Annotated in this window: 54 protein-coding genes and 1 pseudogene (2 of these 55 cut by a window edge); 46 read left to right on the top strand and 9 right to left on the bottom strand. The window is 58.8% G+C overall.

The window, feature by feature from the left end; all coding sequences use genetic code 11:
- The 40 genes from VHB22_RS05650 to lpxB form a co-directional block, all read left to right on the top strand.
- Positions 1 to 495: the 3' portion of an NADH-quinone oxidoreductase subunit C gene (locus tag VHB22_RS05650; protein WP_325455979.1), read on the top strand. The gene continues 111 nt to the left of window position 1, outside the view; the window shows 495 of its 606 coding nt (coding positions 112–606); its start codon lies beyond the left edge, outside the window; it ends in the stop codon at positions 493 to 495.
- 79 nt (positions 496 to 574) lie between these two features.
- Positions 575 to 874, top strand: a complete 300-nt coding sequence (locus VHB22_RS05655) for a hypothetical protein (RefSeq protein WP_325455980.1) — start codon at positions 575 to 577, stop codon at positions 872 to 874.
- Positions 875 to 885: 11 nt separating this feature from the next.
- Entirely contained in the window at positions 886 to 1,335 is a 450-nt protein-coding gene (locus VHB22_RS05660) for a thioesterase family protein (protein WP_325455981.1), read from the top strand.
- A 1-nt stretch (position 1,336) separates the two neighbouring features.
- Complete coding sequence (locus tag VHB22_RS05665; protein ID WP_325455982.1) at positions 1,337 to 2,527, top strand: NADH-quinone oxidoreductase subunit D; 1,191 nt, start codon at positions 1,337 to 1,339, stop codon at positions 2,525 to 2,527.
- Positions 2,528 to 2,638: 111 nt separating this feature from the next.
- Positions 2,639 to 3,091 carry a hypothetical protein gene (locus VHB22_RS05670; RefSeq protein ID WP_325455983.1) on the top strand — a complete coding sequence of 151 codons (453 nt, stop codon included), beginning with the start codon at positions 2,639 to 2,641 and terminating at the stop codon, positions 3,089 to 3,091.
- Positions 3,092 to 3,356: 265 nt separating this feature from the next.
- Positions 3,357 to 4,571: an NADH-quinone oxidoreductase subunit NuoE gene (gene nuoE / locus VHB22_RS05675; RefSeq protein WP_325455984.1), complete on the top strand. Its 1,215-nt coding sequence runs from the start codon at positions 3,357 to 3,359 to the stop codon at positions 4,569 to 4,571.
- Between the two features lie 5 nt (positions 4,572 to 4,576).
- The gene (nuoF, locus tag VHB22_RS05680) at positions 4,577 to 5,863 is read left to right on the top strand and encodes an NADH-quinone oxidoreductase subunit NuoF (RefSeq protein ID WP_325455985.1); all 1,287 of its coding nucleotides are present in this window, start codon (positions 4,577 to 4,579) and stop codon (positions 5,861 to 5,863) included.
- A gap of 13 nt (positions 5,864 to 5,876) precedes the next feature.
- The gene (gene nuoG, locus VHB22_RS05685; RefSeq protein ID WP_325455986.1) at positions 5,877 to 7,973 is read left to right on the top strand and encodes an NADH-quinone oxidoreductase subunit NuoG; all 2,097 of its coding nucleotides are present in this window, start codon (positions 5,877 to 5,879) and stop codon (positions 7,971 to 7,973) included.
- Between the two features lie 6 nt (positions 7,974 to 7,979).
- The gene (gene nuoH / locus VHB22_RS05690; protein WP_325455987.1) at positions 7,980 to 9,050 is read left to right on the top strand and encodes an NADH-quinone oxidoreductase subunit NuoH; all 1,071 of its coding nucleotides are present in this window, start codon (positions 7,980 to 7,982) and stop codon (positions 9,048 to 9,050) included.
- Positions 9,047 to 9,535, top strand: coding sequence for an NADH-quinone oxidoreductase subunit NuoI (nuoI, locus tag VHB22_RS05695; RefSeq protein ID WP_325455988.1), 489 nt, complete (start codon positions 9,047 to 9,049; stop codon positions 9,533 to 9,535). Before nuoH ends, nuoI begins: the two co-directional genes overlap by 4 nt.
- Before the next feature lie 52 nt (positions 9,536 to 9,587).
- The gene (locus VHB22_RS05700; protein ID WP_325455989.1) at positions 9,588 to 10,235 is read left to right on the top strand and encodes an NADH-quinone oxidoreductase subunit J; all 648 of its coding nucleotides are present in this window, start codon (positions 9,588 to 9,590) and stop codon (positions 10,233 to 10,235) included.
- The gene (gene nuoK, locus VHB22_RS05705) at positions 10,232 to 10,540 is read left to right on the top strand and encodes an NADH-quinone oxidoreductase subunit NuoK (RefSeq protein WP_325455990.1); all 309 of its coding nucleotides are present in this window, start codon (positions 10,232 to 10,234) and stop codon (positions 10,538 to 10,540) included. The genes VHB22_RS05700 and nuoK overlap by 4 nt, the downstream gene beginning before the upstream one ends.
- A 9-nt stretch (positions 10,541 to 10,549) precedes the next feature.
- A complete protein-coding gene (gene nuoL, locus VHB22_RS05710) occupies positions 10,550 to 12,508 on the top strand; it encodes an NADH-quinone oxidoreductase subunit L (protein WP_325455991.1) in 1,959 nt (652 codons plus the stop codon).
- Complete coding sequence (locus tag VHB22_RS05715) at positions 12,505 to 13,992, top strand: NADH-quinone oxidoreductase subunit M (RefSeq protein ID WP_325455992.1); 1,488 nt, start codon at positions 12,505 to 12,507, stop codon at positions 13,990 to 13,992. The genes nuoL and VHB22_RS05715 overlap by 4 nt, the downstream gene beginning before the upstream one ends.
- Before the next feature lie 12 nt (positions 13,993 to 14,004).
- Entirely contained in the window at positions 14,005 to 15,465 is a 1,461-nt protein-coding gene (nuoN, locus tag VHB22_RS05720; protein WP_325455993.1) for an NADH-quinone oxidoreductase subunit NuoN, read from the top strand.
- 7 nt (positions 15,466 to 15,472) lie between these two features.
- The gene (locus VHB22_RS05725; protein WP_325455994.1) at positions 15,473 to 16,252 is read left to right on the top strand and encodes a biotin--[acetyl-CoA-carboxylase] ligase; all 780 of its coding nucleotides are present in this window, start codon (positions 15,473 to 15,475) and stop codon (positions 16,250 to 16,252) included.
- On the top strand, positions 16,249 to 17,961 hold the full coding sequence (locus tag VHB22_RS05730; RefSeq protein ID WP_325455995.1) for a ribonuclease J: 1,713 nt from the start codon (positions 16,249 to 16,251) through the stop codon (positions 17,959 to 17,961). Before VHB22_RS05725 ends, VHB22_RS05730 begins: the two co-directional genes overlap by 4 nt.
- Positions 17,962 to 18,008: 47 nt before the next feature.
- A complete protein-coding gene (gene mce, locus VHB22_RS05735; RefSeq protein WP_325455996.1) occupies positions 18,009 to 18,413 on the top strand; it encodes a methylmalonyl-CoA epimerase in 405 nt (134 codons plus the stop codon).
- Positions 18,414 to 18,469: 56 nt separating this feature from the next.
- Positions 18,470 to 18,682, top strand: coding sequence for a DUF1467 family protein (locus tag VHB22_RS05740; RefSeq protein ID WP_325455997.1), 213 nt, complete (start codon positions 18,470 to 18,472; stop codon positions 18,680 to 18,682).
- Positions 18,683 to 18,936: 254 nt separating this feature from the next.
- Positions 18,937 to 20,469: a proline--tRNA ligase gene (gene proS, locus VHB22_RS05745; RefSeq protein WP_325455998.1), complete on the top strand. Its 1,533-nt coding sequence runs from the start codon at positions 18,937 to 18,939 to the stop codon at positions 20,467 to 20,469.
- An 89-nt stretch (positions 20,470 to 20,558) separates the two neighbouring features.
- Complete coding sequence (locus tag VHB22_RS05750; RefSeq protein WP_325455999.1) at positions 20,559 to 21,827, top strand: lipoprotein-releasing ABC transporter permease subunit; 1,269 nt, start codon at positions 20,559 to 20,561, stop codon at positions 21,825 to 21,827.
- Positions 21,828 to 21,832: 5 nt separating this feature from the next.
- A complete protein-coding gene (locus VHB22_RS05755; RefSeq protein ID WP_325456000.1) occupies positions 21,833 to 22,558 on the top strand; it encodes an ABC transporter ATP-binding protein in 726 nt (241 codons plus the stop codon).
- A gap of 76 nt (positions 22,559 to 22,634) precedes the next feature.
- Entirely contained in the window at positions 22,635 to 26,186 is a 3,552-nt protein-coding gene (dnaE, locus tag VHB22_RS05760; RefSeq protein WP_325456001.1) for a DNA polymerase III subunit alpha, read from the top strand.
- Between the two features lie 127 nt (positions 26,187 to 26,313).
- Entirely contained in the window at positions 26,314 to 26,562 is a 249-nt protein-coding gene (locus VHB22_RS05765) for a hypothetical protein (protein ID WP_325456002.1), read from the top strand.
- A 104-nt stretch (positions 26,563 to 26,666) separates the two neighbouring features.
- Positions 26,667 to 27,035 carry a hypothetical protein gene (locus VHB22_RS05770; RefSeq protein WP_325456003.1) on the top strand — a complete coding sequence of 123 codons (369 nt, stop codon included), beginning with the start codon at positions 26,667 to 26,669 and terminating at the stop codon, positions 27,033 to 27,035.
- A gap of 353 nt (positions 27,036 to 27,388) precedes the next feature.
- Complete coding sequence (locus VHB22_RS05775) at positions 27,389 to 28,378, top strand: 30S ribosomal protein S2 (protein WP_325456004.1); 990 nt, start codon at positions 27,389 to 27,391, stop codon at positions 28,376 to 28,378.
- Positions 28,379 to 28,467: 89 nt separating this feature from the next.
- On the top strand, positions 28,468 to 29,391 hold the full coding sequence (tsf, locus tag VHB22_RS05780; RefSeq protein ID WP_325456005.1) for a translation elongation factor Ts: 924 nt from the start codon (positions 28,468 to 28,470) through the stop codon (positions 29,389 to 29,391).
- Positions 29,392 to 29,483: 92 nt separating this feature from the next.
- A complete protein-coding gene (gene pyrH, locus VHB22_RS05785) occupies positions 29,484 to 30,218 on the top strand; it encodes a UMP kinase (protein ID WP_325456006.1) in 735 nt (244 codons plus the stop codon).
- Positions 30,219 to 30,304: 86 nt separating this feature from the next.
- The gene (gene frr / locus VHB22_RS05790) at positions 30,305 to 30,868 is read left to right on the top strand and encodes a ribosome recycling factor (protein ID WP_325456007.1); all 564 of its coding nucleotides are present in this window, start codon (positions 30,305 to 30,307) and stop codon (positions 30,866 to 30,868) included.
- Between the two features lie 78 nt (positions 30,869 to 30,946).
- The gene (locus tag VHB22_RS05795) at positions 30,947 to 31,705 is read left to right on the top strand and encodes an isoprenyl transferase (protein WP_325456008.1); all 759 of its coding nucleotides are present in this window, start codon (positions 30,947 to 30,949) and stop codon (positions 31,703 to 31,705) included.
- A gap of 9 nt (positions 31,706 to 31,714) precedes the next feature.
- The gene (locus VHB22_RS05800) at positions 31,715 to 32,587 is read left to right on the top strand and encodes a phosphatidate cytidylyltransferase (RefSeq protein WP_325456009.1); all 873 of its coding nucleotides are present in this window, start codon (positions 31,715 to 31,717) and stop codon (positions 32,585 to 32,587) included.
- Between the two features lie 13 nt (positions 32,588 to 32,600).
- Positions 32,601 to 33,839, top strand: a complete 1,239-nt coding sequence (locus tag VHB22_RS05805) for a 1-deoxy-D-xylulose-5-phosphate reductoisomerase (protein WP_414652713.1) — start codon at positions 32,601 to 32,603, stop codon at positions 33,837 to 33,839.
- A gap of 79 nt (positions 33,840 to 33,918) precedes the next feature.
- Positions 33,919 to 35,067, top strand: a complete 1,149-nt coding sequence (gene rseP / locus VHB22_RS05810; RefSeq protein WP_325456010.1) for an RIP metalloprotease RseP — start codon at positions 33,919 to 33,921, stop codon at positions 35,065 to 35,067.
- A gap of 111 nt (positions 35,068 to 35,178) precedes the next feature.
- Complete coding sequence (locus tag VHB22_RS05815; RefSeq protein ID WP_325456011.1) at positions 35,179 to 35,310, top strand: hypothetical protein; 132 nt, start codon at positions 35,179 to 35,181, stop codon at positions 35,308 to 35,310.
- Positions 35,311 to 35,346: 36 nt separating this feature from the next.
- Positions 35,347 to 37,749 carry an outer membrane protein assembly factor BamA gene (bamA, locus tag VHB22_RS05820; RefSeq protein WP_325456012.1) on the top strand — a complete coding sequence of 801 codons (2,403 nt, stop codon included), beginning with the start codon at positions 35,347 to 35,349 and terminating at the stop codon, positions 37,747 to 37,749.
- Between the two features lie 156 nt (positions 37,750 to 37,905).
- Positions 37,906 to 38,967 (top strand): UDP-3-O-(3-hydroxymyristoyl)glucosamine N-acyltransferase, encoded by a 1,062-nt coding sequence (lpxD, locus tag VHB22_RS05825; protein ID WP_325456013.1) that lies wholly within the window; start codon positions 37,906 to 37,908, stop codon positions 38,965 to 38,967.
- A 55-nt stretch (positions 38,968 to 39,022) separates the two neighbouring features.
- Positions 39,023 to 39,526: a 3-hydroxyacyl-ACP dehydratase FabZ gene (fabZ, locus tag VHB22_RS05830; protein ID WP_325456014.1), complete on the top strand. Its 504-nt coding sequence runs from the start codon at positions 39,023 to 39,025 to the stop codon at positions 39,524 to 39,526.
- Positions 39,519 to 40,325 (top strand): acyl-ACP--UDP-N-acetylglucosamine O-acyltransferase, encoded by an 807-nt coding sequence (gene lpxA / locus VHB22_RS05835; protein WP_325456015.1) that lies wholly within the window; start codon positions 39,519 to 39,521, stop codon positions 40,323 to 40,325. Before fabZ ends, lpxA begins: the two co-directional genes overlap by 8 nt.
- 9 nt (positions 40,326 to 40,334) lie before the next feature.
- On the top strand, positions 40,335 to 41,627 hold the full coding sequence (locus VHB22_RS05840) for an LpxI family protein (RefSeq protein ID WP_325456016.1): 1,293 nt from the start codon (positions 40,335 to 40,337) through the stop codon (positions 41,625 to 41,627).
- Positions 41,620 to 42,849, top strand: a complete 1,230-nt coding sequence (lpxB, locus tag VHB22_RS05845) for a lipid-A-disaccharide synthase (RefSeq protein WP_325456017.1) — start codon at positions 41,620 to 41,622, stop codon at positions 42,847 to 42,849. Before VHB22_RS05840 ends, lpxB begins: the two co-directional genes overlap by 8 nt.
- Here the strand turns inward: lpxB and gltA are convergent.
- Positions 42,810 to 44,129: a citrate synthase gene (gene gltA / locus VHB22_RS05850; RefSeq protein WP_325456018.1), complete on the bottom strand. Its 1,320-nt coding sequence runs from the start codon at positions 44,127 to 44,129 to the stop codon at positions 42,810 to 42,812. The two genes, lpxB and gltA, sit on opposite strands and share 40 nt — an antisense overlap.
- A 192-nt stretch (positions 44,130 to 44,321) precedes the next feature.
- Positions 44,322 to 45,887: a glutamate--tRNA ligase gene (gene gltX, locus VHB22_RS05855; protein ID WP_325456019.1), complete on the bottom strand. Its 1,566-nt coding sequence runs from the start codon at positions 45,885 to 45,887 to the stop codon at positions 44,322 to 44,324.
- 92 nt (positions 45,888 to 45,979) lie between these two features.
- Between gltX and VHB22_RS05860 the strand changes: the two genes are divergently transcribed.
- Positions 45,980 to 48,304: a ComEC/Rec2 family competence protein gene (locus VHB22_RS05860; RefSeq protein WP_325456020.1), complete on the top strand. Its 2,325-nt coding sequence runs from the start codon at positions 45,980 to 45,982 to the stop codon at positions 48,302 to 48,304.
- Here the strand turns inward: VHB22_RS05860 and lexA are convergent.
- Together lexA and VHB22_RS05870 are read right to left on the bottom strand one after the other, a co-directional pair.
- Positions 48,298 to 49,014 carry a transcriptional repressor LexA gene (gene lexA, locus VHB22_RS05865; RefSeq protein WP_325456021.1) on the bottom strand — a complete coding sequence of 239 codons (717 nt, stop codon included), beginning with the start codon at positions 49,012 to 49,014 and terminating at the stop codon, positions 48,298 to 48,300. The genes VHB22_RS05860 and lexA overlap by 7 nt on opposite strands.
- 344 nt (positions 49,015 to 49,358) lie before the next feature.
- Positions 49,359 to 49,634 carry a SinR gene (locus VHB22_RS05870; protein ID WP_325456022.1) on the bottom strand — a complete coding sequence of 92 codons (276 nt, stop codon included), beginning with the start codon at positions 49,632 to 49,634 and terminating at the stop codon, positions 49,359 to 49,361.
- A gap of 241 nt (positions 49,635 to 49,875) precedes the next feature.
- Between VHB22_RS05870 and VHB22_RS05875 the strand changes: the two genes are divergently transcribed.
- Complete coding sequence (locus VHB22_RS05875; RefSeq protein WP_325456023.1) at positions 49,876 to 50,019, top strand: hypothetical protein; 144 nt, start codon at positions 49,876 to 49,878, stop codon at positions 50,017 to 50,019.
- 65 nt (positions 50,020 to 50,084) lie between these two features.
- Here the strand turns inward: VHB22_RS05875 and VHB22_RS05880 are convergent, their stop codons facing one another.
- The 3 genes from VHB22_RS05880 to VHB22_RS05890 all read right to left on the bottom strand — a co-directional run bounded on the left by VHB22_RS05880 (position 50,085) and on the right by VHB22_RS05890 (position 52,638).
- Positions 50,085 to 50,720 (bottom strand): hypothetical protein, encoded by a 636-nt coding sequence (locus VHB22_RS05880; RefSeq protein ID WP_325456024.1) that lies wholly within the window; start codon positions 50,718 to 50,720, stop codon positions 50,085 to 50,087.
- Entirely contained in the window at positions 50,717 to 51,979 is a 1,263-nt protein-coding gene (locus VHB22_RS05885; protein WP_325456025.1) for a ParA family protein, read from the bottom strand. The genes VHB22_RS05880 and VHB22_RS05885 overlap by 4 nt, the downstream gene beginning before the upstream one ends.
- Positions 51,980 to 52,206: 227 nt before the next feature.
- Complete coding sequence (locus VHB22_RS05890) at positions 52,207 to 52,638, bottom strand: hypothetical protein (protein WP_325456026.1); 432 nt, start codon at positions 52,636 to 52,638, stop codon at positions 52,207 to 52,209.
- 156 nt (positions 52,639 to 52,794) lie between these two features.
- Between VHB22_RS05890 and pdxH the strand changes: the two genes are divergently transcribed.
- Together pdxH and VHB22_RS05900 are read left to right on the top strand one after the other, a co-directional pair.
- Positions 52,795 to 53,445 (top strand): pyridoxamine 5'-phosphate oxidase, encoded by a 651-nt coding sequence (gene pdxH / locus VHB22_RS05895; RefSeq protein ID WP_325456027.1) that lies wholly within the window; start codon positions 52,795 to 52,797, stop codon positions 53,443 to 53,445.
- A 365-nt stretch (positions 53,446 to 53,810) separates the two neighbouring features.
- A pseudogene (locus VHB22_RS05900) lies at positions 53,811 to 54,365 on the top strand (DUF1499 domain-containing protein); the annotation flags it as partial.
- A gap of 73 nt (positions 54,366 to 54,438) precedes the next feature.
- Here the strand turns inward: VHB22_RS05900 and VHB22_RS05905 are convergent.
- Entirely contained in the window at positions 54,439 to 55,380 is a 942-nt protein-coding gene (locus tag VHB22_RS05905) for an MBL fold metallo-hydrolase (protein WP_325456028.1), read from the bottom strand.
- Positions 55,381 to 55,454: 74 nt separating this feature from the next.
- Positions 55,455 to 55,850 (bottom strand): PilZ domain-containing protein, encoded by a 396-nt coding sequence (locus VHB22_RS05910; RefSeq protein WP_325456029.1) that lies wholly within the window; start codon positions 55,848 to 55,850, stop codon positions 55,455 to 55,457.
- 174 nt (positions 55,851 to 56,024) lie between these two features.
- Here VHB22_RS05910 and VHB22_RS05915 point away from each other — a divergent pair, with 174 nt between their 5' ends.
- Entirely contained in the window at positions 56,025 to 56,267 is a 243-nt protein-coding gene (locus tag VHB22_RS05915) for a hypothetical protein (RefSeq protein WP_325456030.1), read from the top strand.
- Positions 56,268 to 57,199: 932 nt separating this feature from the next.
- On the top strand, positions 57,200 to 57,259 hold the start of the coding sequence (locus VHB22_RS05920) for an autotransporter domain-containing protein (RefSeq protein WP_325456031.1). The gene runs 4,239 nt beyond the window's last position; the window shows 60 of its 4,299 coding nt (coding positions 1–60); its start codon is at positions 57,200 to 57,202; its stop codon lies beyond the right edge, outside the window.

Here is a 57,259-nt window from a genome sequence, read left to right on the forward strand (position 1 = left end):
ATCGCCGACGTGCTGAGAACGCTTCGCGACGATCCGGCGTGTCAGTTCGAAGTTCTGATCGACATTTGCGGGGTCGATTATCCGGTGCGTGAGCAGCGGTTCGACGTCGTCTATCACCTGCTCTCGCCGCGCCTCAATCAGCGGCTGCGGGTGAAGGTCATGACGGATGAGGCGACGCCCATCCCGAGTGTCAACGACGTTTATCCGGCGGCGAATTGGTATGAGCGGGAGGCCTACGATCTCTACGGCATCCGTTTTACGGGACATCCGGATCTGCGCCGGATCCTGACCGACTATGGTTTTCAGGGACATCCATTACGGAAGGATTTTCCCCTCACGGGCTATGTTGAGGTTCGATACGACGACGAGAAGAAGCGGGTCGTCTACGAGCCGGTCAAGCTTACGCAGGAATTCCGCGATTTCGATTTCGAGAGCCCTTGGGAAGGACCGAACTCCCTTTTGCCCGGCGACGAAAAGGCGCCGCGTCGTGATTAGCGGGTGTCCATCGTTGGCCCTGGCGGTACCTCCGGTTATCCTGCGTTTCGCGTTTCACCTCGTAACTCCGAGCAAATGAATGGACTTTGAAACGAATGTGGCGATATCGGCCGGATTGCTGGTCGCCGCTTTCGTGCTCGATTGGCCGCGGGCGCTGGTGGGCGTGATTTTCGGCTTGCTGAGCCGTTTTCTGCCATATGCGACGATTGTCGTGCCTCTGGGCGTCGTCCTGATCGCGGCGATCGGAGAATTCGTTTATCCGCTGATCGGCCGGACCTCCGGGCCGAGCCTGTCGTCATTCGCGCTTGGGATCTTTTCGGTCGCGGCAACGGCGTCCAATCTTTATATAACGATCCGCAACTTGAAAGACAGGCTGTGAGGGCCGCCGCGGTGAAACCTACGCTCGAAGCAGGAGCGCGCACGCAGTTTTCGTTTCGCGTTCCGGCGACAAAAACGGTACCGCACCTTTTTCCTGAGGCGCGTGAATTTCAGCTTATGCCTACCGTCTTCGCGACGGGGTTCATGGTTGGTCTCATGGAATGGACGTGCCTGCACATTATCGAGCCGCATCTCGATGAAGGAGAAGGCTCGCTCGGGGTTCACATCAACGTGTCGCATATCGCCGCAACCGTTCCGGGGCAAACCGTGACGGTTGATGCGGAGTGCACAAAAGTCGAAGGGCGAAAGATATTTTTCCATGTCAAAGCCCATGACGGCATTGACGTGATCGGCGAGGGCGAGCATCAGCGCATGGTCGTCGATTGGGAGAAGTTCGAGCGGCGGGTCAACGATAAGGCGAAGACCGCGCGCGTCGCCCCCATTACCCGTGGGACAGATTGACATGGCCGAAACGGAAATTCGCAATTTCAACATCAACTTCGGGCCGCAGCATCCAGCTGCGCACGGGGTGTTGCGCCTCGTGCTCGAACTCGATGGAGAGGTCGTCGAACGCGTCGATCCGCATATCGGCCTTCTTCACCGCGGCACCGAAAAGCTGATCGAGCACAAGACGTATATGCAGGCGATCGGGTATTTCGATCGTCTCGACTACGTCGCGCCGATGAACCAGGAGCACGCGTTCTGCCTGGCCGCAGAGAAATTGCTGGGTCTTCAGGTCCCGCGGCGTGCGCAGCTCATTCGTGTGCTTTATTCCGAGATCGGGCGCCTTCTCTCGCATCTTCTCAACGTAACGACGCAGGCCATGGACGTCGGTGCGCTGACCCCGCCGCTCTGGGGCTTCGAAGAGCGCGAAAAGCTGATGGTGTTCTATGAGCGCGCGTCCGGTTCGCGCATGCATGCCAAGTATTTCCGGGTTGGCGGCGTGCACCAGGATCTCCCTGAGCAACTGATCGACGACATTTATGCGTTTTGCGATCCGTTTCTGAAAGTCGTTGACGACATCGACGAGCTTCTGACGGAGAACCGCATCTTTAAGCAGCGTAATGTCGACATCGGCGTCGTTTCGCTGGACGATGCGTTCGCCTGGGGTTTTTCGGGCGTGATGGTTCGCGGCTCCGGTGCGGCATGGGATCTGCGTAAATCGCAGCCTTACGAATGCTACGCCGATCTCGATTTCGATATTCCGATCGGCAAGAACGGCGATTGCTACGATCGCTATCTGATCCGCATGCAGGAAATGCGCGAATCGGTAAAGCTGATGAAGCAGTGCTGCGAACGGCTCAAATCGGCCGAGGGGCAGGGGCCGCATGTTGCCGACAACAAAAAGGTCGTTCCGCCGAAGCGGGCCGAGATGAAGCGCTCGATGGAAGCGCTCATTCATCATTTCAAGCTCTATACCGAAGGCTTCCACGTTCCCCCGGGCGAGGTCTACGCCGCAGTCGAGGCGCCAAAGGGCGAATTCGGCGTGTTCCTGGTCGCGGACGGTTCGAACAAGCCCTATCGCTGCAAGATCCGGGCGCCGGGATTCCCTCATCTCGCGGCCATGGATTTTATCAACCGTGGACACATGTTGGCGGACGTATCGGCCATCCTCGGCTCGCTGGATATCGTTTTCGGAGAAATTGATCGCTAAGCGCGGCCGGAGAGGCACACCTGGCTGGCTCGGCGCTCCGGCAAGGACTAGCGTCCGCCACAAACGGCTGGCAAAAGACGTCCTCCCACCAGTTTTCCCCGCAGGTGACGTATGATCTATGGAGCCGCTCCCATCGTCGATAACCTATTTCTGCTGGCCGTCGCGGCGCTGGGATGGGGATTGAGCCTTGCCACATATCGGCTTTTCGCCCGTTCCCGGGGCTGGCCGATGGGCGCGCTACAGGCCGAAGCTCCGTTCGTCCCGGTACTTATCGGGCTCGCGGGCTTGTTTGCCGGTCTGATCTTTGCCACGGCACGCGGCGCAGAGGATGGCGGCTGGGTTATTATTGCGCTCGGTCTGGTATTTGCCGGCCTCTGGACCGGCTTCTTGCGCGTCGGGTCGCAAGTATCGCTGATCCTCGCTCCGATCGCGACGTTTCTATTGCTGATCGGTTGGCTCGGTTTCGCTCACGGCCGATGGGTTTATGAAAAGCCCGGCGAGACTTTGCAGCGGAAGACGTCTGGCATCATCTCCAGCCCGACGGCGCATGATACGCGGCCGTAAATCGATTTGATCGAAAATTGGACACAGGTTGCGGTTGGTCGCGCTTTTCGTCGCACCTGATTGCTGCTTGTCACGAATACTTCGTGCTTTGGAAGCATCTGCAAATCCTTGCGTCATCGTCATCTTGCGCGTACTGGACCGTGTTGGCGCTGGAGGGGTAATGTCGATTTGAGAGTCGGCATGGGGCGAGGCGAGCCGAGTTCCATCCACCTGACGTGCTCGCGTTTCCTTCGGCGCCCCAAGACTGACGTTTCAGGAGCCCTTGATGGCTGTTCGCCGAGTGCATCCCGATCAACCTGCTGAATTTGCTTTCACGGCGGAAAATCTCGCCTGGGCGCGCGCGACGATTGCGAAATATCCGCCTGGCAAGCAGGCGTCGGCGGTGCTTCCGTTGCTATGGCGTGCGCAGGAACAGTCCGGCGGATGGCTGCCGGAGCCCGCCATCCGTTCGGTCTGCGATCTTCTCGACATGGCCTATATAAGAGGCATGGAGATCGCGACATTTTATACGATGTTTCAACTGTCGCCGATTGGATCGAAGGCGCACTTTCAGGTCTGCGGCACGACGCCGTGCATGCTGCGTGGGTCACGCGATATCGTCAGCGTGTGTCAGCGCCGCATCAATGAGCACCCGCATGCGCCGAGCGAGGATGGTACGTTATCGTGGGAAGAGGTCGAGTGCATTGGCGTCTGTGCGAATGCTCCGGTCGTACAGGTTGGAAAAGATACGTTCGAGGATCTAACGCCCGAACAGTTCGAAAAGATTCTTGATGGATTCCTTGCCGGTCGCGAGCTCAAGTGGGGCTCTCAAATTGGACGCAAGGCATCTTGTCCTGTTACAGGACCTACCACGCTCACCGACGAAACGCTTTATGACGGTTCGACGATCGGCGCTTGGAAGAAGCGGTTCGAAGAGACAGCCGAGGCGGGCGATAAAGCGCAGGAGACGACGCCTGCATCCGCCCTCGCTTCTCCGACGCATAAGGCCGCCGTGGCGGAGGGCAGTTCTCCATCTTCGCCGGGCGGCGCGATAGGCGCGCCGCCGCCGGTGCATCCTGCGGCGCTTGCGGCGATGGCGAATGCCGGACTCGTCAAGGAGTTGGAAGCGCGCGGCGGAGGCAAACCACTTTCTGCGGGCGAGCTCGATAAGATCAAAGCCGACATGCTGCGCGATCAGGCTGTCGCAGCCGGGCGCCAAGCCGTCAAACCCGAACTGTTGAGCGCGCCCCGCAGCGGCCAAGGCGATGATCTGTCGTTGATCTGGGGCGTCGCGGACAAGATGGTTGAGAAACTCAACGCGATCGGCATCTGGCATTTCGATCAGATTGCGCAATGGACGCCTGAAAATGTCGCGTGGTTCGAGAGCCAGCTCGATGGTTTCAAAGGCCGCGTCACTCGCGACAAGTGGATCGAGCAGGCGCAGAAGCTCAGCCAGGGATGGCGTCCCGAGAACAAAGCCGGCGAAAAGCCGAAGGGTTAGCTCTCATGCTTAAGGATCGCGACCGCATTTTTCGCAACATCTACGGTTTCCATTCGCCGTGGCTCAAGGCTGCGGTGCAACGTGGCGCGTGGGACGGCACGAAGTTTTTCATCGATAAGGGCCACGATTACATCATCGATGAGATGAAGAAATCGGGTTTGCGCGGGCGTGGCGGCGCGGGTTTTCCAACCGGCCTCAAGTGGTCGTTCATGCCGAAGGCCGATCCGCGCCCTAGCTATCTCGTCATCAATGCGGACGAATCGGAGCCCGGCTCTTGCAAGGATCGCGAGATCCTGCGGCACGATCCACATCTACTCATCGAGGGCGCGTTGCTGGCGTCGTTCGCGATGCGTGCGCACACGAGCTACATTTACGTTCGCGGCGAATACATCCGCGAGCGAGAGGCGCTACAACGCGCAATCGATGAAGCTTATGAAGCGAAGCTCATCGGCAAAAACAACGTCCACGGCTGGGATTTCGACCTTTACGTGCATCATGGCGCAGGTGCTTACATCTGCGGCGAAGAAACGGCGATGCTTGAAAGTCTTGAAGGCAAGAAAGGCCAGCCGCGTCTCAAGCCTCCGTTCCCCGCCAACGTTGGCCTCTATGGCGCACCGACGACGATCAACAATGTCGAAAGCATCGCGGTCGTCGGTGAAATTCTTCGTCGTGGCGGGACTTGGTTTGCGGCGCTCGGATTACCCAACAACACTGGGACGAAGCTCTTTCAGATCTCGGGCCACGTGGAGCGGCCGTGCGTCGTCGAGGAGGAAATGGGCATCCCGCTAAAAGATCTTATCGACAAGCACTGCGGCGGCATTCGCGGCGGCTGGGATAATTTGCTGGCGGTCATTCCGGGAGGCTCATCTGTCCGGTGCATCACCGCGGAGCAGGCCGAAGCAGTGACGATGGATTTCGATGCGCTGAGCAAGCTGGGCTCGGGGCTCGGCACGGCAGCCGTGATTGTGATGGACAAGTCGACGGATATCATCGGTGCCATCCGGCGCATCGCATATTTTTACAAACATGAAAGTTGCGGTCAGTGCACGCCATGCCGCGAAGGTACTGGCTGGATGTGGCGCGTGCTCGAACGTATGGAGCGCGGACAGGCGGAGAAGCGCGAGATCGACCTCCTACTCGATGTAACGAAGCAGGTCGAAGGTCACACCATCTGTGCGCTTGGTGACGCGGCGGCGTGGCCGGTGCAAGGTCTTATCAAGAATTTCCGCCCGGTCATCGAAGCTCGCATCGATGATTATCAGGCGAAGCACACCCCCGTGGCGGCGGAGTAGGGCGGCGGACAACATGGCCAAGCAACTCATAGTCGACGGCAAGGCAATCGAGGTCGAGGACGGCACGACGTTGATGCACGCCTGCGAAATGGCGGGCGCGGTTATTCCGCGTTTTTGTTATCACGAGCGGCTTTCGATCGCGGGCAACTGCCGCATGTGTCTTGTCGAAGTGCAGGGCTCGCCGAAGCCGGTCGCGTCGTGTGCGATGCTGGTCAACGATTTGCCGCCGAACAAGGATGGTTCTCCCAAGGTCATCAATACGACCTCGCCGCTCGTCAAAAAAGCCCGCGAAGGGGTGATGGAGTTTCTGCTCATCAACCACCCGCTCGATTGTCCGATCTGCGATCAGGGCGGGGAATGCGATTTGCAGGATCAGGCGATGGCCTTCGGAATGGGCGGGTCGCGCTATCACGAGAACAAGCGCGCCGTTGAAGAGAAATATATCGGGCCGTTGATCAAAACGATCATGACCCGATGCATCCATTGTACGCGCTGCGTTCGCTACATGACCGAGGTTGCAGGCGTCGAAGAGCTTGGCCTGATCGGGCGTGGCGAAGATGCGGAGATCACGACGTATCTTGAGCGCGGCATCATGTCGGAAATGAGCGCCAATGCTGTCGATCTCTGTCCGGTTGGCGCGCTGACCCATCGGCCCTGGGCATTTGCGGCGCGGCCGTGGGAAATGGAATCGACCGAAACGATCGATGCGATGGATGCCGTCGGTTCGGCCATCCGGGTCGATACCCGGGGCGGTGCCGTCATGCGCATCCTGCCGCGCAACAACGATGCCGTGAACGAGGAATGGATCTCCGACAAGACGCGGCACGTGGCCGATGGGTTGAAAATTCAGCGTCTCGACCAACCCTACATTCGTAGGAACGGGCGGCTGGAGCCGGCGAGCTGGGACGAGGCGCTTGGTCTTGTCGCCGACAAGATCAAGGCGGCGAAGCCCGATAAGACCGGCGCCGTCGCGGGCGATCTTGCGGCTGCGGAAGAAATGTTCGCGCTCAAGGATCTTCTCGGGCATCTCGGCGTCGTCTCACTTGACTGCAGGCAAGCAGGTGACAAGCTCGATCCGAAGCTCGGCCGTGCGAGCTACGTGTTCAACTCGTCTATCGAGGGAATCGAACAGGCCGACGCGATACTGATCGTCGGTTCCAATCCGCGACTTGAAGCGCCGGTGCTCAATGCGCGCATCCGTAAGCGCTGGCGTGCCGATCCGTCGATCAAGATCGCGCTGATCGGAGCGAAGGTCGATCTCACTTATCCGCATGGGTATCTCGGCGCCGGGCCGGAGACGTTGGCAGACATCGCAAGCGGAAAGCATCCGTTCGCGGAGGCCCTTAAGGATGCCAAGCATCCAATGGTGATTGTCGGTCAAGGTGCCTATGCGCGACCGGATGGACTTGCAGTGCTGTCGCTTGCCGCGCGTATCGTGGTGGCGGCCTCATCCGGGAAAGATGCGACGTGGAACGGCTTCAATGTCTTGCACACTGCTGCGGGGCGCGTCGCGGGGCTCGATCTCGGTTTTGTGCCGGGCAAGGGCGGCAAAGACCTTGCTGGGATTCTCGGTGGCGGGATGGAGCTCGTGTACCTGCTCGGCGCCGACGAGTGCGATCTTTCGAAACTTGGATCGGCGTTTGTCGTTTATCAGGGCAGCCATGGCGACCGAGGTGCGGAACGCGCCGACGTTATTCTTCCCGGTGCGGCGTATACCGAGAAGCATGCGACCTACGTCAACACGGAGGGCCGCGTACAGCACACCATGAAAGCCGCCTTCTCCCCGGGGAGTGCGAAGGAAGACTGGACGATCATTCGCGCCCTTTCAGCCCGCGCAGATGCAACTCTTTCTTATAATACTTTGAAAGAACTGCGCGCCGCGATGTACCGCGCGGCCCCGCAACTCGCGGCCGTCGATTCGGTCGAAACGCGCGCGGTCTCGGGTCTTGAGACGCTCGCAAAGCTGTCCGGGCAAACGACGGCGACGCCGTTCGGTTCGGCAATCGGCGACTTTTACCTCACCAATCCGATTGCTCGGGCATCGGCCGTGATGGCTGGCATGAGTGCGCTCAGAAGCAGCGCAGAACAGAAACTCACCGCGGCGGAATAGGATGCAATGCTGGATACGCTGCAAACATTTATGACGGACTACGGCTGGAACTTGCTGGCGCTGATCGGCTTTTCCCTGCTGCTGCTTGTCGTGCTCCTCGTCATCATTGCCTTTCTGCTGCTTATGGATCGCAAAGTCTGGGCGGCAGTGCAGATGCGGCGAGGTCCGAACGTCGTGGGGCCGTTCGGGCTTCTGCAATCCTTCGCCGACCTTTTGAAATTCGTGCTGAAGGAGCCCATCATTCCGTCTGGTGCGGACAAGGCCCTATTTCTGTTAGCGCCGCTTGCGATGTCGCTATGCGCCCTGTCGGCATGGGCTGTCATCCCGGTCAATGAGAACAGCTGGGGCCGGTGGGTCATATCCGACATGAACGTCGGAATTCTTTATTTGCTCGCGATTTCGTCTCTCGGTGTTTACGGCGTCATTATGGGCGGCTGGGCGTCGAATTCGAAGTATCCGTTCATGGGCAGTTTGCGCTCGGCGGCGCAGATGGTTTCGTATGAGGTTTCTATTGGCTTCATCATCATCTGCGTGCTGTTGTGCGTCGGATCGCTCAACATGACCGATATCGTCAACGCACAGCGCACCGGCGTCGGGACCCGCCTCGGGCTGACGAACTCGTTGCTGGATTGGCATTGGCTGACGCTTTTTCCGGTGTTCGTCATGTTCTATGTCTCGGCACTTGCCGAGACGAACCGCCCCCCGTTCGACCTGGTTGAAGCTGAATCGGAACTCGTGGCGGGTTTCATGGTCGAGTATTCATCTACGCCCTATCTCCTTTACATGCTCGGCGAATACGTCTCGATCACCACGATGTGCGCCCTGACGACGATCTTGTTTCTCGGCGGGTGGCTTCCGCCCGTCGATATCTGGCCGCTGAACGCGGTTCCCGGAATCTTCTGGTTCCTGATCAAAGTCGTCCTTGTCTTCTTCATGTTCGCGATGGCGAAGGCGATCGTTCCGCGTTATCGCTACGACCAGTTGATGCGGCTCGGGTGGAAGGTGTTTTTGCCGCTGTCGCTGCTCATGGTCGTTGCAACGGCAGCGGTTCTGAGATTTGGAGGCTTCCTGTCATGAATTTGGCGCGTGCCACCAAATCGCTGTTTCTTAGCGAATTCGTCGCGGCGTTCTTTTTGACGATGCGCTATTTCTTTTCGCCGAAGAAAACGCTGAATTATCCTTACGAAAAAGGGCCGCTGTCGCCGCGCTTTCGAGGCGAACACGCGTTGCGTCGCTATCCCAACGGCGAAGAACGGTGCATCGCCTGCAAGCTCTGTGAAGCAATCTGCCCGGCGCAGGCGATCACGATCGAAGCCGGCCCACGCCGTAATGATGGTACCCGGCGTACGACCCGTTACGACATCGATATGACGAAGTGCATCTATTGCGGTCTTTGTCAGGAAGCGTGCCCGGTAGACGCCATCGTCGAGGGCCCGAATTTCGAATTTGCGACCGAGACGCGGGAAGAGCTGTTTTACGACAAGGAACGTCTGCTTGCGAATGGCGACCGTTGGGAACGCGAGATTGCGAAGAACATCGCACTCGACGCGAAGTATCGGTGACCGGCATGAGCAAAGATGAAGTCGGAGCCGCCCGCGAGAGGTGGAGACACTAATGGCCGAAGCTGGCTTCTTTTACCTTTTTGCGGTGCTGGCGGTGGCATCGGGCGCGATGGTCATTCTCGCGAGAAATCCTGTCCACGCCGTGCTGTTCCTGATCCTGGCATTCTTCAACGCGGCGGGACTTTTTATCCTGCTTGGCGCTGAATTCATCGCCATGCTGCTGATAATCGTGTACGTCGGCGCCGTTTCGGTCTTGTTCCTCTTTGTCGTGATGATGCTCGATGTCGATTTCGCTGCGCTGAAGGCCGGATTTATCAGTAACGCGAAGGTGGGCGCGCTCGTTGGTGGCGTCGTGCTTGCGGAACTTGTCGCGCTTTTCACCTATCGTGGGCTGGTTATGGCTCCGTCTATCAGTGCCGCGTCGCCAGTGCCGGCGTCGGGGTCCGGGATTACAAACACCCAAGCGCTCGGTGATATCCTTTATACGAAGTACGTCTATTTCTTTCAGAGCGCGGGGCTCATCCTGCTCGTTGCGATGATCGGCGCGATCGTGCTGACGCTGAAACATCGTGAAAACGTCAAGCGGCAGTCCATCGCGGAACAGGTGGCGCGCGGGCCTACGACGGCATTGGAAGTTGTCAAAGTGCCGAGCGGCGGCTCGAAAATTCCAGCCGCGAAACGTCCGGAGGCAGCGGAATGACCATTGGGCTCGGGCATTATCTAACGGTCGCGGCGTGCCTTTTCACGCTCGGCATCTTCGGTATTTTTTTAAACCGCAAGAACGTCATCGTCATTCTGATGTCGATCGAGTTGATGCTGCTCGCAGTGAACATCAATCTGGTTGCGTTTTCACATTTCAACGGGGACCTGGTCGGACAGGTGTTTACATTATTCGTGTTGACGGTCGCGGCCGCGGAGGCCGCCATAGGACTCGCAATCATCGTCGTCTATTTCCGCAATCGCGGTTCGATTGCGGTTGAAGACGTCAACATGATGAAGGGGTAGGCGGGGAGCATGATCTACGCAGCAATCGTTCTCCTGCCGCTCGCCAGCGCGCTCATCGCAGGGTTTTTCGGGCGCGCCATCGGGGACCGGCCGAGTGAGGTTATCACGACCGCGCTCCTGTTTCTGGCGGCCGTACTGTCGTGGATCGTCTTCTTTCAGGTTGCCTTCGGACATGAGACGCATACCATCACGCTGCTTCGGTGGATTGCGTCCGGGGAACTCGATACGTCGTGGGCGCTCAAGGTCGATACGCTGACCGCCGTCATGCTTGTCGTCGTGACGACGGTGTCGTCTCTCGTGCATCTCTATTCCATCGGCTACATGCACGATGATGACTCGCGGCCGCGCTTCTTTGCGTATTTGTCGCTTTTCACATTTGCGATGCTCACGCTGGTGACGAGCGACAACCTCGTACAAATGTTTTTCGGTTGGGAAGGCGTCGGCCTCGCGTCCTATCTGCTTATCGGATTCTGGTACAAGAAGCCGTCGGCATGCGCCGCCGCAATCAAGGCGTTCGTCGTCAACCGTGTCGGCGACTTCGGATTTGCTCTCGGTATCTTCGGGCTGTTCTACGTCTTCCGCACCGTAAACTTCGACGCCATCTTTGCGGCGGCTCCGAGTGCTGTCGGGAAGACGTTTCTATTCGCAGGGTATGACGTCGATATCCTGACAACATTGTCACTCCTCTTGTTCATGGGTGCGATGGGCAAGTCGGCGCAGTTTCTGCTCCACACCTGGTTGCCTGATGCGATGGAGGGTCCGACGCCTGTTTCCGCGCTGATCCACGCTGCGACGATGGTGACTGCGGGTGTCTTCATGGTCGCGCGGTTGTCGCCTATCTTCGAGCTGGCGCCGGAGGCTTTGAAGTTCGTGACGCTGATCGGCGCGATCACGGCATTCTTCGCGGCGAGCGTGGGGCTCGTTCAAAACGACATCAAGCGCGTTATCGCGTATTCAACCTGCTCGCAGCTCGGCTACATGTTCGTCGCCTGCGGAGTAGGGGCCTACGGCGCCGGCATCTTTCATCTTTTCACGCACGCGTTCTTCAAGGCGCTTTTGTTCCTTGGCGCGGGCTCGGTCATCCATGCGATGCATCACGAGCAGGATATGCGCGCGATGGGCGGCCTACGCGCAAAAATCCCGTGGACGTTCGCCGCGATGCTGGTCGGGACCTTGGCCATTACGGGCGTCGGCATTCCGCATCTGACGGGTCTATCCGGCTTTTATTCGAAAGATGCCATCATCGAAGCCGCATACGCTGCGAATACACCGAACAATTATGCGTTCTGGCTCCTTGTAATAGGCGCGCTGATGACCGCGTTTTATTCGTGGCGTCTGATCTTCATGACATTCTTTGGCGAGACGCGCGCGGATCATCACACCTATGATCATGCGCACGAGAGTCCGCCGACGATGATGGTGCCTCTGGCCGTGCTATCGCTCGGCGCTGCTTTCGCTGGATTGGTGTTTACGAGCTATTTCATCGGTTCGAACCAGCACGCATTCTGGAACGGTGCGATTTTCTACGGCGCGGACAATAATATCCTGGAAAAGATGGAAGAGGTTCCGGGGTGGGTCGGATTGTCGTCGTTCGTCGCGATGCTGATCGGTTTTGCGATTGCGTGGCTCTACTACGTACAGATGCCGTGGCTTCCGGCTGCTACAGCCCGCGCGTTCCGGCCGCTGTACCTGTTCTTGCTGAACAAGTGGTATTTCGACGAACTCTACAACGCTGTTTTCGTCCGTCCGGCGTTTGCTATCGGGCGCTTCTTTTGGAAAGGCGGGGACGGGGCGGTTATCGACGGCGCGATCGACGGCACCGCCGCCGGCGTAGGGCGCGTCACGGCCAGGGTCGTCAAGCTTCAGACGGGCTATCTCTACCACTACGCCTTCGCCATGCTGATCGGCGTCGCGGCGATCCTGACTTGGCTCACATATAACGGGCTCTTCGCCGGGGCGTTCAAATGAGCAATCTTCTATCCGTCATTATTTTTCTGCCGCTCGTCGGCGCGCTCCTGATTGCGACGCAGAACGCGGAAGCCAAAGGCAATGCGCGGTGGATCGCGCTTTGGACGACGCTCGTCACATTCTTCGTGTCGTTGCTCGTCTGGTGGAACTTCGACACGACAACGGCCGGATTTCAGTTCGTCGAGGAGCATGCTTGGCTCGGACCGCTGAAGTATAAGCTCGGCGTCGACGGCATTTCGATGCTGTTCATCATTCTGACGACGTTCCTCATGCCGCTCTGTATCCTTGCGAGCTGGGTATCCATCCAGGATCGCGTCAAGGAATACATGATAGCCTTCTTGGTTCTCGAAACGCTTATGCTCGGCGTTTTCTGCGCGCTTGATCTCGTACTGTTCTATCTATTCTTCGAAGGCGGCCTCATCCCGATGTTCATCATCATCGGTGTCTGGGGCGGCAAGCGCCGCGTTTATGCGAGCTTCAAGTTTTTTCTCTATACGCTTCTTGGCTCGGTGCTGATGCTTCTCGCGATGATGGCGATGTACTGGCACGCGGGGACGACGGACATTCCAACTCTTCTGCAGACAAAGTTTCCGCCGGAAATGCAGAAATGGCTTTGGATTGCGTTCTTCGCATCGTTTGCCGTGAAGATGCCGATGTGGCCGGTGCATACGTGGCTGCCGGATGCTCACGTTGAGGCGCCGACAGCCGGTTCGGTCATCCTTGCCGGCATTCTGCTGAAGATGGGCGGTTACGGGTTCTTGCGCTTTTCGCTGCCGATGTTTCCGAACGCGTCGGCCGATCTTGCTCCCTTTATTTTCACGCTGTCGATTGTCGCGATCATCTACACGTCGCTCGTGGCCCTCGTGCAGGAGGATATGAAGAAGCTCATTGCGTATTCCTCCGTCGCGCACATGGGCTATGTCACGATGGGTATTTTTACGGGATCGCAGCAAGGGCTTGACGGCGCTATTTTCCAGATGCTGTCGCACGGTCTCGTATCGTCGGCGTTGTTCCTGTGCGTCGGCGTCATCTACGACCGAATGCACACGCGCGAGATTGCCGCCTATGGTGGGCTCGTCGAGCGGATGCCGAAATATGCGTTTGCCTTCATGGTGTTCACGATGGCCAATGTCGGTCTGCCGGGCACAAGCGGTTTTATCGGCGAATTCCTGACGCTGCTCTCTGCGTTCAAGGCGAACACCTGGGTTGCGATCCTGGCCACGACTGGTGTTATTCTGTCGGCCGCTTATGCACTTTATCTCTATCGCCGTGTCATATTCGGCGCGCTGGAGAAAGCGAACCTCCGCAGCATTCTGGACCTTTCACCGCGCGAGGTAGCGATCCTTGCGCCGCTCATTCTGCTAACGATTTTTTACGGGGTTTATCCGGCACCGGTGCTCGATGTGACGGCGACGTCCGTAAAAAATCTGGTGCAGAATTATCAGGCGGCGCAGCAGACGTCGGCCGCGGCGCTGGTGCCGTAGGGATTTTGATCGATGGATAGCACGCTGTTCCACACCGTAATGCCCGAGCTGATCCTTGCGGTCGGTGCGATGGTTCTCTTGATGGCCGGTGTCTTCATGCCCAAGGGCGAGGCGAGCGGCCGTATCATTTCGTGGCTTGCAATCGGCGTGCTTGTCCTTGCAACGTTCGCGGTGCTGGAAGGCAGCGGGACGCAGAGCCTGTTCGATGGCGCGTTCATTTCGGATGCTTTTAGCCGGTTTCTGAAAGTCATTATTCTGGTTTCGGCGGCTCTGACGCTCGTCATTACATTCGACGATTTCGGCCGCGAACGGTTGATGCTGTTCGAATATCCCGTGCTATTCCTGATCGCGACGCTCGGCATGCTGCTGATGGTTTCGGCGAACGATCTGATCGCGCTCTATCTCGGACTCGAGATGCATTCGCTGGCGCTTTATGTTATCGCCGCGTTCAAGCGCGATGACGTGCGATCGAGCGAAGCGGGGTTGAAATACTTCGTGCTCGGAGCGCTTTCGTCCGGGATGTTGCTCTACGGCGCATCGTTGATCTACGGCGTAACGGGTGTAACCGGCTACGCCGGGATTGCGGCTGCTGCTAAGGCGCCGGAGATGGCTGCGAATATCGGACTGACGGTCGGTCTGGTTTTCGTGCTCGTCGGGCTGGCGTTTAAGATTTCCGCCGTGCCGTTCCATATGTGGACGCCGGATGTCTACCAAGGCGCGCCAACGCCGGTGACGGCATTCTTCGCCGGTGCTCCGAAGGTTGCTGCAATGGCGCTGATCCTTCGTTTCACGTTGGCGGCACTTCCGGGAATTGCGCCCCAGTGGCAGCAGATCGTTATCTTCCTTGCAATTGCGTCGATGGCGCTCGGCGCCTTTGCTGCTATTGGGCAGACGAACATCAAGCGGCTGCTTGCGTACTCGTCAATCGGGCACGTCGGATTTGCATTGATCGGGCTCGCGGCCGACAATACCGAAGGAACAGCAGGCGTTCTTATTTACCTGACGATCTATGTCGTCATGACCCTTTGTGCGTTCGCCTGCGTTCTGACGATGCGCCGCAAGCACGGCAATGTCGAAGACATCAACGATCTTGCCGGGCTGGCAAAGACGGATCTGACGTTTGCGGCGATCATGGCCATCCTGATGTTTTCGCTGGCGGGAATTCCGCCGCTGGCCGGATTCTGGGCTAAATGGTACGTGTTTCTGCCCGCGATCAAAGCCGGGCTATATCCGTTGGCGGTTATTGGCGTGGTGACAAGCGTCGTTGGCGCCTTTTACTATTTGCGGATCGTGAAGATAATGTTCTTCGACGAGTCAGCGGAAGCGTTTCTGCCGCGAGAGAGCAAGACCTTTGCTGTCATGGCGCTCTCGGCGGTGTTCGTTCTCTTGTTTTTCCTGCCGTTCATCGGCGGCACGCTGGTCGATGCGGCCAACGCCGCAGCTGCCGCATTAGCGCAGCCGCAGACGCTTTAGCAGAGCAATGGACGCATCCGGCGCGCCCCGCGTTATCCATATTGAGGAAACCGGCTCGACGAACGCCGATGCGATGCGGTTAGCCGTCAATGGCGAGGATTTGCCTCTCTGGGTTCTTGCCGACCGGCAGACCGCGGGGCGGGGCCGACAAGGCCGGACGTGGATTTCACCAAAGGGAAATCTTCACGCGAGTCTCGCCTTTTGCTGCGGCGCCCCCATCGAAAAGGCGGGACAATTGTCACTTGTCGCTGGAATCGCGCTTTTCGAAGCTGTCCGGGCCTTGACGGACCTTGCGCATGGCACCGGACTTCGCCTCAAATGGCCGAACGACGTATTGATGGGGGGCGCTAAGATGGGGGGCATTCTCGTCGAGAGTACAACGGCGCGGGGAAGCCCCGGGTTTCTCGCGGTCATCGGGTTCGGCGTGAATATAGAAACTGCGCCCCAGGATCTCGGCGGCTCGGCGACTGCTCTTCGGCTTCATGCCGCAACTGCCGCCCTTTCGCCAAAGGGCTTGCTGGCGCCCCTGGCAGATCAGTTTTCGCGCTGGCTTGCTGTTTGGGGTGACGGCGAGGGGTTCTCAGATATCCGGAAAGCCTGGATCGAACGCGCGGGGCCGATCAGCGAGCGAATCAGGGTCAATTCCGTGGATGGACCTATTTCCGGCCGGTATCAGGGGCTTTCGGACTCCGGTGCGCTTCTGATGGACGTCGACGGCGACATTCGCGAAATCAATCACGGCGATGTGGCGCTTGGCATTTCGGCCGTAGAGAACGGGGACGCATGAGCGAGCGCGGCAAACCAAACCAACGGCTGGGAAATAACAAACGCGACGAACTCGTCTTCATGGCCCTCGGCGGTCTCGGTGAGATCGGAATGAACGTCTATCTTTACGGCTACGGTCCGCCGAACGCGCGCTCGTGGCTGATGGTGGACCTGGGCGTCACGTTTCCGCATGAGTCGGAGCCGGGTGCGGACGTTGTCCTGCCGGATCTAAGATACATCGTGTCGGACCGGAAAAATCTTGCCGGATTGGTTCTGACACATGGACACGAAGATCACATTGGAGCGGTTCTCGATCTTTGGCCCTCGCTCGAATGCCCTATTTTTGCAACGCCCTTTACGGCCGGGTTGCTTAAGCTGAAATTCGGAGAAGCTGAGCGAAAGAGCCTTCCCGTCCGGACCATTCCACTCGGCGGCCGGTTTCAAGCGGGGGCGTTCGACGTTGAGTTTGTTGGGCTGACGCACTCGATACCGGAGCCGAACGGGCTTGCCATTCGCACGCCTGCGGGTCTTGTCTTTCACACAGGCGATTGGAAGTTTGACGCAACACCGGTTGTCGGCAAATCGCATGACGTTGCGAAGCTGCAGTCACTCGGCGACGAAGGCGTACTTGCGATCGTCTGCGATTCCACGAACGCCATGCGCGACGGGCGCTCAGCTTCGGAAGCCGATGTTGCGAAGACGTTGACGAAGATTATTGCCGATGCGCCGCGCTGCGTGGCGGTTACGCTGTTTGCTTCGAATGTCGCGCGGATCGTCTCAGTCGCGGCAGCCGCACATAAGGCCGGACGCACGTTGATTGTTGCGGGCCGGGCTCTGCATCGTATCATCGAGGTGGCGATCGAAACCGGATATCTGCCGGAAAGCTTCACATATCTCGACCAGCAGCGCTTTGCGGATGTCCCGCGCAATAAAGTTGTCGTGCTTTGCACCGGCAGCCAGGGTGAAAGCCGTGCGGCTGTCGCGCGCATTGCTGAGGATGAGCATCCAGATATATCGCTCGACAAGGGCGACATTATTATCTTTTCATCGCGGACAATTCCAGGAAACGAGAAAGCAGTCGGACGCGTGCAGAACGGGTTCGCGCGGCTCGGCGTCGATATCGTCACCGATGCGGATGCGCTTGTGCACGTCACAGGTCACCCGCGACGGGACGAGCTTAAGGATATGTATGCGTGGCTAAGGCCTAAAATTGCCGTGCCGATGCATGGGGAGGCGCTTCATCTCCGAGCGAACGGTAAACTGGCGCGCGCATGCGGTGTCAAAGAGACGCTCACGATCGTCGACGGTGAGATGCTGAAACTATGGCCAGAGCCCGCGAGCGTCATCGACGAAGCTCCGGTCGGGCGACTTTATCGCGATGGAAATTTGATTGTTCCGGATGCCGAGGGGCCGGTCAAGTCGCGGCGCAAATTGTCCTTCGTCGGCATTGCGGTTGTCTCGCTCGTTCTCTCGCGGCGCGGCGAGGTTCTGAGCGAGCCCGGGCTTGTCCTCGAAGGCATTCCGGCTGCCGACAGCGATGGCGAAGCGATGCGGGAAGTCGTCTACGACGCCATCGACGGGACGCTGAGATCGATCCCGCCCAAGCGCCGGAGTGACGCCGCTATGGTGCAAGAAGCGGTACAGCGCGCCGTCCGCTCGGCCATTAACGAAGCCTGGGGCAAGAAGCCGGTTGTCAAAGTGCTGCTCTCCGTGGTGGAAGCTAGGGGCTGACGGCCATTGCGGCCGCACGAGTTCATTCCCAGGCCGGAGATAGACGTATGATCGGACGTTTGAACCATGTCGCAATCGCGGTCAAAGACCTCGAAAAGGCTGCATCGGTTTATCGAAACGCCCTCGGCGCCAAGGTCGGGGAACCCACCGCACAACCGGAACATGGCGTTACCGTCGTCTTCATCGATCTGCCGAACACGAAAATCGAACTGCTTGAGCCGCTCGGCGAAAATTCGCCAATTGCGAAATTTCTCGAAAAAGCTCCCGACGGCGGCATTCATCATGTATGCTACGAAGTTGAGGACATCATCGCCTCACGTGATCAGCTGAGGGCACAGGGAGCTCGCGTACTCGGCGACGGCAATCCGAAGATCGGCGCGCACGGCAAGCCCGTGCTGTTCCTGCATCCGAAGGATTTTTGCGGCACCCTCGTCGAGCTAGAGCAAGTATAGATCGGGCCGCAATCCCGCGTCCGAAGACCGAAGGGAAACAGACGATGCGAACATCGGTGGCTGTCGCGACCTTCTTTGTCTTATGGTTTATCACCCTCTTTGCGGTGCTGCCGTTTTTCGCCCACACGCAGGACGAAGCTGGAGAAGTGGTTCCCGGCACGCCAGAAAGCGCCCCGCACAGGATCAACATGTTCAAGGTGTTTTGCGTCAATACGGTCGTGACGGCTGGTGTTTTTGCCATTGTTTATACGATCATTGCAAATTACTGAGCGCGCCGTTTGTCGTGCGTTCGCGTTTGCACTTCGCATTTCAGACCACTCGTCGTTCACGCCGGCTTGGCGACGACGGCGTTGCGACGTTGCAAGGTCGCCATGAACGGGGTACTTGGGCTTGCTTTTGGCACCCATGACCAACCCGGCGCGGTTCGCCCGCGCAGAAATCGACGAGCGGATCACAATGCGTCTTCCGATGCTATCTGTCTGTGTTCTACCTGCCGCGCAACGGCACGCGTCGGAGCGGGCCTATGAGTAAGCGCGCGCTTCCGGTCACCCGCGAACAGAATTTTCCCGATTGGTATCAGGCTGTCGTGCGCGATGGCGATATGGCGGAGACGAGCCCTGTCCGTGGCTGCATGATCATCAAGCCCTGGGGCTGGGGTGTCTGGGAGCGTATCCAGGCGGAACTCGATCAGCGCATCAAGGATACGGGGCACGACAACTGCTATTTCCCGCTGTTCATCCCTATGAGCTTCATCGCCAAGGAAGCCGAGCACGTCGAAGGCTTCGCGAAGGAGATGGCGGTCGTCACACACCACCGCTTGAAGAACGAGGGTGGCAAGCTGGTTGTCGATCCGGACGCCAAGCTCGAAGAACCGTTGATTGTTCGCCCGACCTCCGAGACAATCATCGGCGATGCGTTTCAGCGCTGGATCAAGAGCTATCGCGACCTGCCATTGCTTGTGAATCAATGGGCGAACGTAGTGCGCTGGGAAATGCGGACGCGTCTTTTTTTACGCACGGCCGAATTCCTTTGGCAGGAAGGACATACGGCGCATGCCGACCGTGAGGATGCTGTCGCCGAAACCTTGAAGATGCTCGAAGTCTATCGCTCATTTGCCGAAGATGTGCTGGCGATGCCGGTCATTGCGGGCGAGAAGCCGGCGAACGAGCGTTTTCCGGGCGCCGATAACACCTACTCCATCGAAGCGATGATGCAGGACGGAAAGGCGTTGCAGGCGGGCACGTCGCATTATCTTGGCACGCACTTCGCCGAGGCACAGAATATTCAGTTTCAAAACGCGGATGGGCAACTCACGTTCTGTCATACGACGAGCTGGGGCGTCTCGACGCGCCTGATCGGCGGCGTGATCATGACTCACGGCGACGACGACGGTTTACGGCTGCCGCCGATGATTGCTCCGCGCCAGATCATCATCGTGCCGATGCTGCGGGAGAAACCGGAGGATGCCGCGCTCGTCGAATACTGCACATCGCTTGAAAGGGAATTGAAGGCGGCCGGCATTCGTACGCTTGTCGATCTCAAACCAATCAAATCGGCCGAGAAGCGATGGAACTGGGTGCGCCGTGGGGCTCCGATCATCGTCGAAATTGGAGGCCGCGATGCGAGCGGTGGAAACGTGACGTTCATGCGTCGCGACCGGCTGCGTGACGGCGACAAAGTCATCTCACACACGCAGCCGCGCACATCGTTCGTCGGGGCTGCACAGGAGTTGCTGAAGGAGATCCAGGCAAATCTTTATGCCGAAGCCAAGGCGCGGCTCGACGGTAATATTGTCTCGAACCTCACGTCGTTTGACGAGCTTGCCGATTATTTCGGACCGGCGGGGGGAGAGGACGAAAGCGCCGCGTTCAAGGGCTGGGTCCGCGTCCCATGGGTGCGTCCGGAGGGGGCAAGCCTTGAAGCCATCGCTGATCGGCTCAAGGCGCTGAAACTGACGATTCGCAACGCCCCGCTCACGCAAGATGCTGTCAAGGGGGCATGTCTTTTCACGGGAGAACCGGCAAAGGAGTATGTTCTGGTCGCACGGGCCTATTAAAAGGCTGAAAAAGCGGAGGCGGCCTTAACTGCGACACAGGGAGGTGCGATGCGGCGCGCACCCAGGGCCAGACGGAGCGAGGGGCAATCATGACGGACGTCCGGGACACCAAGCCCTTTTCACGTTTCGAGTGGATGATTGCCGGACGCTACCTTAGGGCGCGGCGCAAAGAAGGGTTCATCTCGGTCATTGCCGGCTTCTCGTTTCTCGGCATCATGCTCGGTGTGGCGACACTCATCATCGTCATGGCGGTGATGAATGGATTTCGTCACGACCTGTTTGCGAAGATCATGGGCCTCAACGGCCACGTCATCGTGCAGAAGCTTGCCGATCGTTTTGACGATTATCAGCAGATGGCCGACAAGATCAAACAGGTGCCCGGAGTTGTCTCCGCGATGCCGGTGATCGAGGGCCAAGTCATGGTTTCGTCGAGCACGCAGGCGCTTGGCGGTCTGGTCCGGGGCGTGCGGGAGAAAGATCTTAAATCGCTGAAGCTCGTTGCCGGGAACGTACGTGCCGGAACGCTTGACGGCTTCGATAAGCAGGACGGCATTGCGATGGGCGTCCGGCTTGCGAACCAATTGCACGTCGGTCTCGGGGATCGCGTGACGCTCGTTTCGCCACGTGGTGCCGCGACACCGTTCGGGACCGCGCCGCGATCAAAGTCGTATCAGATCACGTCGCTCTTTGAACTCGGCATGAGCGAATACGATCGCATGATGATCTTCATGCCGCTTGCGGAGGCGCAGAAGTATTTCGCGAAGAACGGCGAAGTGGATGTGATCGAGGTTGTCGTCAACGATCCCGAGAATGTCGCAGCTTTTCGCTCTGAAATTCTTAGGGCCGGCGGTCCGAGCATTGCGGTTGCCGACTGGCGGCAACGCAACGAGACGTTCTTCAACGTGCTTTCGGTCGAGCGCAACGTGATGTTCATCATCTTGTCGCTTATCGTGCTCGTGGCGGCGCTGAACATCATCTCCGGCTTGATGATGCTGGTGAAGGATAAGGGCCGGGATATTGCAATTCTCCGGACGATGGGCGCGACGAAGGGCGCGGTGATGCGCGTGTTCCTGATAACGGGTGCATCGATTGGCGTCGTGGGGACGCTGGCGGGTTTCGTGCTGGGCGTCGTTTTCTGTTGGAACATCGAGCGCATCAAGGATTTCGCCTCGTGGATCACGGGGGCGACCGTCTTTGATCCCAGCGTCTATTATCTGACGAAGCTACCGACCGACATCGATCCGCACGAGACGGGGGGCATCGTCATCATGGCGCTGGTTCTGTCGGTGATTGCGACGCTGTATCCGTCCTGGCGCGCGTCGCGTCTCGATCCCGTCGAAGCGCTACGGTACGAGTGATGGCCATGGATACATCTCCTGCCGGAACGACATTTTCGCCGATCCTGAAACTCGAAGGCGTGACGCGGCGCTTCCGCCAGGGCGAGCGCGAGATCGTTGTGCTGACGGGCGTCGACGCCGTTCTTTGGCCTGGGCAGGCGGTCGCTCTCGTTGGACCGTCGGGTGCCGGTAAATCGACGCTGCTGCACATCACGGGGCTTCTCGAATCGCCGTCGAGCGGCCGCGTGTTTCTCAACGGTCGCGATTGCGCGACGCTTTCGGAAGCCGAGCGCACGCGGCTGCGGCGCAAGGAGATCGGCTTCGTCTATCAGTTCCACCAGCTGCTGCCGGAGTTTTCGGCGCTGGAAAATGTCGTTCTTCCGCAACTTATTCTCGGTCGAAGCCGGAAGGCCGCGGAAGCGCGAGCGCGCAATCTGCTTGGCGGCCTCGGTCTTGCGGAACGTGCCGACCATCGGCCGGCCGAGCTTTCGGGCGGCGAGCAGCAGCGGACCGCCATCTGTCGCGGGCTTGCGAATTCGCCGAGATTGTTGCTCGCGGATGAGCCGACGGGCAATCTCGATCCGCACACGTCTGAATACGTGTTTCGCGAACTGGTCGAGCTTATTCGGCGTCAGGGGGTGGCGGCATTGATCGCGACCCACAATATCGAGCTTGCGCGGCGAATGGACAGAGTGCTTCAGGTCCATGAGGGCAGGCTGGTCGAGCTGGAACCGGCATCCATGGGGCGCTAAGAGATATTCGCTTTTTAGCTGTGCGCCATTCGGGGATCGAGGTGTCCGGTATACGTGCTTGGCGTACATTGGCGGCATGAATTCTCCGATTCGACTGCCGCCCAAAGCGCCCCAATTCATTCATCTGAAGGTTCATTCGGCGTATTCGCTGCTTGAGGGCGCGTTGCCGATCGCGAAGCTCGCCAAGCTTGCGCAGGCCATGAATTTTCCTGCGCTTGGGCTGACGGATACCAACAACTTCTTTGGCGCTCTGGAGTTTTCCGAAAAGCTCTGGGGCGCCGGTGTGCAGCCGATCGTCGGCGGCTCGATCGACGTCGATTTTGGAGACAATCGCGATACGCAACCTTCGGCTCTTCGGGCGCTGAGCAATGAGCCGCGCAGTAAGCCTGCCGGAAAGATTGCGCTGCTCGCGATGACGAGCGACGGGTTCGCCAACCTGATGCGACTGTCGAAGGCGCTCTATTTCGAGCCCGCGCCCGATGAAGCCGCTCACGTGAAGATCGCGCGTATCGAAGAATTTTCCGAAGGCATTATTGCGCTCACAGGCGGGCCGCTCGGTCCGATCGATGCGGCGTTGCGCGACGGTCAACGCGATCTCGCGGCCGACCGCCTCAAAACGCTCGAAAAGATTTTTGGCAACCGTCTCTATGTCGAACTTCAGCGGCACGGTCTTCCGGAGGAAGCCGATGTCGAGCCGGATTTACTCGATCTTGCCTACGAGCGGCGTATTCCGATCGTCGCGACAAACGAGTGCTATTTTGCCGAACGAGGCGATTACGAAGCGCACGACGTTCTGCTTTGTATCGCCGATGGCCGTTATGTCGTGGAGGACAATCGCCGGCGTGCAAGTCCTGAACACTATCTCAAGAGCGAAGCCGAGATGGCGGCGCTGTTCGCTGATCTGCCGGAGGCTCTTGCGAACACGATCGAAATCGCCATGCGCTGCACGGCGCGGCCGGAAGGTCGAAAGCCGATCCTGCCGCGCTTCGTGAAGGCCGACGATAGCCTGAGCGAGATCGAGAATTTCCGTCTTGAGGCAGCAGAGCTTAAGAAACAGGCCATCGAGGGGCTAAAACGTCGTCTCGATGCGCATGGACCGGCGTCAGGTTTCACCGTCGAGGATTACGAAAAACGGCTCGCCTACGAGATCGAAGTTATCACGCAGATGAAGTTTCCCGGCTACTTTCTTATCGTGGCCGACTTCATCAAATGGTCGAAAGCGAATGGCGTTCCCGTCGGTCCGGGGCGTGGCTCGGGTGCGGGCTCTCTCGTCGCTTACGCGCTGACGATCACCGATCTTGATCCTTTGCAGTTTGGATTGCTGTTCGAGCGCTTTCTCAATCCCGAGCGTATTTCGATGCCGGACTTCGACGTCGATTTTTGTCAGGAGAAGCGCGACCGCGTCATCGATTACGTGCAGAAAAAGTACGGCGACGATCGCGTTGCGCAAATCATCACGCACGGAAAGCTGCAGGCTCGGGCCGTGCTCCGCGACGTCGGGCGCGTGCTGCAGATGCCGTACGGGCAGGTCGACCGGCTGTGCAAGCTCGTGCCGAATAACCCGGCCAATCCCGTTACCTTAAAGGAAGCGATCGAAGGCGAACCAAAACTGCAGGAGGAGCGCGATCGCGAGCCTATCGTCGCGCGGTTACTTGAAATCGCACAAAAGCTCGAAGGGCTTTATCGTCATGCTTCGACGCACGCAGCGGGTATGGTGATCGGTGACCGGCCGCTCGAAGAGCTCGTTCCTCTCTACCGCGATCCCAAATCTCATTTTCCGATCACGCAATACAACTGGAAGATGGTCGAGGCGGCCGGTCTCGTAAAGTTCGACTTTCTCGGTTTGAAGACGCTCACTGTTCTCGAAAAGGCCGTCAATCTCATCAAAAACGTGCGCGGGATTACGGTCGATCTTCCGAGTTTGCCGCTGGACGATAAAGCGACCTACGAAATGCTGGCGAAGGCCGATACGGCAGGTGTCTTCCAGCTTGAAAGCACAGGCATGCGCGAAAGTTTGAAGCGGCTCAAACCCGACCGCTTCGAGGATATCATCGCCATGGTAGCGCTTTATCGCCCCGGTCCGATGGACAACATCCCGACTTACATCAACCGCAAGCACGGCGAAGAGCCCGTCGATTACCTGCATCCGATGCTCGAAGGTATTTTGAAAGAAACCTACGGCGTCATCATTTATCAGGAGCAGGTTATTCAGATCGCGCAGGTGATGGGCGGTTACACGCTCGGACAGGCTGACATGCTTCGTCGCGCGATGGGTAAAAAAGACAAGGCCGAAATGGCGAAGCAGCAGGCCCGCTTCGTGGAGGGCGCTGTTGCCAAGGGCGTCAAGAAGGACGAGGCGATTTATATTTTTGAGCTTGTCGATAAGTTCGCCGGCTATGGTTTCAACAAATCGCACGCGGCGGCCTATGCGCTCGTCAGCTATCATACGGCGTATTTGAAGGCGAATTTCCGCGAGGAGTTCTTTGCAGCTTCGATGACGCTCGATATGGGCAACACCGATAAGCTCGCGATGTTTGCGTCCGAAGCGCGCAAATCCGGCATTCGCATGCTGCCGCCGTGCGTCAACCAATCGGGTGTCGACTTCGGGGTCGAGCCTACGAGTGGCGACAGCGAGCGCGGCGCCATCCGGTATTCGCTCGCGGCTTTAAAAAATATTGGCGCGGGCGCCGTCGAATCCGTCGTCAACGAGCGCAATATTGGCGGACGGTTTACGTCTCTGGCGGATTTTGCGGCGCGCGTCGATGCAAAGGCGTTCAACAAGCGCGCGATCGAGACGCTCGCGAAGGGTGGCGCTTTCGATGCCCTGAGCGACAATCGCGCCGTCGTCGCGGCGAATGCCGATACGATCCTAGCTTCCGCGCAACGGCGAAACGCCGACGAAGCGCAAGGGATAACGGATCTCTTTGGTTCGGGCGGAAAACCGGCCGAGCTCGTTTTGCGTGCCGCTGAAGGCTGGACGCCAATGGACCGGCTGGCGGCAGAATTCGAGGCTATCGGCTTTTATCTCTCGGGGCATCCGCTCGACCAATACGAACGCGTGCTGAAAAAGCTTGGGGTTCGCAAATTCACCGAGTTCGAGGCGCTGACGCAGCGGGGAGCGACAGCCGGGCGTCTCGCAGGTGTCGTTATCGCGGCACGCGAGCGCCGTTCCCAGAAGGGCAACAAGTTCGCGTTCGCTATGTTTTCCGATGCGACAGGACAATTCGAGGCGGTGATTTTTTCCGACACACTTGCTGCCAGCCGCGAGTTGCTCGAACCGGGTACGCCCGTCATCGTTTCCGTCGAAGCCGAGCGTGATGGCGACACGCTGAAGATGCGGGTGCAGTCTATCGAAGCGTTGGACAAAGCGGCGGCGAGCGTTCCTCGCAATCTCAAGCTTGTGCTCGATCACCGAGAATGCGGCCGTTCGAACGCAGAGAAGCTGTCGGAGATGAGCAGTCGTTTAAAGCCAGCGGTGCGCGGTGGCGGCGAAGTCAGAATCGTTTTGCCGCTGCTCGATCGCGGCCGTGAAATGGAATTTGTTCTACCCGGCCGATACGATATTTCTCCGCAGGATGCGGGGCGTATCGCGGCTCTCGCTGTCGTTAGAGAAGTGGTGGAAGCTTAAGCCGCGCGGCATATATGTTACACTCGTGGCTTTTAAAAAATCTGTGTCGTCAACGACGGCTTTTTTATCCGTTAAGCGTTAGGGGTTCAGACGCTGCGAAGCGTCGCCTACCAGATAGGAGCCCTTAATGAAAAAAAGCCTGATAGCAGCAGCGGTTCTCGCTGCCGTCACCTTCGGCGCGGCCGGCACGGCTGCGAATGCGGGTGTTGCTGGTGTGAGCCTCAATGGCATCAGCGCGCATGCTGACAAATCTGCAGTTGAGCACGTTTATTACAAGAAGCGGTATTACAAGCGCCGTCATTGGAAGAGGCACCGCAAGTGGGTTTGCAGATGGCGTCATCATCGCCGTCACTGCTACTGGCGGTATTATCGCTAAGTGACCAGATGCTTTCGTCGAAGGTAGCGCTCCGCGCTGCCTTCTTCTGACACAGTTTGAGTGCATAGCTCCGCACCCCGAGCTAGCCAACAACGAGGCAAAACATGTCAAAATTCTACGCTGCTTTGGTCGCCGCTTTGCTGCTTGCTCCCGTTGCTCACGCCGCAGATCAGGATGCCAATGACGCGCCTGCGCCGAAAATGAGTGCGGCCGACATCAAGAAAAATCTCGAAGCTGCCGCGTCTGATCCTGCGAAGGTGAAAGCCTATTGTGCGATGTCGAAGAAGATGGACGAAGTTGGAGACGACGAAAAGAAAGCGGAAGCGGCGAGCGATGAAATAGACGGGTATTTCAACACGCTCGGCGAAGGTTTCGAGAACGCCTGGGATGCCGGTCAGGACGCTGCTGATGGAACGCCGGAAGCGAATGCGATGGATGCGGCGATGACGACGCTCGACGGCAAGTGCAAGTAATTCGTGTAATTCCACGGGGCATTTGCGACGCTCTTTATTGATCGCGTCGCCTTCCAAAAAATAGACGACACGCTGCCGATTTCGATCGGATGCCGACAGCGTGTCGTTTTTTTTATTGCCGGGCAGGTTTGAAGCCTCTGCAACTTTGGCGCGTTTCTTCCCGGCAGCCCCACGTGTCGCTTGCGCATTTCTGCAATCCCCCGTATACAGCCGCCATCTCACACGCGAGACCATGCGCCATGCGGATGAAAAGCCCCGCGTCGCGCTCCGGTGGAGAAACGCAAGCGATTGGAATTGCTTGCTAATCTCTTCTCAGTCTTGCGGAGGTTTAACCGGAAAAGGATAACTTTTCGATGGCGCTTCCTGCCTTCAACATGCGTCAGCTTTTGGAAGCTGGCGTTCACTTTGGCCACCAGGCTCACCGCTGGAACCCCAAGATGGCTCCGTTCATCTATGGGTCGCGGAACAAAATTCATATCGTCGACCTTACGCAGACGGTGCCGATGCTGCATCAGGCGCTGCTTAAGGTTTCTGATACCGTCGCGGGTGGTGGGCGCGTTCTCTTTGTCGCGACCAAGAGGCAAGCTTCCGAAGGTATCGCCGAAGCCGCAAAGCGCAGCGCGCAATACTTCATCAATCATCGCTGGCTCGGTGGCACGCTGACGAACTGGAAGACGGTCTCGCAGTCCATCCGCCGCCTTCGTCAGCTCGATGATATTCTTGCCGACCCGCAGGGCCGCACAAAGAAGGAAGTCCTCAATCTTACGCGCGAGCGCGATAAGCTCAACCAGTCGCTCGGCGGCATCAAGGATATGGGCGGCACGCCGGATCTTCTCGTCGTCATCGATACGAACAAGGAATCGATCGCGATCCAGGAAGCGCGCAAGCTGAATATTCCGATCGTTGCCATCGTCGATACGAATTGCGATCCGGACGGCATCGACTATCCGGTTCCGGGTAACGACGACGCTGGCCGCGCGATCACGCTCTATTGCGATCTGATGGCGCGCGCCGCGCTTGATGGACTGGAGCGCTCGCAGGGTGCTTCGGGCGTCGATGTCGGTGCTTCCGAATCGCCGCCGGCTGAAGATTTGCCGAAGGTTACGTTCAAAGGCATCGAAGCGCCGCGCGGCGAAGCCGACGATTTGAAGCGTATCAGCGGCATCACGCCGAAGCTCGAACAGCGTCTCAACGATGCCGGCGTCTATCACTTCTGGCAGATTGCCGATCTCGATGCCGATCATACCGAAGCCCTCGATCGGCAGCTGAAACTCAAGGGCCAGATCGCCAAGGAAGATTGGGCAGGTCAGGCTAAGAAGCTCGTAGAGGCGACCGCCGCATAAGGCGGTCTTCGGCCCGCGCCGCGGGTTCGAACCGGAAATCAGAACCAAAAGAGGCGCCTCGCGGCGCCTCAAACCTAATGGGTGACAGGATGACGACGATCACCGCCGCTGATGTGAAGAAGCTGCGCGATATGACCGGCGCAGGCATGATGGATTGCAAGACGGCGCTGACGGAAACAAACGGCGATATCGAAGCCGCCGTCGATTGGTTGCGCAAGAAGGGCCTTTCCAAGGCTGCAAAGAAGTCGGGCCGCATCGCTGCCGATGGCCTTATCGGTATCGTTGCGAAGGGCCGTGAAGGCGCGGTCGTCGAGGTCAACTCGGAGACGGACTTCGTCGCACGCAACGAGCAGTTCCAGACTCTGGTGCGCGACATTACCGGGCTCGCCCCGGCTGCGAAGGGCGACCTCAAGGCGCTTCTCGCCGCAACGTATCCGGGCACGAAAAATACGGTTGAAACGCAACTCCAGGAAGCGGTTGCCACGATCGGCGAGAACATGACGCTGCGACGGACGTCCGCGATCGCCGTGAAGGAGGGTGTCGTTGCCGATTACATCCATAGCCGGGTCGCCGACGGTCTCGGCAAGATTGGCGTCCTCGTCGCTCTGGAAAGTGCCGGCGATGAGCCGACGCTTTTCGAAATCGGCCGAATGCTCGCTATGCACGTCGCGGCGACGAATCCGACCGCACTCGACATTTCTGCCGTTCCAGCCGACGTAATCGAACGCGAGAAGGCAATCCTTGCCGAGAAGAACCAGGGCAAGAAGCCTGACATTCTGGAGAAGATCGTCGCGGGGGGGATCAAGGCGTTCGCGAAAGAGAGCTGCCTGCTTGAGCAGCAGTATATTCACGACACAACAAAAACGGTGGCGCAGGCCATGAAAGAGGCCGAGAGCCGCGCAGGTGCGCCGATCAAGGTTGCAGGTTACATTCGCTATGCACTCGGCGAAGGCATCGACAGGAAAGAAGAGGACTTCGGCGAAGAAGTCCGAAAGCTCGCGAGCGGCAGTTAGGCTAGGCGGAATCGCTTTGCCGCTGTAGGTATCGACCGGCCGATTGGTTCGATCGGCCGGTTTTTTGTATCATGTCGATGGGAGATGAAGCGATGGCAGCGCGGGGATCGCCTCTCAAATATAAGCGGCTGCTGCTCAAGCTTTCCGGCGAAGCTCTGATGGGGCAGCAGGACTACGGCATCGATATGTCGGTCGTCGACCGGCTGTCGCGTGATATCGAGGGGATCACGGCGGCGGGCGCCGAGGTCGCGATCGTTATCGGCGGCGGTAATATTTTTCGCGGACTTTCCGGGGCCGCAAAGGGCATGGACCGCGCGACTGCCGATTATATGGGCATGCTTGCAACTGTCATGAACGCGCTCGCCTTTCAGAATGCGCTCGATCACCAGGGCGTCGCATCGCGCGTTCTGTCGGCCATTCCGATGCCGACGGTCTGCGAAAGTTACGTCCGGCCGAAGGCGCTAGGCTATCTTTCCAAGTCGCAGGTCGTGCTGTTCGCCGCTGGAACGGGCAATCCCTTTTTCACGACCGATACGGCTGCCGTACTGCGCGCCATAGAGATGAATTGCGAGGTGGTTTTGAAGGCGACGCAGGTCGACGGCATTTATTCCGCCGATCCCAAAAAGGACCCGAACGCGGAGCGTTTCGACCGTCTCAGTTATTCGGAAGTTTTAGCTAAAGATCTCAAGGTGATGGATGGAGCGGCCATTGCACTTGCCCGGGACAACGGACTTCCGCTAATTGTGGGTTCCATCGAAGAACCGGGCAATCTCTTGAAGGTGCTGCGCGGAGAAGCGCGGCAGACGATCATCGAGGCAACCGGTTGAAAGCCGCGGTCGCGTTCGCGCTTCTGCGCCGCGCGTCCTCGTGGTTGTCGCGGCTTAGCGCGTCCGGCTCGCTCGGAGGATAACGCATGTCTTTGGCTACGCACGATATCAACGAAATCGAGAAGCGCATGCGCGCCTCGATTGACGCATTGAAGCGCGAGTTTTCGGGGCTTCGAACGGGGCGCGCCAGCGCCAATCTTCTCGATCCGGTGCAGGTGATGGTTTATGGCTCGCGGATGCCGCTTAACCAAGTTGCGACCGTTTCGGTGCCGGAGCCGCGGATGATATCGGTTCAGGTCTGGGATCGCAGCAACGTCACGCCTGTTGAGAAGGGTATTCGGGAAGCTAATCTCGGACTTAACCCGATCATCGACGGGCAGGTTCTGCGGCTTCCTATTCCGGCGCTCACGGCGGATCGCCGCCAAGAACTCGTAAAGCTAGCTCATAAGTATGCCGAGCAATCCAAAGTCGCCATTCGCAACGTGCGCCGCGAGGCGATGGACGTTCTGAAGAAGCTCGAAAAAGACGGTAAGATGAGCCAGGACGACCATCGCGGCCAATCCGAGAAGGTTCAAGAGCTGACGGACCGGCTCATCAAGGAGGTTGACGCGACTCTTGTCACGAAAGAGGCTGAAATTCAGAAAGTCTGATGTATTGAGGGCGAGGCGGCCGGGGCGCCTCGGGTTTTTACGCGCCTTTTGACGCTTCATTTCAGAGGCTATCCGATAGTGGCGGCAGCACCGAAGCCTTCCGATGACGGGGCCCTCGCCCTGACGCCGCCGCGCCATGTCGCCATTATCATGGATGGCAACGGCCGGTGGGCCAAAGAGCGAGGGATGCCGCGAACGCTTGGTCATCGGCAGGGTGTCGAGGCGGTGCGGCGGGCCGTGCGCACGGCCATTGAGCTGGAGATCACGTATCTGACGATCTTCAGCTTCTCATCGGAGAACTGGAAGCGGCCGGTCGACGAAGTCGATGACCTGATGGGGCTGATGAAACGGTTCATCCGGCGCGACCTCGCCGAGCTTCACAAAGCCGGTGTCTGCATCCGGATCATCGGTGAGCGTCAGCACGTCGATACCGAACTTATGACGCTCATCGACGAAGCGGTCGAACTGACCAAAGGCAACGATCGGCTGACGCTCGTCATCGCATTCAATTACGGCTCGCGTGGAGAGATTGCGAAAGCAGCGCGGAGGCTTGCAGAAGAGGTGGCCGCTGGCAAGCTCGATCCCGCTGCAATCGATGTCGGCCGCATGGCCGATGCACTCGATACATCCGGCATTCCCGATCCCGATCTTTTGATCCGCACCTCCGGAGAAATGCGACTTTCCAATTTTTTGCTGTGGCAGACGGCGTATTCGGAGTTCGTATTCCTGGATTGCTATTGGCCGGATTTCGACAAAGCCGCCTTCGAGGGTGCGATCCGTGAGTTCTGGTCGCGCGAACGCCGCTTTGGCGGCTTGACCAAACGATCGACCGCGTGAGGCTGCGTGATGTCCGCTGGCAAGCCTGACGATCGTTGGCAATTCCTTTCCGGCCGACTTGATTTTGTATCTCCGGAGCTGGCCAAGCGTATCGTTTCAGGTGCGGCGCTCGGGATCGTCGCTCTGGTGCTGACGTATTTGAGTTCGACAACGTTTGCGGCAATGATGTTTCTGATGGCCGCCGCGATGTGCTGGGAATGGGGACGGATGGTGCGCGGGCCGATGCCCGACACCGGAATGGTCATCAACATTCTGGCAATTTTTCTCGCCGCGAGTTTGAGCGCAACCGACATGGCAGGACTCGGCGTCGCGTCAGTCATTATCGGTGCGATCGCCGTTGCGGCGCTGGTCTTCGGGACGGGGAAAGCGCAGCTTTCTGGTCTCGGTGTTCTCTATACTGCGCTTCCGGTCGTCGCCCTCGGTTGGCTTCGAAACGACGAGCCGCTCGGATTTCTGGCGACACTATTCGTGCTGATCAGCGTCGTCGTTACCGATGTGGGGGCCTATGCGAGCGGGAGAACGGTTGGGGGCCCGAAGCTGTGGCCAGCGGTTTCTCCCAATAAAACGTGGTCGGGCCTTCTCGGCGGGGTGGTCTCGGCCGGTATTGCAGGCGCTCTCTTTTCCTGGATTTCGGGCTCCGGATCGCCGCATTGGCTTGCAACATTGGGCCTTATTCTGGGGCTGATTGCACAAGGCGGAGACTTGGCCGAAAGTGCCTTGAAGCGCCATTTCGGCTTGAAGGATAGCAGCGACTTGATTCCCGGACACGGGGGCGTCATGGACCGGATGGACGGCGTCGTCACGGCGAGCATCGCCGCTGCTCTGATTGCTTTCGCGATCGACGCTTATGCGCCGGCTCGTGCGCTCCTCTACGGATCTTGAGACAATGGCAGTAATGGCAAGCGTTCCGAGTAGACCGGTCGCGCAGGCGCATAGCATGACAACATCCGATCTCTCGGCGTTGTCGCGGCCGATGCGTCTCACGGTTCTCGGAGCAACGGGGTCGATCGGGAAAAGCACGCTCGATCTTGTCTCGCGGACGCCGGAGCAATTCGAGATCGTGGCGTTGACGGCGCAATCGAACGCGCAGGCGCTGGCTGCGTTGGCACGGCAGCATCGCGCCAAACTTGCCGTCATCGGTGATGAAAACTGCCTCGATGCGCTTCGAGATGCGCTTGCGGGGACGGGTATTCGCGCCGCTGCCGGCGAAGCCGCGCTTGTCGAGGCTGCCGAAATACCCGCCGACTGCGTGATGGCGGCCATCGTCGGGGCAGCGGGGTTGCGCCCGACGTTCGCAGCGGCCGCGCAGGGAAAACGCGTCGCGCTCGCCAACAAGGAATGTCTGGTTTCGGCAGGGCATGTCTTCACCGCCGAGATCAAGAAATCGGGCGCTGAATTACTGCCTGTCGACAGCGAGCATTCGGCGGCTTTTCAAGCGCTTGCGGGAGCCGACCCCGAAGCGATCGAGAAAATCGTGCTGACGGCGTCCGGCGGTCCGTTCCGGACGTGGACGCGGGAGGCTCTCGAAACAGCGACGCCGGAGCAGGCACTCAAGCACCCAAACTGGTCGATGGGTGCCAAAATCACAATCGACAGTGCCACGCTCATGAACAAAGGCCTGGAGCTGATCGAAGCGTTTCATCTCTTTCCCGTTTCGCATGATGCGCTCGATTGTGTCGTGCATCCGCAGTCGGTCGTGCATTGTCTCGTGAGCTATGTCGATGGGTCTGTGCTGGCTCAACTCGCGGCACCCGACATGCGAACGCCGATTGCGGTGGCGCTCGCGTGGCCCAATCGCATGACGTCGCCGACAGAAAAGCTCGATCTTGCACGTCTCGGCTCGCTGACTTTCGAAGCACCGGATGAATCGCGTTTTCCCGCGCTTCGTGTTGCGAAGGCTGCGATGCGGCGCGGCGATACAGGCCCTGCGGTGCTCAACGCGGCCAACGAAATCGCGGTCAGAGCCTTCTTGGACCGGCGCATTAAGTTTCTCGAAATCGCCGCGCTGGTCGAAGAAACGCTCGACGCGGCGGAGCGACAGGGTGCCATCTGCCCGGCAAGTTGCCTCGATGACATCCTTGCGGTTGACGATGTGGCGCGGCGTCTGGCGGAAGATAGCCTAAGTCGCTATTAAAGACTGATAAAACGAGAGCGGCGGTACTGCCGCTCGCCGCGATTCGAATCGCGAATCAGCGCTAAAGGATTGCAATTTCATGGACTCTTTGGCGACATTGGCTACCTGGATCTGGCAGTACGGGATCATGTTCCTGCTCGTGCTGACGCTCGTGGTGTTCATTCACGAGCTCGGCCACTTCCTGGTGGCGCGCTGGTGCGGGGTTACGGTCCGGGCTTTCTCGATCGGTTTCGGGCCTGAGATCTACGGATTCTATGACAAACACGGCACGCGCTGGCGGTTCGCTTGGATCCCGCTCGGAGGTTACGTAAAATTCATCGACGACGATAATGCGTCGTCGCAGGGTTCGACGTCGATGAAGGGCCTGTCGCCGGCGGAGCGCGCGGGGGCTTTCCATTCAAAGCCGGTTGCTTCGCGGGCGGCTGTCGTTGCGGCCGGACCGATCGCCAACTTTATTCTTGCGACGGTACTTTACGCGGCACTCAACGCGACGGTCGGCATGCGTGTGCTGCCGGCCTACGTCGATGCGGTCGTTCCGAATTCTCCTGCCGCGGCGGCCGGCTTTCAGCGCGGCGATCAAATCACGGCGATCAACAATACTCCGATCGAGAAATTTGAGGATCTGCAGCGCATCGTCGGTTCGAGCGCTGGCGAGACGTTGACGTTCACGGTCGAACGCAATGGGGAAAAGTTGGCGCTCAGGGCGACGCCCAATGTGGACGAGCAGCGTGATGCATTTGGCCGCACGTATCGCCGCGGTCTCATCGGCATTCAGCGTTCGGTGTCGCCCGATAAAATCCGCACGGTTCATGTCAGCCTTCCTCGCGCCATTATGCTCGGCGCGGGCGAAACCTACGGGAACATCACGCAAACGATCGGCGGCCTTTGGGATATCGTCACGCGCCGCCAGTCGGCCGAGCAGATGGGCGGCCCTATTATGATGGCCGAAGTCACGGCCAAAGTTGCGGAATTGGGACTTGAGCCGATGCTCCGGTGGATTGCCTTTATCTCCGCGAACATCGGGTTTCTGAACCTGCTGCCAATCCCCGTCCTCGATGGCGGACATCTTTTGTTCTACGCTTACGAGGCTATCCGCAGAAAGCCGGCCAGCGAGCGCATGCAGCAAATGGGGTTCCAGTTCGGCCTGGCGCTCTTGATGATGCTGGTCGTTTTTGTGAATTTCAACGACATTATGAACGTTTGGCGGCGTCTGACCGGGACGGGATAATGCTTTGCAGAATCATGGGGGAGTGACGTAAACTTACAACTTTTCGGGGCCTTTCTGAATCGTTAAAAGCGGTATGGTCCGCAGCAGGTTAGAACTTCGAATCGGGGGGCCGTGACGGAGTTCGAGGAGTTGGCTGCGGATGTTGAGTGGAAGTCGAACGATAACAACAAGACGACGAACAAGAACACGACGACGTTGATAGAACGCATGAGTGTGACGCTGCCGCCGACAGCGCGCATGTGAATTGGGGGTCGGCGGCACACGGGGGCTTATCCGCGTATGCAGAGAATTCAGGTCATCGTGGCGGGCTTGCGCCTACTTCTGGCGTTCGCACTGATCTCGCCGGTGATCGCGATGGGAGATGCCACCTGGGGGTCGGGTGCGGCGTTTGCTCAGGGCGTCATCAAGAATATCGAGGTCCACGGCAACCGGCGCGTGGAGCCGGAGACCGTGCGTTCCTACCTGCAGTTCGGTGTGGGTGATCCCTACAGTGCAGCGAAGGTCGATGGTTCGATCAAGGCGCTTTTCGCGACGGGTCTCTTTTCCGACGTTTCCATTCAACCGCACGGCTCGACGATCGTCGTGACGGTCAAAGAAAATCCGATCATCAATCAGGTGGCTTTCGAGGGGAATAGCGAAGTCGATACGGCAACGCTCGCGGGTGAAGTCCAACTCAAAGCCCGATCGGTCTTTACGCGCGCCAAGGCCCAGGCCGACGTGCAACGCATTCTCGACGTCTATCGCCGGCAAGGTCTTTTTGCGGCGAATGTCGAACCTCAGATCATTCAGCTTGAAGAAGATCGCGTGAATCTCGTCTACGAGATCACCGAAGGTGCCGCGACGAAGGTCAAAGGCATCAATTTCGTCGGCAACCACGCTTTCACCGACAGTCAGCTGCGGGACGTGATTTCGACGACCCAAGCCGGCTGGTTCGACTTCCTCAAAGGAACGTCCGTCTACGATCCGGACCGGATGAATCTCGATCGCGAGCTTCTCCGTCAGTACTATCTCAAGAATGGCTATGCCGACGTTTCGGTGACGGCGGCGAACGCCGAAATCGATCCGGCGGGACAAGGCTTCCTCATCACGTTCGCGATCGACGAAGGCCCGCTTTACAATTTTGGCGCGATCAACATCGAAAGCTCGCTGCCTGGCGTCAATCCGGATGCGTATCGCGGAGATCTCCTGACGCAGTCTGGAGAGGTCTATGATGCGTCGGAAATCGACAAGACAACCGAAAAGCTGACCCTGGCGGTCGCCGACGCCGGATATGCGTTTGCTCGCGTTCGTCCGCGCCTTACGCCCGACACCGCTAATCACACGATTAGCATCAGCTACGTCGTCGACGAAGGTCCGAAGATTTACATCGAGCGTATCAACATCATCGGCAACACGCGTACGAAGGATTTCGTCATACGTCGCGAGTTCCGGCTTGCGGAAGGCGATGCTTACAACCAGCTGATGGTCGATCGCGCCAAGAAGCGCATCCAGGCGCTCGGTATATTCAAGAGCGTCGATATCAAGCGGCATCCAGGATCGGCGCCCGACCGGGTCGTTCTCGATGTCGTCGTTCAAGAGCAGTCAACGGGCGAACTGTCGTTCGGCGCGGGCTACTCGACGAGTGAAGGTGTCATCGGCGACGTGTCGATTACCGAACGCAACCTGTTCGGCAACGGGCAGTACCTGCGCTTGGCGCTCGCCGGTTCATTCGAACGCTTGCAGGTTGACCTGTCGTTCACAGAACCGCGGTTCCTAGACCGCAATCTGTCGGCCGGTTTCGACCTCTTCTATAAAGAACTCTATTATCAGGATGTCGCGGGCTTCGATCAGTCGAAGGCCGGTGGCTCGCTTCGTCTCGGCTTCCCAATCGCCGAAAATCTGTGGATGACGACGCGCTACACCATCTCGCGTGACCGTATCTTCGATGTGGTCAGCAATGCATCTCTGGCAGTTAAAGAAGCTTGCGGCGCGGAGAATCCTACTCTCGATGATCAGCCGAGTTGCCGGGACTCTGGATATTGGACGTCGCTCGTCGGCACGACGATTGCCTACGACAAACGTAACAATCCGAAGAATCCGAACAGCGGCTATTACCTGGAATTGAACAACGACTTTGCCGGCGTCGGCGGTGACGCGCAGTACTGGCGCGTCCAAGGCGAAGGTCGTGCGTACTACCCGATCACCGACAAGATCACTTTGGTTGGACGCGCCATTGGCGGTACGATTCAGGGCTGGGGCGGCGAGGACGTTCGCTTGCTCGACGGCTTCTTCAAAGGCGGCGAGACGATCCGTGGCTTCGACATCGCCGGTATCGGGCCCCGCGATATTACGCCTGGCGGCAATCGCGATGCGCTGGGTGGCCAGACGTACTGGGCAGCGACGGCTGAGGTGCGTTTTCCGCTGCCCTACGTGCCTGAGGATATGGGCTTGAGTGGCGCCTTCTTTGCCGATGCGGGTTCGTTGTTTGATGCAACGGGCGGTGCGAAGAAAGCGCTTGTCAACAATCCGAGCTGCTCGACTTGCGTCCTCGCGGACAGCGACTCGATCCGGTCGTCGGTCGGCGCCAGCATCATGTGGAACTCGCCGGTCGGTCCGATCCGTATGGACTTTGCCAAGGTTCTCACCAAAGAGAGCTACGACGAGACGCAGTTCTTCCGGTTTGGTGCTTCAAGCCGCTTCTGACCGGCTAAAAGCGGCCGGTTTGGCCGGGGTGGGCTTGCCTGACCCCTTGCCAGTTTGTTTTGGATGCGCCGAGGGCTTGCCAACGCCCTCGGCGTCGTTCATCAAGCCGTCGATCACCCAGACAGAACCGAAGCATGAGCGGGCCGGAGGCGGCGAATGGAGCATCCCGGATTTTTTGAGAGGGCCGGGCCTTTCCCTCTTGCCGAGGTTGCGGAGGCCGCCGGTGCGGAGATTCCTGCCGGTGCGGACCGGGCGATGCGGATCGAGGACGTGAAACCGCTCTCCGAAGCGGGCTCAGCGAACATCTCCTTTATCGATAACAAGAAATATTTGGCTCAACTCGATGCGACCACTGCTGGCGCCTGCCTGGTTTCGCCGGCGCTTGAGAGCCGCGTTCCCGCAGGTACGGTCCGGCTCGTAACGCGCCAGCCCTATCACGGCTTCGCGCGGGCATTGGCACTTTTCTATCCGTCTGCGTTCCATCCGATGGCGGCGACGCCGGGGGCCGACGCAATTGACCTCTCGGCCCGCCTGGAGGATGGCGTTTTGGTAGAACCCGGCGCCGTAATCGGGCGCGAGGCCCAGATAGGGGCTGGTACTCGCATCGCCGCCGGGGCGGTTATCGGGGCGCGCGTAACGATCGGCCGGAACTGTTATATTGGCCCGCTTGCGACCGTGACCCATGCGCTTGTCGGCGACCGGGTCATTATCCATTCCGGCGTGCGGATCGGCCAGGATGGATTTGGATTTGCTATGGGTCCAGGCGGACATCTCAAGGTGCCGCAGATCGGCCGCGTCGTCATCCAGGACGATGTGGAAATAGGAGCAAATACAACAATCGATCGCGGTGCGCTAAAGGACACGATGATCGGAGAAGGCACGAAGATCGACAACCTTTGCCAGATCGGCCACAACGTCGTCCTCGGTCGGCACTGTGTGATTGTCGCTATGTGCGGTATTTCCGGTTCGACGGAGCTTGGCGATTTCGTCGTCATGGGCGGCCAGTCGGGCACCGTCGGCCACATCAAAATCGGAACCGGCGCGCAGGTCGGGGGTGCATCGCATCCCAACCATGACGTTCCGGCCGGTGCACGTTACTTCGGTACTCCGGCGAAACCGTTACGCGAGGCGGCGCGCGAGCAGGCGCTCATCAAGCGGCTCGCCGCTCGCGACAAAGGCAATTATGACGACGGCGCAAAAGGTTCCAGCGAGAGCTGAGATTTAGGACGAAGCCGCACGAGACGCTCATGCGGGATTTTTGGAGTTGGACGTTATGGACGACAAGGCAAAGGCTGGCAAAACGCTCGGGACCGCGGACATCGCGACCGTCATGAAGCTGTTGCCGCATCGTTATCCGTTTCTGTTGGTCGACCGAATGTACGACATGGACCGGGACGAAAGCTGCGTCGGCGTCAAGAACGTGACCATCAACGAACCGTTCTTTCAGGGGCACTTTCCGCAGTATCCCGTCATGCCGGGCGTGCTGATTATCGAAGGTTTGGCGCAGACGGCAGGAGCGCTTTGCGTTTCGAACGTTGGCGAAGACTATCGCGCCGAGCTCGTCTACTTCATGGGCATCGATAACGCCAAGTTCCGCAAGCCTGTGTTGCCCGGGGACCAGCTGCACTACCACGTCAAGAAGGTTCGCAATCGCGGTCGCGTCTGGCGTTTCCGCGGCGAAGCCAAAGTGAACGGCCAAGTTGTGGCTGAAGCGGAAATCAGTGCCATGCTCGCCGATACTTCCGATGCCCGCGCCTTTGCGAGCAAAAATGGCTGAAGCACACGTTCACCCGACGGCCATCGTCGAGGATGGCGCGCAACTCGCTTCGGGTGTGAAGATCGGGCCCTTTTGTGTGGTCGGTCCCGATGTCAAACTTGGCGAGGGCGTCGAACTGGTCAGCCACGTTGCAGTGGCTGGAACGACGGAGATCGGCGCGCGCACGCGCATTTTTCCGTTCGCCTCTATTGGTCATCAACCGCAGGATTTGAAGTATCAGGGCGAGCCTTGTTCGCTGACGGTGGGCGGCGATTGCATCATCCGCGAAGGCGTGACGATGAACCCCGGCACTGCGGGCGGCGGCTCGGTGACGACGGTCGGCAACGGCTGTGCTTTCCTTGCGAACAGCCACGTCGGACACGACTGTCATGTTGGTAACGGCGTCATCTTCTCGAATAACGTCATGCTGGCGGGACACTGCACCGTTGGCGATTACGCGATCATTGGCGGCGGCGCGGCGGTCATTCAGTATGCGCGCGTCGGGCACCATAGCTTTGTCGGCGGGATGTCGGGGCTCGAAAACGATCTCATTCCGTACGGCATGGCGCTTGGAAATCGGGCGTATCTGTCGGGGCTCAATATCGTCGGTTTGCAGCGCCGGGGGTTTTCGCGCGCCGATATTCACGATCTGCGCCGCGCTTATCGGCTGCTATTCGCGGCGGAAGGCACGCTCATCGAGCGGATGGAGGACGTTGCCGAAGAGTTCTCGGGGCACGCATCTGTACAAGAAATCCTGGCCTTTATCCGTGAAGGCGGCAAGCGTTCGCTGTGCACGCCGAAGAACGGCGCCGAGAGCTGAGGCCCGGCCATGACGGGGCCGGCGAAACGCATTGGGATCATCGCCGGTTCGGGATCGCTGCCGCGCGAGGTAGCCGAAAGCGTCATTGCGCGCGGCGGGCGGGTGCATATCGTCATGGTCGATGGCGCCGCCGATGCGTCATTGGCTATGTTTCCGCATACGGTCGTGAATTGGGCGCAGCCGGGCCGAGCGACGGCAGCGCTGCGAGGCGCAGACGTGCGCAATGTCATCATGCTCGGCGGTTTCCAACGGCCGGCTTTTCGAACCGCGCGGCCTGATCTCGCTTTCTTCAAGGTCGTTCCCTCGGTGCTGCGTCTCCTGAAGGCGGGCGGCGACGATGCCGTTTTGCGTGGGCTTGTGACGCTCTTCGAGGCGCGGGGATTGACCGTCGTCGGCGTGGCCGATGCCGCCCCGGATCTGCTGATCGGCGAAGGCGTTCTGACGCGACGCGGCATGTCTGAGGAAGATCGGGCCGATGCCGAGCGAGGCTTCGCGCTGGTTTCGGCGCTCGGGCGCTACGACATCGGGCAAGCTGCGGTCGTGACGAACGGGAAGATCGAGGCGATTGAAGGTGCGGAGGGAACGGACCGCATGCTGAAGCGTGTCGCGGCCGCTCGTAGTGACTCGGGACAGGGGCGCGGCGGTGTGCTCGTCAAGCGGCCGAAGCCCGGGCAGGATTTGCGCGTCGATCTGCCGGCCATTGGTCCGCCGACAATCGAAAATGTCAGTGCTGCGAGTTTATCCGGCGTGGCTGTGATGGCAGGTCACGTGTTGGCGGCGGAACGGGCGCGGGCGATTGCGCTGGCGGACGAGCGTAACGTTTTTGTTGCCGGTCTGGCGGGCGTGTTGTCCGGGAGCCATGGTCGTGCACACGAGGGGCTTTCGAATGTCGCTGGGCTGAGTTCTAGCCGTGTCGGGACGAGGATGGCGAACGATATCAGATGCGCGGCGGGCATCTTGGGGTCGCTTTCGGACTTCGATACCGGATCGGCGGTCGTCATTGACGGCGGCAGGGTCATCGCAGTCGGAACGACCGAGACGGCGCTCGATGTCGTCGGCCGCGCGAACGAACTTCGTCGTGGAAAGCACCGGAGAGGCATCCTCGCCGTGGCTTCATCAAGCGTCGTAGATGAAGTGCTATTGCGGGCCGTCGGCCAATGCAATCTCCAAGGAATTGCTGTTGTTGGGAAAACGCCCGATGCTCAGTTGCCGGAGCGTCTGCTTAGCATAGCCGATAAGCTTGGGGTATTCGTTGCGGCATCGGCCGTGCCTTGGACCGGCGGAGACGGCGACCGTGCTTGATGTAAATCGCAATGGCGGCGGCGAACGCGTTCTGAAGATCTTTCTTGTTGCTGGGGAGCATTCCGGCGATGCGCTCGGCGCCAAACTGATAGCGGCGTTAAAGAAATTGCGTCCGGGTACGATTGAATTCGGCGGCGTTGGCGGCGAGGAGATGGCGCGCGAAGGGTTTCATTCGCTCTTTCCGATCGAAGACGTTGCGGTGATGGGGCCGCTGTCGATCCTGCCGAAATTGCCGCGCATTTTGCGACGCGTCTATCAGACGGTCGATGCGGCTATCGCATTTGCGCCGGATGCTGTGGTGATCGTCGACAGTCCGGAGTTCACGCATCCTATTGCCAAGCGCATCCGCACACGGGCGCCGGAAATTCCGATCATCGATTATGTCAGCCCGAGCGTTTGGGCGTGGCGCCCCGGCCGTGCCAAACGAATGCGGGCCTATGTCGATCATGTGCTGGCTTTGCTGCCCTTCGAACCGGATGCGCACGTTCGCCTCGGTGGGCCAGCGTGCACGTATGTCGGGCATCCGCTGATCGAAAAGCTCGACGATATTCAAAATGCCGATGGTCTCGCGCTGGCGCGGCGGCTTGGGCTCGATGCCACGAAGCCTGTGATTCTTGTTTTACCCGGCAGCCGGACGTCGGAGGTCGAGCGGTTGATCGATGTTTTCGGCGATGCCGTTGCGCGTGTCTCGGCTAATGTGCCGGTCGAGGTCGTCATCCCCGCTGTGCGGCACGTCCGCGATCGCATTTTGGCGGAGACAGCGAACTGGTCGCCGCGTCCGCACGTCGTCGATGCCGGAACGCCGGATAAATATGCGGCGATGCGCTTGGCACGTTCTGCGTTGGCGGCGTCGGGCACGGTCACGCTGGAGCTTGCACTCGCGCAGACACCGAGCGTCGTCGCGTACAAGGTCGACAAGCTGATCGCCAGGCTGAGATTTCTTTTGAAAGTGCCGAGTGTGGTGCTTGCCAACCTTGTGCTCGGCAAGAATGTCTATCCCGAATATCTGCAAGAGGCATGCACGGCCGATGCGCTTGCCAATGCACTGTTGCCGTTGCTCTCCGATACTTCGGAAAGACGAGCGCAACTTCTGGTGCTTGCTGAAACGCCTCAGAAGTTGCGCCTTCAGTCATCTAGTCCAAGCGCTGCGGCAGCCGAAACAGTGCTTTCCGCCATCGCCAATCATGCAGCCGGGAAGTCGCGGCGAGCAGGACCGACGTAAAGCTGACGCGGGCGGCCGATGCGCTGCTCGGGATCCTCAATCATCTCTTTCCACTGTGCGATCCAGCCGACGGTGCGCGCAACGGCGAAAAGCACCGTGAAAAGATCGACCGGAAATCCCATCGCGCGGAGCGTGATGCCGGAATAAAAATCGATGTTGGGATAAAGCTTCTTTTCAATGAAGTACTCGTCCTGGAGCGCGATCCGTTCCAGTTCGAGCGCGATTTTCAAAAGCGGGTCGTCGCCGTGGCCGAGCGCGTCGAGAACCTCGTGGCAGGTTTTCTGCATGACCTTCGCGCGCGGATCGTAATTTTTGTATACGCGATGGCCGAAGCCCATCAGCCGGAAGCCAGACGACTTGTCTTTGGCTTTTTTCACGAATTCCGGAATGCGATCGACGCTGCCGATCTCTTTCAGCATGTTGAGCGCGGCTTCGTTGGCGCCGCCGTGGGCCGGGCCCCACAGGCAGGCAATGCCCGATGCGATGCAGGCGAATGGATTGGCGCCCGACGAACCTGCCAGCCGCACGGTGGATGTCGATGCATTCTGCTCGTGGTCGGCGTGCAGAATGAAGATGCGATCCAGAGCGCGGGAAATGATGGGGTTGACGATGTAGGGTTCGCACGGAACGGCGAAGCACATCTGCAGGAAGTTCGACGTATAATCGAGGTCGTTCCGCGGATAGATAAACGGCTGTCCGATCGAATATTTGTACGCCATCGCCGCGATCGTCGGCATTTTGGCGATCATGCGGTGACTTGCGACCTCGCGCTGCTCCTGATCCGTGATGTCGGTCGAGTCGTGATAAAACGACGAGAGCGCGCCGACTGTTCCGACCATCACCGCCATCGGATGTGCGTCGCGGCGATAGCCGGTGAAGAAGCGCGTCATCTGTTCATGCACCATGGTATGGCTGGTGATGGTGCGCCGGAAATTGATGAACTCTGTGTTGTTCGGAAGTTCGCCGTAAAGTAACAGGTGGCAGACCGCGAGGAAGTTCGTGTTCTCGGCGAGCTGATCGATGGGATAGCCGCGATAGAGCAGCTCCCCTTTGTCGCCGTCGATATATGTAATCGCGCTCTTGCAGTTTGCCGTAGAGGTAAAACCGGGATCGTACGTAAAACAGCCTGTCTCTTTGTAGAGATTGCCGACGTCGACGACGTCCGGTCCGATGGTTCCGGACCTCACGGCCAGTTCGACCTGCCTGTTGTCGATGGTCAGCGTCGCATTCGGCTTTCTCTGCTCGCCGGATTTCGCCGGGTTGCTCTCGTGGATGTTCATGGTTTGCCACCTCGCCCGTGGATCAACGCGGATGCCGCCCTTGAGATTATTTGCTCTCTGTTTTGGACGGCATCTTGCAGTAGGAATAATGCTCGCAGCGGCACGTCACGCGCATCAAGAAAAGCGGCTGCATGCGTAGGGTTTAGCGATTTTTTTGCAGTGCGGCAACTGAGACGTTAACCAAGCTGCGCATTACCCGACGGAGGCCGAAATTCGTGCGAGGGCTTCGTCCCGGCCGAGCACTTCCAGAACGTCGAAGACAGGCGGAGAAACCGCGCGTCCCGTCAAGGCCGCGCGCAGCGGTTGGGCGATACTGCCGAGCTTCAGACCGTGAGTTTCGGCGTAGGATTTGATGCGGGTTTCAAGCGCTGCTGCGTTCCAATCCGAATCTAAAATTTCAGACAGGATTTTCAGGACGGTGCCGTTTGAAGCGCGCCCGTCGCTGCCGAGCAGTTTCGCTGCCTTGTCATCGGGTGCGATCGGGCGCTCGGCGATAATGAAGAGCGCGCCGTTGACAAGCTCCGTCAGGGTTTTCGAACGCTCCTTGAGGGCCGGAATGGCGCGCTCGAATCTGTTCCATCCTTTCGCCGCGAAGCGTTCCGAGAGTTCAATGCCGGTCGCGATGGCGGGAAGCTGGCGCTGCACCTCCCGCGCCAACGCGAGATCGGCGCGCGGGGGCGCTTTCGGGTCGGGGGCAATGCTTGCGAGTTGCGCGAAGTCGAGATGCGGTAGCATCTCCTTCACCTGACGGACGAGTTCTTCGTCCGGAGTATTACGGATGTAATGCCCGTTGAGATCGTCGAGCTTTTTGAAATCGAGCCGCGCCGGGCTCTTGTTGATGTCGTCGATATCGAACCAGCGGATGAGATCTTCGGTCGAAATGATTTCGTCGTCGCCGTGGCTCCAGCCGAGGCGCACAAGATAATTGCGCAGCGCTGCCGGGAGATAGCCCATCGCGCGGAATTCCTCGACGCCCTGAGCGCCGTGACGTTTCGATAGTTTGGCGCCGTCGGCCCCGTGGATCAGCGGCACATGCGCGAATTCAGGGATGCTCCAGCCCATCGCCTGGTAGATCTGTGTCTGACGTGCAGCGTTTGTCAGATGGTCGGCGCCGCGAACGACGTGCGTGATTCCCATGTCGTGGTCGTCGACGACGACGGCAAGATTGTACGTCGGGTTGCCGTCTGAACGGAGGATGATCAGGTCGTCGAGATCCTTATTAGGAAAGACGACCCGACCCTGAACGTGATCTTCTACGACCGTTTCGCCCTCACGCGGCGCTTTTAGCCTGACAACGGGCTTCACGTCGTTCGGTGCATCTTTCGGATCGCGGTCGCGCCAGGGTGACAAGAAAATCTGCGGCCGCCCTTCCGCCTTGGCCTTTTCGCGCGCGGCATCGATTTCAGCCGGGGAGGCATAGCAGCGATAGGCGGCGCCCCGCCTCAGCAACTCGGCTGCGACTTCGCGATGGCGATCCGCGCGTGCAAACTGTGAGACTGCATCGCCGTCCCATTCCAGGCCGAGCCACTTCATTCCGTCGAGAATGGCGCTTATCGCCTGCTCGTTGTTGCGTTCACGGTCGGTGTCTTCGATGCGCAGCAGAAATTTCCCCTGGCGGCCCCTGGCATAGAGCCAGTTGAAGAGCGCCGTGCGAGCGCCTCCGATATGCAAGTAGCCCGTCGGGGACGGTGCAAATCGAACGACGGGCGCATTGGAAGTCGCGGTCTCTGCCATCGGACCTTTTCGCTTATCTGCCATTGAGGGAATGCGGTTCCGCTCGTAGCATGCGGCCCTCGACAAGTTAAGGGGGCAGGGGGCTCCTTCCGTCCGCTCGCATTCGGTCCAGGGCTATGTCCGCACACACGGGCGACCTCGATGCTGCGCTGATTGCCGCGCCCGAGAGCGGGGCGTGGCGCTTGGCGTCGGCAGTCGAAGCGGAGCGCGAGCAGTTCTTTCTCTGGGCGCCCGTTTGTCTCGGCGCCGGGATCGCCGCCTATTTCGCGCTTCCGGGCGAGCCGCAACTGATGGTGGCATTCGTGCCGCTCGCGCTGTCGCTGATCGTTCGATCGGCGACGGCGCGGGGTTCCATTCCCTCCGTGCTTGTGACGGCGCTGATCCTTGCGAGCATGGGATTTGCGGATGCAAAGCTGCGCGTCGAAGCGGTTCGTGCGCCGGTTCTCAAAAAGATGCTGCGGAATGCCGGGATCGTGGGGACCGTCACGCTCGTCGAGGCTAAGACGCCGCGAGGACAAAGGCTGACGATTTCGTCGCCAAAGATCGCGGGGCTAGCGCCGGATGCGACACCAGCCGTCGTGCGTGTTCGTACGATGTCGTCGCGCGTGATGGCGCAACCCGGCGACCGTATCCGCCTCAAAGCAACGCTTTCGCCACCGGCAAAGCCCGCGCTTCCCGGAGGCTTCGATTATGCGCGCACGGCGTGGTTCGATCAGGTCGGCGCGGTGGGATATTCTTTCGCACCTCCATTGATAGAAGCCCACGTTGATGGCGGAACGTTTGCGGCGCGCTACCGGCGCGGCATCGAAGACCTTCGCCAGCTCATTGCGCGGCGAATCCGTGCCGTGCTTCCCGGCGAGACGGGCGAGATCGCGCTGGCGCTGATCACCGGGGAGCGCGGAGGCATCAGCGCGGCGACGAACAACGCATTCAAGAATTCCGGACTTTTCCACATCCTGTCGATTTCCGGTCTGCACATGGTGATCGCTGCGGGTGCGGTGTTTTATTCCGTCCGTTTGCTGCTTGCCGCCATTCCGTTTTTCGCGCTGACGCTGCCGATCAAGAAGATCGCGGCCGTGGTCGGGATCATTGGCGCCCTTTTTTATCTCGCGATCTCGGGCTGGGCGTTTGCGACCGTTCGCTCGGGGCTCATGATTCTGATCATTTTCGGCGCGGTTTTGCTGGACCGTCCGGCGCTTGCGTTACGCAATGTGGCGTTGGCTGCATTTTTGATTTTGGCGATTTATCCGGAAAGCCTGCTCGATGCGGGATTCCAGATGTCGTTTGCGGCGGTGACGGCGTTGATCGCCTCGCATGAATTGCTGACGCGGCTTGTCGGGCGGACTTCACAGCCAGGTCCGATCGCGCGCGTTTTCAAGTTTTTCGGCGAGATCATTGCCTCGACGTTGATCGCCAGTGCGGCGGTCGCGCCTTTCGCGGCCTACAACTTTCACCAGAGTCAGCAATACGCGGTGCTCGCGAACATGATCGCTATTCCTATCTCCAACGTCATTGTCATGCCGGCGGCGCTGGGCGCGATGGTGTTGATGCCGGTTGGGTTGGAATGGGTCGGGCTCAAGCCCATGGGATGGGGGATCGAGGGGATGGCGTGGTGTGCCAATACGGTCGGGGCGCTTCCCGGCGCGGTCGGTCACATCCCGGCAATTCCGACGCTTGCCTTTGCATTGATGCTGGCGGGCGGGCTCTGGCTGGTGCTTTGGCGAACACGACTGAGGCTGCTCGGGCTCAGTCTCGTGCTGCTCGGAGTTCTTCTGGCGCCGTGGATGCCGCGGCCGGACGTTCTTATCTCCCAGAAGGGGACGATGGTCGCCGTGCGGGATACGTCCGGTAAGCTATCTTCGCTTCCTGCGCACGGATCGAAATACGATCTGGAGCGCTGGCTTGAGTACGACGGCGATGGGCGTACGGCGCGAGAAGCACAGGCGCCGGATGCGTTTTCGTGCGACGCGGTCGGATGTATCGCGCATGTTAAGGGGGCGACCATTGCCGTAGCCCAGCATCCGGCCGCGGTGGCGGATGACTGTCTCAACGCCGACATTCTCATTCTCGACGAGCCGAAGCCGCGCGACTGCGCCGTTCCGAAAACCATCATCGATGTCTTTGATCGTTGGCGGAATGGAGCCTATGCGCTGTATCTCAACCAAAGTGCGGATAATCCCGAGCCGCACGTCCGACTAGAGACGGTCGCGGCGCATCGGGGTGAACGGCCCTGGAGCCCGCTTCCGAGGCGGACCGTGCACCGCGCTGCTAAGAACGCTCTGCCGATGCCGCTTATCCGCGGGGCGCCGAGCGCTGCAGCCGATGGCAAGACTCCAACAAGTCCTGAGACGCGAGGCGCTCAAAGTAACGAACCACGCGCGGCGTTCAACGAAGATCCTGGTGAAATCGGCGAGCCGGCCGCGGACAGCGATGGTCAGTAGCGGCGCAGTAATCCGACGAGGCGCCCCTGGATGTCGATTTGGTCTGGTCCGAAGATACGGGTCTTGAATTCCGGATTCGCAGCTTCGAGCGCGATGGTCGAGCCCTTTTTGCGGAGCCGCTTGAGGGTTGCTTCCTCGCCCTCGACGAGGGCGACGATGATGTCGCCGTTCTCGGCCGTATTGCAGCGGCGGACGATGACCGTATCGCCGTCGTGAATGCCGGCCTCGATCATCGAATCGCCTTTGACTTCCAGGGCAAAGTGCTCGCCATTCGTTAAAATGTCAGGAGGGACGGCGATGTCGTGGGTATGGTTCTGAATGGCGCTGATGGGCGTGCCGGCGGCAATACGGCCCATGACGGGGATCGAGACGGTACGGGCGTCGATGACGTGTGAGGGGGGCGGCGCGACATTCGGCTTCGGGCCGCTTCCTTCGATGACGCTGGGTTGGAATCCGCGCTGAGGCGCGATCGAGGCGACGGAACCGTTGCCCTGGTTCTCCGGCAGCTTGATGACTTCTATGGCACGGGCGCGATGGGGCAGGCGGCGGATGAAGCCGCGCTCTACCAGGGCGGTGATCAGACGATGGATGCCGGACTTGGAACGGAGATCGAGTGCGTCCTTCATCTCGTCGAACGACGGTGGCACGCCGCGCTCCTGCATGCGTGCGTGGATGAAGAGCAGCAGGTCTTTCTGTTTTTCCGTGAGCATCGCTTTTGTCTTTAGCCTTGAGCTGGCGTGGGTTGAGGACGCACGCGTGGCGTTCGACGCTGCCGAAGATAGGACCGGCCGGCTGCCAAGTACAAATCGTGTATGTACGCTACACGTTCTCGTCTCGTTCTGCAAGTGGCGCCTCGGTCAGGGGTCGTTTCTCAGTTCGCAGGCGGTGCACTAGCTTTGCGCTCAGTGCATAATGTTGGCTTTCAGCGCACAAAATGCGCTTTAAGTGCACTCGAATATGCTTAGAGCGCATAAAATGTGCACAGAGTGCACAGGGCTGGTTCGTGCCGGTCCTTGCGACGGGGCGAAGGACGCATGATCCCGCATGTGCCCCGCTAATAGGCCACATTTCTCTTGAGCCACATGACACCAGCGTGCTTCGCGCGGAGGCACGACCAATAGGAGCCCGATTTCAGCTCAAGCACAGCCAGTCCGTCATCAAGGTCGATCATTTTCTGAAGATCATCGCGGAGCTGCGGTGCTGATTTCGCCGACGTCAGGACCCATAGCGTTTCGAGCAAACGGACCGCCCCCAAGCCTTCCAGCTTCGACCGGATGTGAGGGCTATGACGCGAATCGTGAACTTCGTAGCTGATCGCGTAATGGGGCATCTTGACTCCAGCATGAATAAAACACTGGCTTAACAGGGCAATTCGCGGACCGACGCTCCAACACCCACTCCGCACCCTTAATCCGTTGTATTTTTGAGATTGGGTCAAGCGGCGCGGGGTGTTCGCGTTCCGATTTCATAGCGACGCGTTTGAAAAACGACGGAATCCGGGACTAGGTTGGTTCTTGGAGGGGTGCGGCGATCACATATTTCCGCCGCGAGAACGGGGTAGGCGTCCGCGCATGCAGGGATGGTTCTCACAAATTGTGATCGGCATCATCGTGACCGTTATCGGCACGGTCATCGCCAATGCGCTTGTCGGCGGTGGCGGGCGCGGCGGGCATCATTTTGTCCCCGGCATTCATTTTGGATCGGGCAGACGGTAGGGCGGATCTGCCGTTTCCGCACTCCTCAAGGTAATGATGACGAAAGAAACGAAATTTCGATTGGCTTATCCGGCCACCCTTCCCCCGGTGGCGGCTGATTTTGCACGACTGATTATTAAGGCTTGGTGCCGGCTGTAAATCTTCTTCAATGCCGTAGCCCGGCTCGAAGTGGCAGCGCCTACAAACTGCTTAGCAATTGCTATCATTTCCTTTGGACGAATATCTTTTCTGCTTTCAAGCTCTGAGAAGAGTGAAGGGAAGCCAATTTCGTCTCCAAGCGCATCTTCGAGTTGGCGTGAGAGTTGGCTGACAATATCCGAACGGATTGATGGCGGTGCCGATTTCTTGCTTTTTGCCGTTTTCGGCGTGCCCAAAATTCTTTCGGCTATCTGTTGCGAGTTTAAGCCTATCTGACGATTAATTGCGGCGGCTAGCGCCGCCAAGTCTCGCGCGACGGGAGGTTTGATAACGGGATTTAAAATCTGACATAGCCCCGTCACAAAATTGCTCGCGTTTTGAAGAGATACTTCGCTCTCGTTTGTAATTTCAAAGGAGTTCAGTTTCTCGACGAGCCAAGTGACGTTTTTCGAGCGGCACACCTGTAACACAGGAAGCAGCGCATCGACGGATTTCTTTACCTCGGCGCTAGCGCAGAAGCTTGCGAAGCTGGTGAGCAGCGTTTCTAATTCTTCACATTTCATTCGGCTGCGACCGGCAAGCTCAGTTGCTGATTATCATCCAACTCATCATCGAAGGGCTGCGCCGGTGGAACCCCGACTTGATTAGCGATGTGGCGCGCTAGTTTTCCAATTGCTCGTTTAGGATATGGAGATGCGTCCGGTGCAAGGGAAAAATATGCTATGCCTTCGTCTGCCCGTCGAACTAGCCTGACGGTGTTGGGTATAAACGTCATTTGAGGAACGAACCCGCAGCGGAATTTTCTCGCCTGTAGGTCGTCGCGAATTTCTTTTATTGTTTCGCCTGTCACATTTAACTTGTCATCATAGCGCGTTGCCACGACGCCGATGTGTCTAATGAAAGGGCAAAGACCGGCCTTGCGCATAATTTCTAATTGGTCGCAAAACGAGACAACGGACTCTCCTGAGGGTTTATCCAGTATTGTTGGGATCAGCACATGAGAGCTTGCGCAAAGGGCTTGGATGGTTCCGGCTGTCAGTCTTGGAGGGCAGTCGATTATGATAAGATCGAATGCATCTTGTACGGACTGGGAATGGAGCAATCGCGCTAGGTTGAAGCGCATTTCATTTGCCTGGTAGATTTTTCCTATGAATAGATCGGAAATCCACCGCCCCCATGAGCGATCATCAGTCCGGTGGACGTTGAGAAGCCATTCGATGAGGAGCCGATTTTCTGCTTGAGCCAAATCATAATATGCAGTTGCAACGCGCACGCGTGGCTCTTGGCGAATTTCTTTACAGGCTGCCACGAACAGGTTGGGTTCTAGATCGCCGCTGATGGCTCTGGTAACGATTGAATCCGTTCCCGCCGTCGGAATCCAGCTAATGTCATCGGGAAACGCCATCGAGGACAAAGAGCCTTGGTAGTCCAAATCAACAAGTAGGACACGCTTGCGCCAGCTTGGATGATTTCCAAGATGGGCGGCTACATTAGCGGCAATCGTCGTTTTTCCGACGCCTCCTTTGAGGTTGACGATTGAAAGAATCCGAGCGTTCTGAACGGATGTTTTATAATTTTCTGGCGGGGTTACAGGACTAAGAGTCCAGACGCCGCTGCCTTCTTGCGGTCCGTTTGGCGTGCTCTTTCGCGCCACCGCCGTAAGAGCTCTCGTTCGGCTGGTCCAAAAATCGCGAAGGCGAAGGAGTTGCGCGCCTATCAGCTTGATAATGGCCCACAGGACTGCCCCGATAATTGGCAACGTCCATATTACGATGTTGTCAGCAGACCGCTGAAATATATGAGATGAAATCTCCCCAGTCATGACGCATCCCCCAACGCCACATTTGCGCACTATAGGCAACTGTTGGCCGATTGTCATCGGGGTGAGCATTGATGTGTTCGATTGAGCATAAGCATTCCTAGTTCCAGGCGGATAGGTCGAGTGAGATGACGCTCAATGCTCTTTGCTTCTATGACTTCCAATAAAGAAAGGCGACCGCGGGCCGCCTTTCTTTGTTTTGCTGGATCGGAAAAAAGATAATCGGGCGATCAGCTTTCGAGTTGCCAGATCCCAGTCGGAAGTCTGCAGGCTACGATCTCGGTGCGTTTCGTGATTTTCACGTCGCTGAGGACGACGACCGCGTGCCGGCAGACGGCGCCTGTCGTATCCTTGAACGATGAGACCGGCCGGATCAGGCCCGACAGGCGGCCATGGTTGCGATGCCAGATGTAGCTTGAACCGTCAGCGACTTCGGTCAGCGCGAGTTGGACTTTCTCAAGTGCTGCGATTTCGTCGATCTCGTTCAATGCGGGCTGGTCGAGCTTGAGCGCCAGATCTGCGTTTCCGCTTTTCGGGCTGGGGCACCCTGTCGGCTGTTGCCCGGCGTGGGCGAAATCAACGGAGAAAAAAAGCGCTGCGACGAGCGCAAAGGCCGTCACTCCGGCAGCGGCGAGAGGAAAAAGAGACGCATTATTCGACATGACGTTACTTTCTACGCGACGACAAAATCTCGAACCGCCATATAGGGCGGTGACGCAAGTGTGGCGCGGTATGGTTAAAAGGGGCTGAATCCCGGCGGGCGAATGTCTCGGTTCCGCGCGCGGAAGCGGGTTAAAATAAACTATTGGATCTGCAACATGAGTGAACCGGCAAAAGCATCGATTGGGGAGGGGTTAGCGGACTTCAGCGGCGCGGATGATCCGTTTGCGTTGTTTCATGCCTGGATGGCCGAAGCTGAAACATCGGAGCCAAACGATCCGAACGCCATGGCGCTGGCGACGGTCGATGATGCTGGAATGCCGAACGTCCGCGCCGTCTTGCTCAAAGGGATCGACGAGGCATCGAGTCCGGAGCGCGGATTCGTGTTCTACACGAATTTCGAAAGCGCGAAGGGACGTGAGCTGCTTGCAAATCCGAAGGCGGCGCTGCTTTTTTACTGGAAGACCCTGGAGCGGCAAATTCGCGTGCGCGGGGCGGTTTCGCTCGCCTCGCACCAAGAGGCCGATGCCTATTTCGCATCGCGCGCGCCGCTGAGCCGTATTGGTGCCTGGGCCTCTCAGCAATCGCGTCCGCTGTCGTCGCGCGACGTACTGGAAGCGAAGATCCAGCACTTTGAGAAAAAGTTTTCCGACGGTCACATTCCCCGGCCGGCTTATTGGTCAGGCTTCCGCGTGGTTCCGACCGAGATCGAATTCTGGGCGAGCCGTCCGTTCCGGTTGCACGACAGGGTTGTCTTTCGACGCGACGCACCGCACGATTCCTGGCACAAGACGCGTCTCTATCCATGAGGTAAGGCGTGTTTCGGCGGGGCATCTCAAAATGGCGCCACTTATGGCGGACAGACTTTGCATGGAAGAATTTTTCGCATCCTTTGCCATCGTAGCGGCGTAGCGTGGCGCCGGACATGGTGACGAACAGCATCGGGCAGCGCCGGGCCACGAAGCGATTGCGCGATCGCCGCCGGTCGACGCGCATCTACTACGCGGGCGGGCAGCCTCCCTCATTTCTTGCGCGATGGACGAGCCGGATCGCGCTTTTCGCCGCCCTTGCCGCGATCGTCACCGCGGTCCTGCACCGGCTGTCGCTGCTGCCGACGGCTGTCGCGATTACGCTCGCGATAGCGGTCATCGCCGGAGCGGCGCTGGCGCTTGCGATGGCGGCGGTCGCGGGGCTCGATGTGTGGTTCACGGGCCGTCAGGGCGCGGCGCGCGTGTTGTGCGGAGCGGTTGTTGCTCTTTGTCTTCTCGCCGTGCCGGCAGGGGCGTGGGTGTACAGTTTCAAGTGGCCGAAGATTAATGACGTCTCGACCGATCTTGCCGATCCGCCCGATTTCACCGAAGCGAAAGACGAGCGTGCTGCTGGCGCGAATTCGGTCGATTATCCCGGCGAGAAATTTGCCCGGCTGCAGCGTGCCAGCTATCCCGACCTCAAGAGCCTGGTGCTGCCGCGCCCTGCGGACGATTCATACGAACTCGTGCTGCAGGCTCTGGCAAAGATGAAATACAAGCCGACGCTCGAATTGCCGCCCGAGCCGGAAGAGAACACGCCAGGGTTCATCGAGTTTTCGGATCACTCGCTCATTCTCGGAATGGTCGATGACGTCGTGATCCGTGTGCTCGATGAGGATCAATCGGCGCGGATCGATATACGTTCGGCTTCACGTTACGGCACGATCGATTTTGGCCGCAACGCCGAACGCGTTCGCGCAGTACTCAAAGAGATTGTCGGGCGCTTCGAAGCGTCTGTTCCCGATCCCGATAAGGACGCCGCTAAGGCCAAGCTTAGAGCGCGGAAAGGGCGCCATCCGGCGTCAAAGGCTGATCGGAAGCGACAAGCCCTTTCTCGATCAGGTATTCAACGTGGGCCTGGACGGAAAGCGTCGCCGCGGGGATCATCTGCGGCGCGAGGCCCTGGTAAATCTCGGGCACAATTCGACGAATAGTGTTCGCGCCTGCGGATAGCGCTGCGAGCACCGATTGCTCGCGCCAGCGGCGGTGAAGCAGGTAGGCTTTCACCGTGCGTTGCGGATCGATGATGCGGCCGCCGTGACCCGGAAGAAAAACGTCGTCTTGCCGGTCGAGTAAAATTTCGAGGGACGCGATGTAATCCGACATCCGTCCTTCAGGCGGCGCGACGACCGTCGTATTCCATGCCATTACGTGATCGCCGGAAAAGACGACCGGTCGATCTTGAAGGGCGAAGCAGAGGTGATCTGGCGCGTGGCCCGGCGTATGGATCGCGGTCAGGGCCCAGTCGGCACCCCGGAGGATATCGCCGCCGCTCAGAGCGATATCCGGCTGGAAATCATAATCGACGAAAAGCTTGCCCTGGGGCGTATTTTTGAGCGCCATCCGCCCCGCTTCCGGATCGCGCGGGTAGGCGGCAACGGTAGCGCCCGTTTCGCTTTTGAGCTTGGCGATGCCATCGACGTGGTCGCGATGAGCGTGGGTTGAGACAATGTGTGTAATCGGGCGGCCGCCGGCGGCTTTCAAAATTGCTTCGCGGTGCAGGGTGTCGTCAGGGCCGGGATCGACTACGGCGAGCGACATTGAACCGACGAGGTAGGTGTTCGTGCCTTTGAACGTCAGCGGACTTGGATTTCGTGCAACGACCCGAACGATTCCCGGTCCCATGGGAGAGGGTTCGCCATAGACGAACGACATGTCCGTTTTAAATTTGAGCGCTTCCAAGCTGCAAGCCTTCCATAGGTTCTCGGCTTGCATACGCCGAGCGCCCGGGAGACCTATCAAAAAGACCGTGAGTTTCAAACTGCGGCGATGGCCCGCCGGACGTGATTTTAGGCGGAGTCCGTTCCAGCAGCTTTAATGGCCTCCTGTTGCGCCAAGGCGGCAATGACACGGACACGCGCGTGCTCGAACAGAGCTGCTTCGCGCAAAAGGTATGCGCAGACAGGATCCGTTTCTGTCAGAGGATCGACGAACCGGACGCCGGCTTTGTGCCAAACCAGCCACGCAATGCTTCCGTCGATCGACAGATCCGGTGTGAATAAGATCGTGATGCGATCTCCTGTTACAAGGCCGGTCAGCCCGTCGAGGCGTAAGCCTGTCATCGAGAAATCTACAACTTTGGCCGTGCGTGAGATGCCGCGGCATTCGACGGCGGCCGGACAGTCGATGCGGCGGCGCACGTCCTTTCTGCGAAGGAATTGTCCCGGAACGAGCAGTCTTTTCATGAAAACAAACTCCGGTCGCGCTGGTCACTATTCTATATAGCAATAAAGTACTAGTTATGGGTTAAATGGCGATATTTCACCCGTCCTCCAAGGTTTGCCAGCGAGACACCTTGCGCTCCGGCCGTGAACTAGTAATTTTGTGTTAATACTTTGCGATTCGTGGAGATATGGCAGATGCGATCGGAGCTTGAGGCCGTACTGGAAGCCTACCGGCAGGACGCCGCTTTAGAGGAGCAACTGATCCAAGATATTCTGACCGTTCTCGCGGTGACGGGGGCGGCACGGAAGCGGACGGTTCAGGAAATCTCCCAGGTTGTTAATCGCCACACGGTCAAGCTTGCCGAAGAGCGCGACTTTCGACAGGGCTCGGAAGAGATAGCTCGTTATGATTTTCAGCAGCCGCTCAGGCAAATGTAGAATGCTTCGAACCGTAATGCCTTGATCGGCGTCGCGAAGATTTTGTTCGTGCGTCCTGGATCGTCATCTCGCCTCTATTTTCCGGAGGGCCGCTGTGGCAGCAACCTATTTGGCGCGCATTGCGAGTCTGTGTTCGGACATTACGATCAAGCTGGCGGCGGTTTCGGCGGCTGAGAAATCTGTTTCGCGATTGCCTCAATATTCCAAAAATGTAGAAAATACGGAGGCTGGGCGAATAAAGTATGTGCCGCGGCGGCCGACCGTTCGCAACAATGTCACTTTAATAGAAGCGGCTTCTCCCGATGCAAAAGCTGAAGGATCTGAATTCTTGGCTTTTATACGGGATCTCGAAGCGCTTCGTTCGCAAATGATAAAATCCTGCTTACAGGGGCGAGAGATTTCCGTCGAGATGTTGTGCGAGGTTGTTGCGGATAAATCGATAGTAACGGCTGCGGTAGACGTTGGTTTGGCCGCGGGGAGGCCGGTACTCCCTCGGGCATTTCATGAGGCCGTAACGGATGCGGTCCGCTTGCTGAACTGCCCTTAGATCTGTGGCGCGGCGAATCTGAGCGCCTCTCTGCACAATCAGCCACCACGCCGGGCTCTTGTTTTCTTCATGTCATGCGGTTCGTTTGTCGCCGGATGAAATAGGCTGCTTTGGCTTGTCCGCGCATTCTGAAGCGAAGCGGTTTCTAGTTCTAAAGTGTGATGCATAAGCCCCACTGCTGACTTTTATCCTCTGGTGCCATGCTCTCTTGTGCGCGAAAGCGACAAAACGGTCGCGCGGAGTCTTTTTGACGTACTACTTATATAGTACCTAGAGACTACAAATCACGATTCGCCGGGGCGTATGCCGCCGGCTTTCAACGGAGAGCATGCCGCTTTTCCGATCGTGACCTTGTGTGTGCCGCGTCCAAACGGGGGAACTACGCATGGGCCGCAGACGCGCTTCGACCCACGATTGTTTTGTCTTCAAATCACACTTTTCCATT

It is taken from the genome of Hyphomicrobium sp. (assembly GCF_035548195.1).
Classification (GTDB): Bacteria; Pseudomonadota; Alphaproteobacteria; order Rhizobiales; family Hyphomicrobiaceae; genus Hyphomicrobium_B.

Excerpts from the sequence above, each read along its gene's own strand:
- VHB22_RS05655 (WP_325455980.1), top strand. The coding sequence starts at position 575 with ATGGACTTTGAAACGAATGTGGCGATATCGGCCGGATTGCTGGTCGCC.
- VHB22_RS05665 (WP_325455982.1), top strand. The coding sequence starts at position 1,337 with ATGGCCGAAACGGAAATTCGCAATTTCAACATCAACTTCGGGCCGCAG.
- VHB22_RS05670 (WP_325455983.1), top strand. The coding sequence starts at position 2,639 with ATGATCTATGGAGCCGCTCCCATCGTCGATAACCTATTTCTGCTGGCC.
- nuoE (WP_325455984.1), top strand. The coding sequence starts at position 3,357 with ATGGCTGTTCGCCGAGTGCATCCCGATCAACCTGCTGAATTTGCTTTC.
- nuoF (WP_325455985.1), top strand. The coding sequence starts at position 4,577 with ATGCTTAAGGATCGCGACCGCATTTTTCGCAACATCTACGGTTTCCAT.
- nuoG (WP_325455986.1), top strand. The coding sequence starts at position 5,877 with ATGGCCAAGCAACTCATAGTCGACGGCAAGGCAATCGAGGTCGAGGAC.
- nuoH (WP_325455987.1), top strand. The coding sequence starts at position 7,980 with ATGCTGGATACGCTGCAAACATTTATGACGGACTACGGCTGGAACTTG.
- nuoI (WP_325455988.1), top strand. The coding sequence starts at position 9,047 with ATGAATTTGGCGCGTGCCACCAAATCGCTGTTTCTTAGCGAATTCGTC.
- VHB22_RS05700 (WP_325455989.1), top strand. The coding sequence starts at position 9,588 with ATGGCCGAAGCTGGCTTCTTTTACCTTTTTGCGGTGCTGGCGGTGGCA.
- nuoK (WP_325455990.1), top strand. The coding sequence starts at position 10,232 with ATGACCATTGGGCTCGGGCATTATCTAACGGTCGCGGCGTGCCTTTTC.
- nuoL (WP_325455991.1), top strand. The coding sequence starts at position 10,550 with ATGATCTACGCAGCAATCGTTCTCCTGCCGCTCGCCAGCGCGCTCATC.
- VHB22_RS05715 (WP_325455992.1), top strand. The coding sequence starts at position 12,505 with ATGAGCAATCTTCTATCCGTCATTATTTTTCTGCCGCTCGTCGGCGCG.
- nuoN (WP_325455993.1), top strand. The coding sequence starts at position 14,005 with ATGGATAGCACGCTGTTCCACACCGTAATGCCCGAGCTGATCCTTGCG.
- VHB22_RS05725 (WP_325455994.1), top strand. The coding sequence starts at position 15,473 with ATGGACGCATCCGGCGCGCCCCGCGTTATCCATATTGAGGAAACCGGC.
- VHB22_RS05730 (WP_325455995.1), top strand. The coding sequence starts at position 16,249 with ATGAGCGAGCGCGGCAAACCAAACCAACGGCTGGGAAATAACAAACGC.
- mce (WP_325455996.1), top strand. The coding sequence starts at position 18,009 with ATGATCGGACGTTTGAACCATGTCGCAATCGCGGTCAAAGACCTCGAA.
- proS (WP_325455998.1), top strand. The coding sequence starts at position 18,937 with ATGAGTAAGCGCGCGCTTCCGGTCACCCGCGAACAGAATTTTCCCGAT.
- VHB22_RS05750 (WP_325455999.1), top strand. The coding sequence starts at position 20,559 with ATGACGGACGTCCGGGACACCAAGCCCTTTTCACGTTTCGAGTGGATG.
- VHB22_RS05755 (WP_325456000.1), top strand. The coding sequence starts at position 21,833 with ATGGATACATCTCCTGCCGGAACGACATTTTCGCCGATCCTGAAACTC.
- dnaE (WP_325456001.1), top strand. The coding sequence starts at position 22,635 with ATGAATTCTCCGATTCGACTGCCGCCCAAAGCGCCCCAATTCATTCAT.
- VHB22_RS05765 (WP_325456002.1), top strand. The coding sequence starts at position 26,314 with ATGAAAAAAAGCCTGATAGCAGCAGCGGTTCTCGCTGCCGTCACCTTC.
- VHB22_RS05770 (WP_325456003.1), top strand. The coding sequence starts at position 26,667 with ATGTCAAAATTCTACGCTGCTTTGGTCGCCGCTTTGCTGCTTGCTCCC.
- VHB22_RS05775 (WP_325456004.1), top strand. The coding sequence starts at position 27,389 with ATGGCGCTTCCTGCCTTCAACATGCGTCAGCTTTTGGAAGCTGGCGTT.
- tsf (WP_325456005.1), top strand. The coding sequence starts at position 28,468 with ATGACGACGATCACCGCCGCTGATGTGAAGAAGCTGCGCGATATGACC.
- pyrH (WP_325456006.1), top strand. The coding sequence starts at position 29,484 with ATGGCAGCGCGGGGATCGCCTCTCAAATATAAGCGGCTGCTGCTCAAG.
- frr (WP_325456007.1), top strand. The coding sequence starts at position 30,305 with ATGTCTTTGGCTACGCACGATATCAACGAAATCGAGAAGCGCATGCGC.
- VHB22_RS05800 (WP_325456009.1), top strand. The coding sequence starts at position 31,715 with ATGTCCGCTGGCAAGCCTGACGATCGTTGGCAATTCCTTTCCGGCCGA.
- VHB22_RS05805 (WP_414652713.1), top strand. The coding sequence starts at position 32,601 with ATGGCAAGCGTTCCGAGTAGACCGGTCGCGCAGGCGCATAGCATGACA.
- rseP (WP_325456010.1), top strand. The coding sequence starts at position 33,919 with ATGGACTCTTTGGCGACATTGGCTACCTGGATCTGGCAGTACGGGATC.
- bamA (WP_325456012.1), top strand. The coding sequence starts at position 35,347 with ATGCAGAGAATTCAGGTCATCGTGGCGGGCTTGCGCCTACTTCTGGCG.
- lpxD (WP_325456013.1), top strand. The coding sequence starts at position 37,906 with ATGGAGCATCCCGGATTTTTTGAGAGGGCCGGGCCTTTCCCTCTTGCC.
- fabZ (WP_325456014.1), top strand. The coding sequence starts at position 39,023 with ATGGACGACAAGGCAAAGGCTGGCAAAACGCTCGGGACCGCGGACATC.
- lpxA (WP_325456015.1), top strand. The coding sequence starts at position 39,519 with ATGGCTGAAGCACACGTTCACCCGACGGCCATCGTCGAGGATGGCGCG.
- VHB22_RS05840 (WP_325456016.1), top strand. The coding sequence starts at position 40,335 with ATGACGGGGCCGGCGAAACGCATTGGGATCATCGCCGGTTCGGGATCG.
- gltA (WP_325456018.1), bottom strand. The coding sequence starts at position 44,129 with ATGAACATCCACGAGAGCAACCCGGCGAAATCCGGCGAGCAGAGAAAG.
- gltX (WP_325456019.1), bottom strand. The coding sequence starts at position 45,887 with ATGGCAGATAAGCGAAAAGGTCCGATGGCAGAGACCGCGACTTCCAAT.
- VHB22_RS05860 (WP_325456020.1), top strand. The coding sequence starts at position 45,980 with ATGTCCGCACACACGGGCGACCTCGATGCTGCGCTGATTGCCGCGCCC.
- lexA (WP_325456021.1), bottom strand. The coding sequence starts at position 49,014 with ATGCTCACGGAAAAACAGAAAGACCTGCTGCTCTTCATCCACGCACGC.
- VHB22_RS05870 (WP_325456022.1), bottom strand. The coding sequence starts at position 49,634 with ATGCCCCATTACGCGATCAGCTACGAAGTTCACGATTCGCGTCATAGC.
- VHB22_RS05875 (WP_325456023.1), top strand. The coding sequence starts at position 49,876 with ATGCAGGGATGGTTCTCACAAATTGTGATCGGCATCATCGTGACCGTT.
- VHB22_RS05880 (WP_325456024.1), bottom strand. The coding sequence starts at position 50,720 with ATGAAATGTGAAGAATTAGAAACGCTGCTCACCAGCTTCGCAAGCTTC.
- VHB22_RS05885 (WP_325456025.1), bottom strand. The coding sequence starts at position 51,979 with ATGACTGGGGAGATTTCATCTCATATATTTCAGCGGTCTGCTGACAAC.
- VHB22_RS05890 (WP_325456026.1), bottom strand. The coding sequence starts at position 52,638 with ATGTCGAATAATGCGTCTCTTTTTCCTCTCGCCGCTGCCGGAGTGACG.
- pdxH (WP_325456027.1), top strand. The coding sequence starts at position 52,795 with ATGAGTGAACCGGCAAAAGCATCGATTGGGGAGGGGTTAGCGGACTTC.
- VHB22_RS05905 (WP_325456028.1), bottom strand. The coding sequence starts at position 55,380 with ATGCAAGCCGAGAACCTATGGAAGGCTTGCAGCTTGGAAGCGCTCAAA.
- VHB22_RS05910 (WP_325456029.1), bottom strand. The coding sequence starts at position 55,850 with ATGAAAAGACTGCTCGTTCCGGGACAATTCCTTCGCAGAAAGGACGTG.
- VHB22_RS05915 (WP_325456030.1), top strand. The coding sequence starts at position 56,025 with ATGCGATCGGAGCTTGAGGCCGTACTGGAAGCCTACCGGCAGGACGCC.